The organism is Paenibacillus sp. EB106-05-06-XG162 (assembly GCF_058791655.1).
Window position 1 is genome coordinate 1 of the sequence record NZ_JBYTDT010000026.1, and the last position, 55541, is coordinate 55541.

71 protein-coding genes and 2 other annotated features (1 of these 73 running past the window's edge) are annotated in these 55541 nt (G+C 44.7%); of the genes, 3 read left to right on the forward strand and 68 right to left on the reverse strand.

The features are described 5' to 3' along the window. Positions 1–344: 344 nt before the first annotated feature. Positions 345–578 carry a hypothetical protein gene (locus AC3WU2_RS29145; RefSeq protein ID WP_018759677.1) on the reverse strand — a complete coding sequence of 78 codons (234 nt, stop codon included), beginning with the start codon at positions 576–578 and terminating at the stop codon, positions 345–347. Positions 579–810: 232 nt separating this feature from the next. Between AC3WU2_RS29145 and pdaB the strand changes: the two genes are divergently transcribed. After that, positions 811–1614 carry a polysaccharide deacetylase family sporulation protein PdaB gene (gene pdaB, locus AC3WU2_RS29150; RefSeq protein ID WP_492458387.1) on the forward strand — a complete coding sequence of 268 codons (804 nt, stop codon included), beginning with the start codon at positions 811–813 and terminating at the stop codon, positions 1612–1614. Between the two features lie 145 nt (positions 1615–1759). Next, the gene (gene gerD, locus AC3WU2_RS29155) at positions 1760–2443 is read left to right on the forward strand and encodes a spore germination lipoprotein GerD (protein ID WP_492458388.1); all 684 of its coding nucleotides are present in this window, start codon (positions 1760–1762) and stop codon (positions 2441–2443) included. Positions 2444–2482: 39 nt separating this feature from the next. Here the strand turns inward: gerD and AC3WU2_RS29160 are convergent, their stop codons facing one another. The 63 genes from AC3WU2_RS29160 to AC3WU2_RS29470 all read right to left on the reverse strand — a co-directional run bounded on the left by AC3WU2_RS29160 (position 2483) and on the right by AC3WU2_RS29470 (position 50997). Then, complete coding sequence (locus tag AC3WU2_RS29160; protein ID WP_492458389.1) at positions 2483–3583, reverse strand: Mrp/NBP35 family ATP-binding protein; 1101 nt, start codon at positions 3581–3583, stop codon at positions 2483–2485. Positions 3584–3646: 63 nt separating this feature from the next. Next, on the reverse strand, positions 3647–4414 hold the full coding sequence (gene cwlD, locus AC3WU2_RS29165) for an N-acetylmuramoyl-L-alanine amidase CwlD (RefSeq protein WP_018759681.1): 768 nt from the start codon (positions 4412–4414) through the stop codon (positions 3647–3649). A gap of 255 nt (positions 4415–4669) precedes the next feature. After that, positions 4670–5839, reverse strand: coding sequence for a sulfate adenylyltransferase (gene sat, locus AC3WU2_RS29170; RefSeq protein WP_492458390.1), 1170 nt, complete (start codon positions 5837–5839; stop codon positions 4670–4672). 28 nt (positions 5840–5867) lie between these two features. Further along, positions 5868–6560 (reverse strand): phosphoadenylyl-sulfate reductase, encoded by a 693-nt coding sequence (locus tag AC3WU2_RS29175; RefSeq protein ID WP_492458391.1) that lies wholly within the window; start codon positions 6558–6560, stop codon positions 5868–5870. Between the two features lie 286 nt (positions 6561–6846). Continuing rightward, positions 6847–7239, reverse strand: coding sequence for a 30S ribosomal protein S9 (gene rpsI, locus AC3WU2_RS29180; protein WP_018759684.1), 393 nt, complete (start codon positions 7237–7239; stop codon positions 6847–6849). 20 nt (positions 7240–7259) lie between these two features. Continuing rightward, positions 7260–7697, reverse strand: a complete 438-nt coding sequence (gene rplM, locus AC3WU2_RS29185) for a 50S ribosomal protein L13 (RefSeq protein WP_018759685.1) — start codon at positions 7695–7697, stop codon at positions 7260–7262. A 166-nt stretch (positions 7698–7863) separates the two neighbouring features. Further along, positions 7864–8655, reverse strand: coding sequence for a tRNA pseudouridine(38-40) synthase TruA (truA, locus tag AC3WU2_RS29190; protein WP_492458392.1), 792 nt, complete (start codon positions 8653–8655; stop codon positions 7864–7866). A 438-nt stretch (positions 8656–9093) separates the two neighbouring features. Continuing rightward, complete coding sequence (gene rplQ, locus AC3WU2_RS29195; protein WP_018759687.1) at positions 9094–9459, reverse strand: 50S ribosomal protein L17; 366 nt, start codon at positions 9457–9459, stop codon at positions 9094–9096. Positions 9460–9487: 28 nt separating this feature from the next. Continuing rightward, positions 9488–10432 (reverse strand): DNA-directed RNA polymerase subunit alpha, encoded by a 945-nt coding sequence (locus tag AC3WU2_RS29200; protein ID WP_379341750.1) that lies wholly within the window; start codon positions 10430–10432, stop codon positions 9488–9490. Between the two features lie 123 nt (positions 10433–10555). Continuing rightward, a complete protein-coding gene (gene rpsK / locus AC3WU2_RS29205) occupies positions 10556–10951 on the reverse strand; it encodes a 30S ribosomal protein S11 (RefSeq protein WP_018753969.1) in 396 nt (131 codons plus the stop codon). 18 nt (positions 10952–10969) lie between these two features. Further along, positions 10970–11338, reverse strand: a complete 369-nt coding sequence (rpsM, locus tag AC3WU2_RS29210; protein WP_018759689.1) for a 30S ribosomal protein S13 — start codon at positions 11336–11338, stop codon at positions 10970–10972. A 19-nt stretch (positions 11339–11357) separates the two neighbouring features. Beyond that, positions 11358–11471 (reverse strand): 50S ribosomal protein L36, encoded by a 114-nt coding sequence (gene rpmJ, locus AC3WU2_RS29215; protein ID WP_003333770.1) that lies wholly within the window; start codon positions 11469–11471, stop codon positions 11358–11360. Between the two features lie 61 nt (positions 11472–11532). Continuing rightward, positions 11533–11748, reverse strand: coding sequence for a translation initiation factor IF-1 (gene infA, locus AC3WU2_RS29220; protein WP_015847200.1), 216 nt, complete (start codon positions 11746–11748; stop codon positions 11533–11535). 2 nt (positions 11749–11750) lie between these two features. Continuing rightward, the gene (locus AC3WU2_RS29225; protein ID WP_040676098.1) at positions 11751–12062 is read right to left on the reverse strand and encodes a KOW domain-containing RNA-binding protein; all 312 of its coding nucleotides are present in this window, start codon (positions 12060–12062) and stop codon (positions 11751–11753) included. Positions 12063–12065: 3 nt separating this feature from the next. After that, positions 12066–12818 carry a type I methionyl aminopeptidase gene (map, locus tag AC3WU2_RS29230; protein ID WP_492458393.1) on the reverse strand — a complete coding sequence of 251 codons (753 nt, stop codon included), beginning with the start codon at positions 12816–12818 and terminating at the stop codon, positions 12066–12068. A gap of 5 nt (positions 12819–12823) precedes the next feature. Further along, on the reverse strand, positions 12824–13468 hold the full coding sequence (locus AC3WU2_RS29235) for an adenylate kinase (protein WP_018759692.1): 645 nt from the start codon (positions 13466–13468) through the stop codon (positions 12824–12826). A gap of 86 nt (positions 13469–13554) precedes the next feature. Beyond that, on the reverse strand, positions 13555–14856 hold the full coding sequence (gene secY, locus AC3WU2_RS29240) for a preprotein translocase subunit SecY (RefSeq protein ID WP_492458394.1): 1302 nt from the start codon (positions 14854–14856) through the stop codon (positions 13555–13557). Then, complete coding sequence (gene rplO, locus AC3WU2_RS29245) at positions 14856–15296, reverse strand: 50S ribosomal protein L15 (protein ID WP_018759694.1); 441 nt, start codon at positions 15294–15296, stop codon at positions 14856–14858. The genes secY and rplO overlap by 1 nt, the downstream gene beginning before the upstream one ends. 47 nt (positions 15297–15343) lie before the next feature. Next, complete coding sequence (gene rpmD, locus AC3WU2_RS29250) at positions 15344–15529, reverse strand: 50S ribosomal protein L30 (protein ID WP_018759695.1); 186 nt, start codon at positions 15527–15529, stop codon at positions 15344–15346. 13 nt (positions 15530–15542) lie between these two features. Then, positions 15543–16040 carry a 30S ribosomal protein S5 gene (gene rpsE, locus AC3WU2_RS29255; protein ID WP_018759696.1) on the reverse strand — a complete coding sequence of 166 codons (498 nt, stop codon included), beginning with the start codon at positions 16038–16040 and terminating at the stop codon, positions 15543–15545. A gap of 24 nt (positions 16041–16064) precedes the next feature. Beyond that, entirely contained in the window at positions 16065–16433 is a 369-nt protein-coding gene (rplR, locus tag AC3WU2_RS29260) for a 50S ribosomal protein L18 (protein ID WP_018759697.1), read from the reverse strand. 75 nt (positions 16434–16508) lie between these two features. Continuing rightward, positions 16509–17051 (reverse strand): 50S ribosomal protein L6, encoded by a 543-nt coding sequence (rplF, locus tag AC3WU2_RS29265; RefSeq protein ID WP_492458395.1) that lies wholly within the window; start codon positions 17049–17051, stop codon positions 16509–16511. Positions 17052–17080: 29 nt separating this feature from the next. Continuing rightward, positions 17081–17479, reverse strand: a complete 399-nt coding sequence (rpsH, locus tag AC3WU2_RS29270) for a 30S ribosomal protein S8 (RefSeq protein ID WP_018759699.1) — start codon at positions 17477–17479, stop codon at positions 17081–17083. A 31-nt stretch (positions 17480–17510) separates the two neighbouring features. After that, positions 17511–17696, reverse strand: a complete 186-nt coding sequence (locus AC3WU2_RS29275; protein WP_074961883.1) for a type Z 30S ribosomal protein S14 — start codon at positions 17694–17696, stop codon at positions 17511–17513. A gap of 50 nt (positions 17697–17746) precedes the next feature. Beyond that, entirely contained in the window at positions 17747–18289 is a 543-nt protein-coding gene (gene rplE / locus AC3WU2_RS29280; protein ID WP_018759700.1) for a 50S ribosomal protein L5, read from the reverse strand. Positions 18290–18321: 32 nt separating this feature from the next. Then, a complete protein-coding gene (gene rplX / locus AC3WU2_RS29285) occupies positions 18322–18675 on the reverse strand; it encodes a 50S ribosomal protein L24 (protein ID WP_018759701.1) in 354 nt (117 codons plus the stop codon). 65 nt (positions 18676–18740) lie between these two features. After that, positions 18741–19109, reverse strand: coding sequence for a 50S ribosomal protein L14 (gene rplN, locus AC3WU2_RS29290; RefSeq protein ID WP_018759702.1), 369 nt, complete (start codon positions 19107–19109; stop codon positions 18741–18743). 34 nt (positions 19110–19143) lie between these two features. Beyond that, on the reverse strand, positions 19144–19410 hold the full coding sequence (gene rpsQ / locus AC3WU2_RS29295) for a 30S ribosomal protein S17 (RefSeq protein ID WP_018759703.1): 267 nt from the start codon (positions 19408–19410) through the stop codon (positions 19144–19146). Between the two features lie 57 nt (positions 19411–19467). Beyond that, entirely contained in the window at positions 19468–19668 is a 201-nt protein-coding gene (gene rpmC / locus AC3WU2_RS29300) for a 50S ribosomal protein L29 (protein WP_018759704.1), read from the reverse strand. After that, positions 19658–20092 carry a 50S ribosomal protein L16 gene (gene rplP / locus AC3WU2_RS29305; protein WP_018759705.1) on the reverse strand — a complete coding sequence of 145 codons (435 nt, stop codon included), beginning with the start codon at positions 20090–20092 and terminating at the stop codon, positions 19658–19660. Before rplP ends, rpmC begins: the two co-directional genes overlap by 11 nt. Positions 20093–20094: 2 nt before the next feature. Further along, the gene (gene rpsC, locus AC3WU2_RS29310) at positions 20095–20760 is read right to left on the reverse strand and encodes a 30S ribosomal protein S3 (RefSeq protein WP_492458396.1); all 666 of its coding nucleotides are present in this window, start codon (positions 20758–20760) and stop codon (positions 20095–20097) included. 13 nt (positions 20761–20773) lie between these two features. Beyond that, positions 20774–21106 (reverse strand): 50S ribosomal protein L22, encoded by a 333-nt coding sequence (gene rplV, locus AC3WU2_RS29315; protein WP_314590964.1) that lies wholly within the window; start codon positions 21104–21106, stop codon positions 20774–20776. Positions 21107–21141: 35 nt separating this feature from the next. Further along, positions 21142–21420: a 30S ribosomal protein S19 gene (gene rpsS / locus AC3WU2_RS29320; RefSeq protein ID WP_018759708.1), complete on the reverse strand. Its 279-nt coding sequence runs from the start codon at positions 21418–21420 to the stop codon at positions 21142–21144. A 112-nt stretch (positions 21421–21532) separates the two neighbouring features. After that, on the reverse strand, positions 21533–22363 hold the full coding sequence (gene rplB, locus AC3WU2_RS29325; RefSeq protein WP_492458397.1) for a 50S ribosomal protein L2: 831 nt from the start codon (positions 22361–22363) through the stop codon (positions 21533–21535). 31 nt (positions 22364–22394) lie between these two features. Further along, complete coding sequence (gene rplW / locus AC3WU2_RS29330) at positions 22395–22685, reverse strand: 50S ribosomal protein L23 (protein WP_078502949.1); 291 nt, start codon at positions 22683–22685, stop codon at positions 22395–22397. Beyond that, entirely contained in the window at positions 22685–23308 is a 624-nt protein-coding gene (gene rplD, locus AC3WU2_RS29335; protein WP_379341732.1) for a 50S ribosomal protein L4, read from the reverse strand. Before rplD ends, rplW begins: the two co-directional genes overlap by 1 nt. 25 nt (positions 23309–23333) lie before the next feature. Beyond that, positions 23334–23954 carry a 50S ribosomal protein L3 gene (rplC, locus tag AC3WU2_RS29340; RefSeq protein ID WP_018759712.1) on the reverse strand — a complete coding sequence of 207 codons (621 nt, stop codon included), beginning with the start codon at positions 23952–23954 and terminating at the stop codon, positions 23334–23336. Positions 23955–23992: 38 nt separating this feature from the next. After that, a complete protein-coding gene (rpsJ, locus tag AC3WU2_RS29345; protein WP_017692074.1) occupies positions 23993–24301 on the reverse strand; it encodes a 30S ribosomal protein S10 in 309 nt (102 codons plus the stop codon). Between the two features lie 280 nt (positions 24302–24581). Next, a complete protein-coding gene (tuf, locus tag AC3WU2_RS29350; RefSeq protein WP_379341730.1) occupies positions 24582–25772 on the reverse strand; it encodes an elongation factor Tu in 1191 nt (396 codons plus the stop codon). Positions 25773–25864: 92 nt separating this feature from the next. Beyond that, complete coding sequence (gene fusA, locus AC3WU2_RS29355; protein WP_492458398.1) at positions 25865–27934, reverse strand: elongation factor G; 2070 nt, start codon at positions 27932–27934, stop codon at positions 25865–25867. 69 nt (positions 27935–28003) lie between these two features. Then, positions 28004–28474 (reverse strand): 30S ribosomal protein S7, encoded by a 471-nt coding sequence (gene rpsG, locus AC3WU2_RS29360; protein ID WP_018759715.1) that lies wholly within the window; start codon positions 28472–28474, stop codon positions 28004–28006. Positions 28475–28524: 50 nt separating this feature from the next. Beyond that, entirely contained in the window at positions 28525–28944 is a 420-nt protein-coding gene (gene rpsL, locus AC3WU2_RS29365) for a 30S ribosomal protein S12 (RefSeq protein WP_018759716.1), read from the reverse strand. A 129-nt stretch (positions 28945–29073) separates the two neighbouring features. Continuing rightward, positions 29074–29325: a ribosomal L7Ae/L30e/S12e/Gadd45 family protein gene (locus AC3WU2_RS29370; RefSeq protein WP_492458399.1), complete on the reverse strand. Its 252-nt coding sequence runs from the start codon at positions 29323–29325 to the stop codon at positions 29074–29076. 147 nt (positions 29326–29472) lie between these two features. After that, complete coding sequence (rpoC, locus tag AC3WU2_RS29375) at positions 29473–33108, reverse strand: DNA-directed RNA polymerase subunit beta' (RefSeq protein ID WP_492458400.1); 3636 nt, start codon at positions 33106–33108, stop codon at positions 29473–29475. Positions 33109–33159: 51 nt separating this feature from the next. Further along, entirely contained in the window at positions 33160–36705 is a 3546-nt protein-coding gene (gene rpoB, locus AC3WU2_RS29380; RefSeq protein WP_379341770.1) for a DNA-directed RNA polymerase subunit beta, read from the reverse strand. Positions 36706–37113: 408 nt separating this feature from the next. Further along, entirely contained in the window at positions 37114–37722 is a 609-nt protein-coding gene (locus AC3WU2_RS29385) for a class I SAM-dependent methyltransferase (RefSeq protein WP_492458401.1), read from the reverse strand. Between the two features lie 380 nt (positions 37723–38102). Beyond that, on the reverse strand, positions 38103–38465 hold the full coding sequence (gene rplL / locus AC3WU2_RS29390; RefSeq protein ID WP_492458402.1) for a 50S ribosomal protein L7/L12: 363 nt from the start codon (positions 38463–38465) through the stop codon (positions 38103–38105). 53 nt (positions 38466–38518) lie between these two features. Beyond that, on the reverse strand, positions 38519–39022 hold the full coding sequence (rplJ, locus tag AC3WU2_RS29395) for a 50S ribosomal protein L10 (RefSeq protein WP_379341719.1): 504 nt from the start codon (positions 39020–39022) through the stop codon (positions 38519–38521). Between the two features lie 28 nt (positions 39023–39050). Next, positions 39051–39204 (reverse strand) — a sequence feature (ribosomal protein L10 leader region). An 85-nt stretch (positions 39205–39289) separates the two neighbouring features. Next, entirely contained in the window at positions 39290–39982 is a 693-nt protein-coding gene (rplA, locus tag AC3WU2_RS29400; RefSeq protein WP_314590972.1) for a 50S ribosomal protein L1, read from the reverse strand. A 159-nt stretch (positions 39983–40141) separates the two neighbouring features. Continuing rightward, positions 40142–40567 carry a 50S ribosomal protein L11 gene (rplK, locus tag AC3WU2_RS29405; RefSeq protein WP_018759725.1) on the reverse strand — a complete coding sequence of 142 codons (426 nt, stop codon included), beginning with the start codon at positions 40565–40567 and terminating at the stop codon, positions 40142–40144. Between the two features lie 66 nt (positions 40568–40633). Beyond that, complete coding sequence (gene nusG, locus AC3WU2_RS29410; protein ID WP_379341715.1) at positions 40634–41167, reverse strand: transcription termination/antitermination protein NusG; 534 nt, start codon at positions 41165–41167, stop codon at positions 40634–40636. A 22-nt stretch (positions 41168–41189) separates the two neighbouring features. Next, positions 41190–41360, reverse strand: a complete 171-nt coding sequence (secE, locus tag AC3WU2_RS29415) for a preprotein translocase subunit SecE (protein ID WP_379341768.1) — start codon at positions 41358–41360, stop codon at positions 41190–41192. Between the two features lie 57 nt (positions 41361–41417). Next, the gene (gene rpmG / locus AC3WU2_RS29420; protein WP_078502963.1) at positions 41418–41567 is read right to left on the reverse strand and encodes a 50S ribosomal protein L33; all 150 of its coding nucleotides are present in this window, start codon (positions 41565–41567) and stop codon (positions 41418–41420) included. Between the two features lie 317 nt (positions 41568–41884). Next, the gene (gene sigH, locus AC3WU2_RS29425) at positions 41885–42535 is read right to left on the reverse strand and encodes an RNA polymerase sporulation sigma factor SigH (RefSeq protein WP_018759728.1); all 651 of its coding nucleotides are present in this window, start codon (positions 42533–42535) and stop codon (positions 41885–41887) included. 169 nt (positions 42536–42704) lie between these two features. Next, positions 42705–43244, reverse strand: a complete 540-nt coding sequence (locus tag AC3WU2_RS29430) for an NYN domain-containing protein (protein WP_018759729.1) — start codon at positions 43242–43244, stop codon at positions 42705–42707. A 3-nt stretch (positions 43245–43247) separates the two neighbouring features. Then, positions 43248–43991 (reverse strand): 23S rRNA (guanosine(2251)-2'-O)-methyltransferase RlmB, encoded by a 744-nt coding sequence (rlmB, locus tag AC3WU2_RS29435; protein ID WP_379341711.1) that lies wholly within the window; start codon positions 43989–43991, stop codon positions 43248–43250. Between the two features lie 20 nt (positions 43992–44011). Beyond that, positions 44012–44458, reverse strand: coding sequence for a Mini-ribonuclease 3 (locus tag AC3WU2_RS29440; RefSeq protein WP_492458403.1), 447 nt, complete (start codon positions 44456–44458; stop codon positions 44012–44014). 13 nt (positions 44459–44471) lie between these two features. After that, positions 44472–45872: a cysteine--tRNA ligase gene (gene cysS, locus AC3WU2_RS29445; protein ID WP_492458404.1), complete on the reverse strand. Its 1401-nt coding sequence runs from the start codon at positions 45870–45872 to the stop codon at positions 44472–44474. 3 nt (positions 45873–45875) lie between these two features. Then, complete coding sequence (gene cysE, locus AC3WU2_RS29450; RefSeq protein ID WP_492458405.1) at positions 45876–46532, reverse strand: serine O-acetyltransferase; 657 nt, start codon at positions 46530–46532, stop codon at positions 45876–45878. A 57-nt stretch (positions 46533–46589) separates the two neighbouring features. After that, positions 46590–46834 (reverse strand) — a binding site (T-box leader). Between the two features lie 266 nt (positions 46835–47100). Next, positions 47101–48558, reverse strand: a complete 1458-nt coding sequence (gltX, locus tag AC3WU2_RS29455; RefSeq protein WP_492458406.1) for a glutamate--tRNA ligase — start codon at positions 48556–48558, stop codon at positions 47101–47103. 61 nt (positions 48559–48619) lie between these two features. Beyond that, complete coding sequence (gene ispF, locus AC3WU2_RS29460; protein ID WP_379341701.1) at positions 48620–49102, reverse strand: 2-C-methyl-D-erythritol 2,4-cyclodiphosphate synthase; 483 nt, start codon at positions 49100–49102, stop codon at positions 48620–48622. Beyond that, entirely contained in the window at positions 49099–49797 is a 699-nt protein-coding gene (gene ispD, locus AC3WU2_RS29465; protein WP_492458407.1) for a 2-C-methyl-D-erythritol 4-phosphate cytidylyltransferase, read from the reverse strand. Before ispD ends, ispF begins: the two co-directional genes overlap by 4 nt. A 117-nt stretch (positions 49798–49914) precedes the next feature. Beyond that, a complete protein-coding gene (locus AC3WU2_RS29470) occupies positions 49915–50997 on the reverse strand; it encodes a PIN/TRAM domain-containing protein (RefSeq protein ID WP_492458408.1) in 1083 nt (360 codons plus the stop codon). Positions 50998–51164: 167 nt separating this feature from the next. On the opposite strand from AC3WU2_RS29470, the gene AC3WU2_RS29475 reads away from it, so the two are divergent. Beyond that, positions 51165–51554 carry a nucleoside triphosphate pyrophosphohydrolase family protein gene (locus tag AC3WU2_RS29475; protein WP_018759738.1) on the forward strand — a complete coding sequence of 130 codons (390 nt, stop codon included), beginning with the start codon at positions 51165–51167 and terminating at the stop codon, positions 51552–51554. Between the two features lie 81 nt (positions 51555–51635). Here AC3WU2_RS29475 and pssA read toward each other — a convergent pair whose 3' ends face one another. The 4 genes from pssA to clpC all read right to left on the reverse strand — a co-directional run. Continuing rightward, positions 51636–52382 carry a CDP-diacylglycerol--serine O-phosphatidyltransferase gene (gene pssA, locus AC3WU2_RS29480; RefSeq protein WP_018759739.1) on the reverse strand — a complete coding sequence of 249 codons (747 nt, stop codon included), beginning with the start codon at positions 52380–52382 and terminating at the stop codon, positions 51636–51638. Positions 52383–52436: 54 nt separating this feature from the next. Continuing rightward, positions 52437–53513 carry a DNA integrity scanning diadenylate cyclase DisA gene (disA, locus tag AC3WU2_RS29485; protein WP_018759740.1) on the reverse strand — a complete coding sequence of 359 codons (1077 nt, stop codon included), beginning with the start codon at positions 53511–53513 and terminating at the stop codon, positions 52437–52439. A 15-nt stretch (positions 53514–53528) separates the two neighbouring features. Then, a complete protein-coding gene (radA, locus tag AC3WU2_RS29490) occupies positions 53529–54896 on the reverse strand; it encodes a DNA repair protein RadA (protein WP_492458410.1) in 1368 nt (455 codons plus the stop codon). 163 nt (positions 54897–55059) lie between these two features. Then, positions 55060–55541 carry the end of an ATP-dependent protease ATP-binding subunit ClpC gene (gene clpC / locus AC3WU2_RS29495; protein ID WP_379341690.1) on the reverse strand. It continues 1942 nt past the right edge of the window, so only the last 482 of its 2424 coding nucleotides appear in the window; its start codon lies beyond the right edge, outside the window — the gene reads right to left on this strand; it ends in the stop codon at positions 55060–55062.

The window sequence follows — 55541 nt, forward strand, 5'->3', positions numbered from 1 at the left end:
GCCAGGATCAAACTCTCCAATAAAGTGTTTGACTTGCTCATAAACTTGCTAGCGAGATCATTACTGATCTCATTTATTACTTTAATTCACTCGTTGTTCAGTTTTCAAAGATCAATCATTTCATGAAAGTATTCTATCGAAAACTCTCATTTTTTGTCGCCCGTTGTTTCAGCGGCGACTTTTATAATATATCACATTCAGCTATCGTTTGGCAAGCTTTTTTTTGAAGTTTTTTTCGAACTTTCATTTTTTCGCTTGCCCCGACTGACTTACGTCAAAAGCGGAACGAGAAATAATATATCACGAATTACAACTAGGCGTCAACACTTTTTTGCATTTATTTTTTATTGTTTTTTAGGGACAGGAAATTGTCGATTGCGCACGTATCTAGATAGTTCTTTTGGTGAAGCAAAGCGTGCATACATGCGGAAGACTGTCTTGTATCGATTCGCTATTGCATGACGGATTTCATATTCCAATCTGGAATCACTCAGATCAAGAAGCATTTCATCTAATTCTTTTCGTAGCACATAGTCCAGCTCTTTGCATTCCTTATCGTTGAACAACAAACCTAACATAATCTGTAGTGCCTCCTTCAAATATGCCTCGATCTTTAGCGCGTATGGTTTTTATCATTCCTCTATTCGGAATTTAACTCCGCTTTAATGTTATGCTCATAATTTGGAAATTTTATGATCATTTCCCAAAAAGGAATTTCTGCAGCGGTAGGTCATAACTTCCATGTACGAGCATACATTTTAGTAAACAAGCAAGGACACGTCCTATATGAGGAAAGGAGACTGCCAAACGATGAATTTCTATGTGTTTAATGGCAAAAAGATTAAAAGGTATTTCTTTTTATTCGTCGCTTTAGTATTTGCAGTTGGGGTAGTATATGTAGAGAGTGATAATATTACGGTGTTCTCTGAGGGTGCCCCTTCAGCAGTCTACAATGTTCCTACAGAGAAAAAACTTATTGCCCTCACCTTCGATATCAGCTGGGGAGATAAGCGTACTGCGCCAATCCTAGATATTTTGCAGCAAAAAGGATTGCAAAAAGCAACCTTCTTCCTCTCCTCCCCTTGGAGCAAAACACATACGGATCTTGTAAAGAAAATTGCGGACTCCGGCTATGAGATCGGCAGCCATGGTCATAAGCACGTGAACTACAGCTCCTTGAGTGATGAGGATATTTCAAAACAAATTAAAACAGCACACAGCATTCTCTCCGATTTAACCGGAAAATCACCAACGCTAATCCGTATGCCCAACGGTGATTTTGACAAAAGAGTGCTTCGCATTGCGGATAGCCTTAACTACAAAGTCATTCAATGGGATACGGACTCCTTGGATTGGAAGAACCCTGGCGTTGATGAAATTGTTAATCGTGTCGTAACGAAAGCTCATCCTGGAGACATCGTTCTAATGCACGCAAGTGACTCCTGTAAAGAAACGCATTTAGCTCTCCCGATCATCATCGACCAGCTACGTGCGAAAGGTTATGAGTTTGTCACTGTATCAGAGCTGCTAAATCAAACGGAAATTAAAAGCAACCCTGTACGAGATCAGAATACGGTCAACAATACAAATCTCGATCCAGCCGCTAATATGTAATTAAGTCTAAGCGCCTTCTCCCTATGTATGGGACGAGGGCGTTTTTTCTGTGTACTTCGGCGCGATTTATCCAAATACATACATAATAAATCCCTCCTATTCAGGCATACTACAATTGTAAAGTCTACGGAAGGAGAAATTCCGAATGCAAAAATTCAAACAAATACGCGGGTTAGCCATCGTCCTTATTCTCACCCTAACACTAACCGCCTGTATGTCCGAACAGCAGACATCTTCTGCACAACCTGATTATAAAGAAATGAAAGCCATGGTCGTCGATATTCTAAAGACGGAAGAAGCCCAAAAAGCGATTCAACAATCCAGCGGATCCAGCGGCAGCACGCAAATGCAAATGTTAAGCAGCCCCGTAGGCAAAGAACAGATTCGAACAGCAGTAAAAGATACATTAACTTCCCCAGAATATAATAAGGAACTAGAGAAGATAATGAAGGATCCTAAATTTGCAGGAGAATTCGCGAGCGCGATTAACAAGGACAATAAAAAAATACACAAAGAGCTCATCAAAGATCCCGTATACCAGCAATCAGTCGCAGATATACTCAAGTCTCCTGATCTATCCAAAATGTATCTTGATCTCACGAAAACACCAGAATTTCGGAAGCAAGTCATGACCATCGTCAAAGATTCTATGTCAAGTCCACTGTTCAAAATGCAAATCATGGAGCTCCTTACCAAAGTTGTTCAAGAAGAGCTACAGCCGAAGCAGCAAGAACAAGGGAAGAAGAAAGGCGGCGGTGGTGGCGGTGGTCAAGGCGGCGGCGAAGGTGGTGGAGGCGAAGGAGGCGGTGGTGGAGGCGGTGGGCAGTAAGCTTTTGCCTACATATAACTCAAAAGGTTGAGCATCAGCTCAACCTTTTTCATTTTTCTGTATAATTTGCTTCGCAATATCATCGTAGATCCGGCCCGTCTCTGTATTGGCACGATAAACTGAAGGCGAGAAGTCTGGCTCTGATGGATGATTATCCGGCGCTCCCAGCGGAATCTGTGCGAGCAAGTCACAATTCAAGGATTCTGCAAGGCGCGCACCGCCTCCACGCCCAAATATGTAATCCTTATGTCCGCAATCTCCACATGCATAGTAGGACATATTCTCAACTACACCTATAATCTCATGCTTCGTATGGATAGCCATTGTACCAGCTCTAGCCGCAACAAATGCCGCTGTCGCATGTGGTGTCGTTACAATAATTTCTTGGCTCTGCGGTAACATTTGGTGGACATCCAGCGCAATATCTCCGGTCCCTGGTGGCAAATCTAAGAGCATATAATCAAGTTCGCCCCAGTTCACTTCTTGGAAAAAGTTGCGCAGCATTTTGCCGAGCATCGGACCGCGCCATACAATCGGACTGTTATCTTCTACGAAGAACCCCATGGAAATAACTTTAACGCCAAATCGTTCAATTGGAATGATACGTTCATTCACAATCTCAGGTCGTTCTTCAATGCCCATCATATCGGGTACACTGAATCCATAGATATCCGCATCGATAATGCCTACTCTACGTCCTTGCCGTGCAAGTGCTGCCGCGATATTCACTGTGACTGTTGATTTACCTACGCCGCCCTTGCCGCTCGCGATCGCAATAAACTTGGTACTGGATTCTGGGTGCAGAAGTGGATGGCTCTCCATACCGGCTCCATGACCTTTTGGCGGCTCCTGTTGCCCTGATTGGCTTCTACTCCCTGCTGCCTCAGCTTTTTCATGCTCAGACATCATTCTAAACCGTACGTGGATATCATGTATTCCTGCTTCGGTTAATTTCTCACGAATCTGACGTTCTAATTGAAATCGATGCTGCTCCTGCTCCGACGAAGTGACGACCGTTAATGATACTTTGTTTTCTTTCGCCATAATATCCCGGACATATTGATGTTCGACGATATTCTGTCCTGTTATAGGGTCAACGATATCTCGTAATGCTTCAAGCACTTGTTCTTTAGCCCCCATGATGCCAGCACCTCTACTTTATGGAATGGTTAACTACTCAGCTTGATTATAGCATAAATCTTCCTAAGGTTTGCCAATCTGTTCACCTGAGATATACCGAAGTATCCCTGTGTAGATGGAAGCAGATACTCTGCGTTGATACTTCTCGTCTGCGAGCAATTGCGACTCTTGCGGATGCGATAGAAATCCCACTTCTACGAGGGCTGTTGGAATCTGCAGCGCCTTCAATAAATATACATTCGTCGTGACAATCTTAGCGACACGATCTGTATTCTCCAGATTTCGCTTCATCTCCGTCTGAATAAATTTGGCAAGCCGCTCGTTCTCCGGATTATTGGAGGTAAAGAAGGTTTGCGCTCCACTCCATCGATTCGACGGGAAGCTATTCATATGAATACTAATGAGAAGATCTACCTTTTGCTTCTCAATAATCTCCACACGACGATGTAAATCCTCCGTTTTTCGTTTACGAAGCTTGGTTGTCCCTTCTTGTGCCAGATCGTAATCACCTTCACGCGTCAATACAACAACCGCACCGGCCTGCTGCAGGAAGTCTCTTAAATAGAGAGCGATCGTTAAATTTATATCTTTCTCGATGACACCTTGCTTGCTTACAGCTCCCCCATCAGGGCCTCCATGTCCTGCATCAATCGCAATCACTTTACCGGATAAAGGTAGTGTCCAGTAAGTCCATGTTTTCGTTGAAGGCACTTCATATGTAAAAATAACGGTTAACAGGACGAGCAAGCACGCCGCGATAATCCATTTTTTGAAATCGCGAAGTTGAATCAGGATCACAGTCTTCTTACGATGCCCACTTCTTTTCCCCATAAAAAAACCACCTCCGTTCCCATACAGACTCCTAATCATCTATATGGGACGAGGTGGACAAATATACCTTTTACATACGTGTTCAAAAAGTCGGCTTTTCAGCATCGAGAAGGTTGCGTGAACCCGAAGAAGGAGGAACGGAATTTAGGCAAAACCTAAATGAGTACAGAACTTCGAGGGTGAGCGCAAGATGCGATGTCGAATCCACCACTTGAAATACTTCGTGATCAAAAGTTGACTTTTTGAACAACTTATTTAAGTTGTGACTTGCTCGGCCATGCCTTCAATTAAAATTTTGGCGACAACCGGTCTCGAGAATTCAGGTGGAGGACAAATGCCGTCACGCAGCAAAGCGCGTACCTTCGTCCCTGATAACGTTAAGTGATCTTCTTTGGGATGTGGACAAGTTTTGCTGGAAGCCATATTGCCACATGTCGTGCAGAAGAAACTATGCTCGAAGAACAATAAAGTTATCCCCAGCTCTTCTGAAGTGAAATTGCTGAATATCTCTTGCGCTTCATACGTACCATAGTAGTCCCCAACGCCCGCATGATCGCGGCCGACGATAAAATGTGTACAACCGAAGTTCTTGCGTACCATCGCATGGAAAATTGCTTCTCTCGGTCCTGCATAGCGCATCGCAGCTGGGAATACACCGAGGAAAGTTCGTTCCTGTGGATAATAATTCTCGAGAAGAGCTACATAGCTCTTCATCCGTACATTTGCCGGAACATCATCGGACTTCGTCTCACCTACAAGTGGGTTCAAGAATAAAGCATCTACAATTTCCATTGCACTCTTCTGGATATATTCATGTGCACGATGTACAGGATTACGAGTCTGGAAGCCTACAACGGTTCTCCAATTCTTCTCAGCGAAGATTTGACGCGTCTCAGCCGGATCGTAATAGAATTCTCGAAACTTCTCAGGTTGTGGTCGGTTGAGTACTGTGATATCCCCGCCTACATAGATATTCGAACGCTCAAGCAGCTTCTGCACACCAGGATGCGCCGTGTCATCTGTCTTGAATACTTGCTTCGCTTCATAAGCGTGATCCACAGGATAAACACTATCAATGTGGATAATCCCATAAATCACATCATCCAGCTCACCTACGAGCGCAACTTGTTCACCTGTGGATAATAATTCAGCTTGTACGGGATCCACAGATAGCGTAATCGGGATACTCCACACCGTTCCATCTGCGAGACGCATCCGGTCTACGACAGAGCGATAATTCTCTTCGTTCATAAACCCTGACAATGGTGAAAAAGCACCTACACCGATTAGATCTAAATCCGAAATGGTCCACGTATTGATTCGAATGGATTGCAAGGATGCTGCTTGAGATAGCAAACGTTCCCGTTCTTCACCATTTACGACACGGTTGATCAAATTGCCGCCATGCGGTTGAATAGTAGTCATTAACGCTGTCCCCCTCGATTCTTAGCCCTTATTTATGCAAACCGCATTCGGTCTTCTCATGCCCTGACCAACGTCCTGCACGTGGATCTTCACCTGGCATGACTTGGCGCGTACAGTAGGAGCAACCAATGCTCGGATAATGTTGATCATGCAAAGGATTGTAGATCACATCGTTCGCACGAATGTAATTCCATACGTCTTCGGAAGTCCAATGCGCTATCGGGTTAAATTTAATAAGTCCAAATTTATAATCATATTCGATTTTCTTCGCGTTAGCCCGCGTCGGTGCCTGATCACGCCGGATACCTGTAATCCAAGCGTCATACTTGCCCAAAATCTCCGTTAACGGCTCCACTTTACGGATGTTACAGCATTCATTCGGAGCAGATTTCCACAATTCTTCGCCATACTTCTCAGCTTGCTCTTCAGGTGTCAATTTCGGGAATGCACGAACAAATTCGAGGTTATAACGTTCTGCTAATCGATCTCTTGTTGCATAGGTCTCAGGGAAATGAAAATCGGTATCCAGATAAAAAATGTCCGTCTTCGGACTGATCCGCTGCAGCATATCAACAAGTACGACATCTTCCGCACCAAAGCTGCAAGCAAACGTCATGTTAGGGAATGTCGTAACAGCCCATTCTAAAATAGCTTCAGGACTTGCACTTTCAAGTTCCACTGCTTTCTGCTCAACCAATGCTTCTTTCTCAAATAAGTTCATACGTATACTCCCTCTTCACACTTAATTTCAATTCCGAGTAAACATCTATGAATATAATAATTATATTATAAATCTTGCCAGTTAAATGTCAATCCTTTTCCTTTGAAATTACTGGGCTATTTAGCATATCTATTCGATTGTGAATAAAGTGTGCATAGACGGAATAGGAGTCTTTTTCAGGATGTGGATAAAAGTCGACGAGGTGAACGGAAGATGACTGATTGTGGATAAATGCAAAAAACACCTTTCCTGCCGAAGCAAGAAAGGTGTTCGATGAATAATAATATTAACGTTTGGAGAATTGTGGCGCGCGACGAGCTGCTTTAAGACCGTATTTTTTACGCTCTTTCATACGAGGGTCACGAGTCAAGAATCCTGCTTTTTTAAGCGATGGACGGAACTCAGGGTCTGCTTTAAGCAATGCACGGGAGATACCGTGACGAATTGCTCCTGCTTGACCAGACATACCGCCACCATGAGCGATAACAAGAACATCGTACTTTGACAATGTTTCTGTTAGGTTCAAAGGTTGTTTTACGATCAATTTCAATGTTTCCAAACCGAAATATTCGTTGATATCACGTTTATTGATTAGGATACGTCCTTCACCCGGTACAAGGCGAACACGAGCTACCGAATGTTTACGACGACCTGTACCATAGTATTGTACTTGTGCCATGAAACTGTCCTCCTTTTTTATTAACCGCGAAGTTCGTAAACTTCTGGTTTTTGTGCTGCGTGTGGATGTTCGGAACCTGCATATACTTTCAATTTAAGCTTCATTGCGTTACCAAGACGGTTCTTAGGAAGCATGCCGTGAATAGCTTGTTCCAAAACGCGCTCTGGGAACTTTTTGATCATATCTTGAGCAGGAGTTACTTTCAAACCGCCGGAGTAAAGGGAGTGACTGTAGTAGTTCTTGTCCGTCATTTTTTTACCCGTTAGAACGATTTTCTCTGCATTGATGATAACTACAAAATCTCCTGTATCTACATGTGGAGTAAATTGTGGTTTGTGTTTACCGCGAATCAGGCTAGCAGCTTCAGTCGCAAGACGACCAAGTGTTTTACCTTCAGCGTCAATGATGTACCATTTACGCTCAACTTCATTTGGCTTCGCCATATATGTGCTACGCATTGAATAGATCCTCCTTATATTGTGGAAAAGCAAATTTCCGATTTATATTCGTTCATTATTATCGTTGTTATATCTGTTTTTTCAAAAGTAATCTTAAATGGGGCTGTGGGAAAGCCATTAAGAAAACACAAGCTTTATCTTACAATATTCAGGCCTAAAAAGCAAGCTATTTTTCCAGGTTTATGTCACTCAATTCATAACCGACTTCCCAGAGCGTCAAGCCGTGTGAAACAGCCGTAGGCCCCGCAGCTGCGCGGTCCATCTGAGCGATGATTCCGGGTATATCCTCACTCTTAAATTTGCCTTGTCCAACTCGGAGCAAGGTTCCCATCATGATCCGAACCATGTGCTGAAGAAACCCATTCCCCGTCACATACGTATGGATGATACCTTGATCTCTTGTACCTGGAATCGCTGAACTAACATCGTGTTCCATCCACGCTTTATAAATCGTGCGAACATGACTGTCCTTCGTCGATTTACGGGAGGCAAACGAAGTGTAGTCAAACGTTCCTACCATATGCGTTAACGCTTTACGCATTTCTTCGATATCTAGTTTCGTAGGATGATGAAATTCATAAGATCGGTTGAAGACATCAGGAAAAGCATTTGCGTTAATCGTATAGCGGTACGTCTTCCAATGCGCGCTGTAGCGCGAATGGAACGACAAAGGTACATCCTGAGCGGACCGAATAACGATATCGTTCGGGAGCCGTGTATTGAGGGCAAGACACCATCGTTCAATGGGGATCGCCGATTGCGTCTCGAAATTAAAGACCTGCGCCCGTGCATGCACACCCGCGTCTGTACGGCCTGAAGAGATGATCTTCACCGTCTCGCCGGTCAGCGCACGGATCGAGGCTTCAATATAATCTTGTATGGTATTCTCGCCAGGCTGCGTCTGGAAGCCGTGGTAGTGTGTCCCGTCATAGCTGACGACCATAAAAAGATTGCGCATATGGATCCCCTCCCGATGATGTATTACAAACTTCGAAGCGTTGATGTTTATCTATGGTGTGCTCTTCGAAGCACAGGAACGCTGCCAAAGGCAGTCGTTCCCCCTCAAAGATCTTAAGCATTCCCGCACGACTTCAAGCGTGTTCTGTAAACCTAAGCCGGTGCCGTGAGGCATTCGGTTTAGGTTTGCAGGACAGACGCGGTCCCCCACCCCATGCCGCCATCGAAGCACCAAACAGCACTCCTATGAGCGATAGTTAGACGGGTGTCCAGAGGGCAGAGCCCTTTGGGGTCCCCCTTCCTGAGGAGGAAGGGGGATTTAGGGGGATGGTCGAAAAAGACCTTTATGCACATCGAGGACAGGAGTCCCCAATGTGCAAAAGAAAAAAGGGCTTGTTCAGAATCCGAGGATTCTGTCCACCCTTTCTCATAAGGTCAATTAAGCACGATCCACTAATTCTAAGTAAACCATAGGAGCTGAGTCTCCACGACGAGGCCCCAGTTTTAGAATACGCGTGTATCCACCTGGACGCTCCGAGTAACGAGTGGCTAATTCCGAGAACAATTTTTGAATTGCATCTTGCTCACCGTTAATCGTTTCGCGACGAACATAAGCTGCTACTTGACGACGCGCGTGAAGATCACCTTGCTTCGCTTTCGTAATCAGCTTTTCAGCGATCGAACGAACCTCTTTCGCTTTTGCTTCAGTCGTTTGAATGCGCTCATATAAGAACAAGTCAGTAACCAAGTCACGGAACAATGCCTTACGTGCGCTAGAGTTACGACCTAACTTTTGGTATGCCATATTTTTCCCCTCCTTGCTGCAGTTAAGATTAGTCTTCCATCCGTAAACCCAAACCTAGCTCTTCGAGTTTCTCTTGAACTTCTTCCAAAGATTTGCGTCCGAGGTTACGGACTTTCATCATATCTTCTTCCGTTTTCGTGATCAACTCTTGAACGGTATTGATACCAGCGCGTTTCAAGCAGTTATAAGAACGAACGGAAAGATCGAGTTCCTCGATAGTCATCTCTAGAACTTTCTCTTTCTTATCTTCTTCTTTTTCAACCATGATTTCCGCATCTTTCGCTTCGTCCGTCAATCCTACAAAGAGCATCAAATGCTCTGTTAAGATTTTCGCACCAAGGCTCACTGCTTCTTCAGGTCGAATACTACCGTCAGTCCACACTTCGAGGGTCAGTTTGTCATAATTCGTTACTTGCCCGACACGAGTGTTCTCAATCGTGTAGTTTACACGTGAAATTGGCGTGTAGATCGAATCCACTGGAATCACACCAATTGGTTGATCCTCAGATTTATTCTTATCTGCTTGCACATAACCGCGTCCACGATTTGCAAAGATACGCATATGCAAACGTGAACCAGGCGATAGTGTTGCAATGTGAAGATCTGGATTCAAGATTTCAACATCGCTATCAGCGCGAATGTCTCCAGCTGTAACCGGACCTTCACCTTCCGCATCAATCTCCAACACTTTTTCTTCGTCGGAATGAATTTTAAGCGATAGGCCTTTTAAGTTTAGAATGATTTCCGTTACGTCTTCAATGACGCCCGGAATCGTCGAGAACTCATGAAGCACACCATCGATTTGCACCGATGTTACTGCCGCACCTGGAAGCGATGATAGTAGAATACGACGCAAAGAGTTACCAAGCGTTGTACCATAACCACGTTCAAGCGGTTCTACAACGAATTTCCCGTAAGTCCCCTCATCATTGAGATCAACGGTTTCTATTTTCGGCTTTTCGATTTCAATCACTGAATTACCCTCCTTCAAAACGTCGTTCCGTTTGAAACCTTCTTTTCAGTCGAGTCATGTAGTATGTCTAAACAACCATTATTAGCAAGTTGTTAGTAATTTATACCACACTAAGGTCTGCCATTAGACACGACGACGTTTTGGCGGGCGGCATCCATTATGCGGGATAGGAGTAACGTCTTTGATCATGTTAACTTCAAGACCTGCTGCTTGCAAAGAGCGGATTGCCGCTTCGCGACCAGCACCTGGACCTTTAACCATAACCTCAACAGATTTCATCCCGTGTTCCATTGCTGCTTTCGCTGCAGATTCTGCTGCCATTTGCGCTGCGAATGGAGTACTTTTACGCGATCCTTTGAATCCAAGACCGCCTGAGCTCGCCCAAGAAATTGCATTTCCGTGCGGGTCAGTAATCGTTACGATCGTGTTGTTGAACGTAGAACGAATATGAGCAACGCCGGATTCAATATTTTTGCGATCACGACGTTTCGTACGTACGACTTTTTTCGGTTTAGCCATGTCTGTTATCCTCCCTTCTTATTTCTTTTTATTCGCTACAGTACGACGAGGACCTTTACGCGTACGAGCGTTAGTTTTTGTACGTTGTCCACGAACCGGAAGACCACGACGGTGACGAACACCACGGTAGCAACCGATCTCGATTAAACGTTTAATATTCAAACTGATTTCACGACGAAGGTCACCTTCAACCTTGATCGTTTTGTCGATAACCTCACGAAGTTTACTAACTTCGTCCTCTGTTAAGTCGCGAACACGAGTGTTCACATCAATGCCTGTTGTGCTTAGGATTTTCTGGGAAGTTGTTCTTCCAATACCGAAAATGTAAGTTAAGGCGATCTCAACGCGCTTATCACGTGGCAAATCCACACCAGCTATACGTGCCATTTTACGCTACACCCCCTTCTTAACCTTGTTTTTGTTTGTGCTTAGGATTTTCGCAAATTACCATTACGTTCCCTTTGCGGCGAATGACTTTGCATTTTTCGCAAATTGGTTTTACAGAAGGTCTCACCTTCATGTTAATTACCTCCTAAAAGTTTCTGCAATAGAAACTGGATTACACGATATAGATCCGGGACCTATTTGCGGTACGTTATACGACCTCTGGATAAATCATAAGGTGATAACTGTATGACCACTTTGTCTCCTGTTAGGATACGAATGAAGTGCATCCGCAACTTACCAGAAACGTGGGCAAGAATTTGATGGCCATTCTCCAGCTCAACTTTAAACATTGCATTCGGCAACGGTTCAATAACCGTTCCTTCTACTTCAATGACATCTTCTTTAGCCACAGTTATTCTCCTTTCTGTGCATGATTTGCGGTGGTTGCAATAAACTTGGAAATCGCAAAACGAAGTTTCCCGTTCGTTACCCGACCGCTCTCGTCTAAACTGTTAACAACTTCAGCACTTATTTCACTCAACAATTGCAAATGTATGAGGTTCTTCTTCTTAGGCTGGTCAAACTTTCGTTTGTCCCCATCAGCTAGGAGTATGAACTTGGAATCAACGATTCCGACGATAACCGCATATTGTCCAGCATCACGACCTCGTAAGATTTGAACGATCTGACCGATTTGGGGCATTTGATTGTTATTCACATTCATCACCTAGCTATCTAGTCTCGTCAAAATTTCTAAGCCATCCTCTGTAACAGCAACGGTGTGTTCAAAGTGAGCACAGATATCGCCGTTCAACGTTACAACCGTCCAATTATCTTGTAACGTCTTCACATACCGTTCGCCCGCAATGACCATCGGCTCAATAGCCAAGACCATGCCAGGCTTCAACCTCGGACCGCGATCGGGAGTACCATAGTTCGGAATCTGAGGTTCTTCATGGAGGTTCTCTCCAATGCCGTGCCCTACATATTCACGAACAACTGAAAAACCGGCATCTTCAATGCAGCGTTGAATCGCGTAAGAAATTGTATATAAACGAACATCCGGTTTGACAAGCGCGAGTCCAGCATACAAGGATTTTTCTGTTACCTCTAAGAGTTTCTTAGCTGTGTCAGAAATTTCACCAACCGGATAGGTCCATGCCGAATCGCCATGGTAACCACGATACTGAGCCCCGATGTCAATACTTATGATGTCGCCCTCGTTTAATTTCCGATCGCCGGGTATGCCATGAACCAACTCTTCATTGACTGAAGCGCAAATGCTTCCAGGAAAACCATTGTAGCCTTTGAAAGAAGGTGTAGCATTCTGACTGCGAATATAGTTCTCCGCGATTGCGCCTAACTCTCGAGTCGTAATGCCTGGTTGAACGGATTTTGACATCAAACGATGCGTTTCCGCAACAATCCTACCTGCTTCCTTCATGAAGCCTAACTCCACTTCAGACTTACAAATGATCATTACGTCTAACCTCTCAGTAAAGATACAATCTCCGAAGTAACTGTATCGATTTCTTTCTCCCCGTCCACTTGGCGAAGCAGCCCCTTAGCGTCATAGTAAGCTAATAATGGCGCCGTTTTGTTGATATACTCATCAAGACGCGTACCCACTTTTTCTTCCGAGTCGTCCGAACGTTGGTACAATTCGCCGGAGCATTTATCACACACGCCGGATTGTTGTGGTGGATTGAAAATGACATGGTAGGTAGCGCCGCATGATTTACAAATCCGACGGCCTGTTAAGCGCGCAAGTAGTAAATCGCGATCCACCTTTAGGTCAATGACATGATCGAGTTTACGACTCATCGACGTAAGGATATCATCCAAAGCTTCGGCTTGAGATAGTGTTCTAGGGAATCCATCAAGTAGGAATCCTTTCTCACAATCTGGCTGCGCGAGTCTTTCACGAACGATCCCAATCGTCACATCATCGGGTACAAGCAAACCTTGATCAATATATTCTTTGGCTTTAATACCAATAGGAGTACCTTGCTTCATCGCTAGACGAAATGCATCGCCCGTCGAAATGTGGGGAACACCGAATTCATTGACAACACGTTCTGCCTGCGTTCCTTTTCCTGCCCCAGGAGGCCCCATGAAAAGAATGTTCATTGAACTTCATCCTCCTCTTAACGAAGAAACAGCACAATAGGTGCCAGAGCGAATGCCGCGAACGGTCTCGCACAGGAACCTATTGACTATTTGTTAATGAAACCTTTGTAGTGGCGTTTCATTAATTGGCTTTCGATTTGCTTCATCGTATCCAAAGCAACCCCAATAACGATCAGTAGGGATGTTCCCCCGATTTGCACGGATTTAGGCAATCCGGCAAGTGCACCGAAAAATACAGGGAGAATCGAAACTGCCGCTAAGAAGATCGCACCAGATAACGTAATTCTCGACATGACTTTCGTCAAGTACGAAGAAGTTGGTTTACCTGGACGGATACCAGGAATGTATCCACCGTTCTTTTTCATCTGGTCTGCCATCTGAACGGGATTGATCTGCACGAATGTGTAGAAGAATGTAAATCCAACGATCATCAGGACATAAAGAACCATACCGAGCGGTTTGTCATGCGAGAAGTTCTGGATAACCCAAGTTGCCCAAGGCTTATCAGCCCAGAACTGTGCAATTGTAATCGGGAACATCAAGAGTGAGGATGCGAAGATTACCGGAATAACCCCTGCGCCGTTCACTTTGAGTGGAATGTGTGTATTTTGTCCACCGTACATTTTGTTCCCTACAACACGCTTCGCATATTGTACTGGAATTTTACGTACACCCTGCTGGATAAAGATTACACCCACGATTACCGCGAGGACCACAAGCAAAATAAGAATCACTTTCGCAACACTAAAGAACGTATTTGCTGTAGCATCCGCAAATTCTGCTGTGTAGATCTCACGCATCATTTCTGGGAATCTGGATACGATACCCGCGAAAATCAGAATTGAAATCCCGTTGCCAATGCCCTTCTCTGTAATTTGCTCACCGAGCCACATGAGGAAGGATACACCTGCTGTTAATACAATTGCAATAACGAGATACGTCGTTATACTTGCATTTGGAACCATTGTGAAGTTATACAATCGGTTAAACCCGATTGCTGTACCGTATGCTTGGATAAGACCAAGTATTACGGTACCATAACGAGTAATTTGGGCGAGTTTACGTTTACCGAGCTCGCCTTCTTTAGCCCATTCTGCGAACTTCGGAATGACATCCATCGACAGAAGCTGTACGATGATGGATGCTGTGATATATGGCATAATCCCGAGAGCAAAGATAGAAAAATGGAACAATGCACCACCAGAGAATGTGTTCAGCAAGCCGAACAAGTCACTGCCCTGTTGGCCAGCCAATGTGAAAACCGATTTGTCGACACCCGGTACTGGAATAAAAGCACCGATACGGTAAACGATCAAAATCATTAGTGTAAACAAGATTCTTTTTCTAAGGTCTTCAACTCGCCATATATTGGACAGCGTTTTAAACATTAGATCACCTCGGTTTTACCGCCGGCAGCCTCGATTTTCTCTACCGCAGATTGAGAGAACTTATTTGCTTTAACAGTAAGTTTTACAGTAACCTCACCGTTTCCTAGAACCTTGATTCCAGCTTTAGGATTGTTTACAATACCGCGCTCCATAAGTACCTCTGGAGTCACTTCAGTACCTTCTGCAAAGTTGTTAAGTTCCTCGATGTTTACAATAGCAAACTCTTTACGAGTAGGGTTATTGAAACCGCGTTTCGGCAAGCGACGATATAGTGGATTTTGTCCACCTTCGAAACCTGGGCGCACGCCACCGCCAGAACGAGCGTTTTGACCTTTGTGACCGCGACCCGATGTTTTACCCGTGCCGCTCGAAGTACCGCGACCTACGCGCTTGCGTTCTTTGCGGGCACCTGGAGAAGAAACAAGTTCATGTAACTTCATCGTTCGTTGCACCTCCTTTATAGTTCTAAACATTCATGTATTTAAGCTTAAGCTTCAACTTCTTGAACAGAAACCAAGTGGTTAACTTGGTTAACCATTCCACGAATCGCCGGGCTATCGTTATGAACAACAGTTTGGTTGATTTTACGCAATCCAAGGCTGTTGACCGTTTTACGTTGTGTTTCCGGACGACCAATCAAACTGCGAACGAGGGTAACTTGTAATTTAGCCAACGTGAATCCCTCCTTAACCTAACAGTTCTTCTACGGTTTTACCGCGCAATTTAGCAACATCTTCGGCACGTTTCAAGCGAGACAAGCCTTCAAGTGTTGCATTCACCATATTCATGGAGTTCGAAGAACCTAAAGATTTTGTTAAAATATCGCCTACACCAGCAAGCTCAAGAACCGCACGAACCGGTCCGCCTGCGATAACTCCAGTACCTTCAGAAGCTGGCTTCAAAAGAACATGGCCTGCTCCGAATTTGCCGTTAACAAGGTGAGGAATTGTTGTTCCTACGAATGGTACGTGGATCAGGTTTTTCTTAGCATCTTCGATACCTTTGCGGATCGCATCAGGTACTTCAGAAGCTTTACCGATACCAGCGCCAACCCAACCTTTGCCGTCGCCGACAACTACTAGCGCACTAAAGCTGAAACGGCGTCCGCCTTTTACAACTTTCGCTACGCGATTAATATTTACAACTTTTTCAGTTAGTTCTAAAGTGTTCGGATCTACACGCAAGTCGTTTACCTCCTTATAAATTGATTAGAATTCAAGACCTGCTTCGCGAGCTGCGTCAGCCAATGCTTGAACCCGTCCATGATACAAATACCCGCCACGATCGAAAACAACTTGTACGTAGCCAGCTTCTTTCGCACGTTTAGCGACTAATTCGCCAACTTTACGAGCAGCTTCAACGTTACCACCGTTTCCAATTTGACCTTGTAATTCTTTATCCATTGTGGAAGCAGCAGCTACAGTTTTTCCAGTTACATCATCGATCAATTGTGCGTACACATGTTTCGATGAACGGAAAACGCTCAAACGCGGGCGAGTTGTTGTTCCTTCAATTTTCTTACGAACACGAAGGTGTCTTTTCAAACGAGCTTTGTTTTTATCTCCTTTGGTAATCATGCCTTGTTCACTCCCTTCTGTCTGCCATATGGCCCCAAGGGCCTTTAAGCTACAAGCAAAAGATCAACAATGATCTTATTTTTTCTTACCAGCTTTACCTTCTTTACGGATAATACGTTCGCCTTCGTACTTAATACCTTTACCTTTATACGGCTCAGGTTCACGAACGGAACGGATTTTCGCAGCATAAGCACCTACGCGCTCTTTGTCGATTCCTTTAACGATAATTTTCGTGTTGGAAGGAACTTCGAACTCGATGCCTACTTCTGGTGTAATCTCAACTGGGTGAGAGTAACCAACGTTAAGAACGACTTTATCACCGGATTTATTCGCACGGTAACCTACGCCGACAAGCTCAAGGTTTTTAGAGAAACCTTCAGTTACACCACTAACCATGTTAGAAATGACCGAACGAGTTGTACCGTGTAATGAACGATGAAGTTTATTATCAGAAGGACGAACAATCGTGATCACGTTCTCCTCAACAGATACTGTCATATCTTTGTGGACTTCACGAGTTAATGTTCCTTTAGGTCCTTTAACTGTAATGTTGCTGTTATCTAAAGTGACTGTTACGCCACTTGGTACTGTAATTGGTTTGCGACCAATACGAGACATATGTTGCACCTCCTATCTTTACGGTTGTATTACCAAACGTAGCAGACTACTTCTCCGCCGGATTTCGTTTGACGAGCTTCTTTATCTGTCATAACTCCTTTGGATGTGGAGATAATCGCAATACCTAGTCCGCCTAATACGCGAGGAACTTCATTGCTCTTCGTGTATACGCGTAGACCTGGCTTACTGATTCTCTTCAAACCGGAGATGACACGTTCATTGTTAGAGCCGTATTTCAAGAAAATACGGATAATCCCTTGTTTGTTATCTTCGATATATTCTGCGTCGCGGATGAAACCTTCACGCTTAAGGATTTCTGCGATTTGCTTCTTAATAGTCGAAGCAGGCATTTCAACCGTCTCATGACGCACTACGTTCGCGTTGCGAATGCGTGTTAGCATATCTGCAATCGGATCTGACATAACCATAAGTGTAAACCTCCTTCCCGTTGTAGGGTGATTACCAACTTGCTTTTTTAACGCCAGGGATCTGGCCTTTATACGCTAATTCGCGGAAACAAATCCGGCAAATTTTAAATTTCTGTAATACGGAATGTGGGCGACCACAACGCTCGCAACGTGTGTAAGCACGTACTTTATATTTCGGTGTGCGTTGTTGTTTAACTTTCATCGAAGTTTTTGCCACTTATTTTTGCACCTCCTGCAAACTTGTGTACCAAGTTATCCTCGTAAGGATTATTTTACGAAAGGCATGCCAAGTTGAGTTAACAACTCGCGGGACTCTTCGTCAGTTTTAGCTGTTGTTACGATAACGATATCCATACCGCGTACTTTATCAACTTTATCGTATTCAACCTCTGGGAAAATTAATTGCTCTTTCAAACCAAGTGTGTAGTTACCGCGACCATCAAATGCTTTGTTCGATACACCGCGGAAGTCACGTACACGAGGAAGCGTAATGTTGAACAATTTGTCTAAGAAGTAGTACATACGCTCGCCACGAAGTGTTACTTTAACACCGATTGGCATATTCTCACGAAGTTTGAATCCAGCGATGGATTTCTTCGCACGAGTAATAACCGGTTTTTGACCTGCGATTAACTGCATGTCCGCTACTGCTGCATCAAGCACTTTGGAGTTAGCAACTGCGTCGCCCACACCCATGTTGATTACAACTTTCTCGATTTTCGGCACTTGCATTACCGTCGAGTAGTTAAACTTCTGCATTAACGCTGGCGTAATTTCATTTAAGAAACGCTCTTTCATTCTTGCTGCCATGTTACATGGACCTCCTTTCTTTCAAAAGTGGATTAGTCGATAACTTCTCCGGATTTTTTCGCTACGCGAACTTTTTTACCGTTATCCAATACTTTGTATCCGATACGTGTTACGCCGCCGCTCTTAGGATCCACGTGCATGACGTTCGATACGTGAACTGGAGCTTCTTGCTCGATAATTCCGCCTTGTGGATTCGCTTGAGATGGCTTCGCATGCTTCTTGATCATGTTTACACCTTCCACAAGAACGCGGTTTTCGCGAGGATATGCTGCGATAACGCGACCTTTTTTGCCTTTATCTTTACCCGAAATAACAATAACCGTATCGTCTTTTTTCACGTGCAATTTATTGTTATGAGATTCGAGAACCTTCTTCAATCTCGGCATTTCGTTACACCTCCTGTTTCTTGCAACAAGCAAGTCGATCTGTTCATGTCCCTAATCATAGGGAATTAGATTACTTCAGGAGCCAAGGAAACGATTTTCATGAAGTCTTTGTCGCGAAGTTCGCGAGCAACAGGTCCGAAAATACGAGTTCCGCGTGGTCCTTTATCGTCCTTAACAACAACCGCTGCATTCTCGTCAAATGCGATGTAAGATCCGTCTTTACGACGTACAGAACGCTTCGTACGTACGATAACAGCTTTTACAACATCACCCTTTTTGACAACGCCGCCTGGTGTTGCTTGTTTGACAGAACATACAATTACGTCACCAATGTGGCCAACACGACGTCCTGTGCCACCTAATACACGGATACACATTAATTCTTTTGCACCAGAGTTATCAGCGACAGCTAAACGTGTAAATGGTTGAATCATTCAAATTTCCTCCTTTCGGGAAAATGAGCCGTCCTTAGATGATTACTGCTTTCTCGATAATTTCAACGAGTCTCCAGCGTTTATCTTTGGAGATTGGACGAGTTTCCATGATTTTAACGGAATCGCCAATTTTTGCTTCATTATTCTCATCATGCGCTTTAAATTTCTTCGTATATTTAATACGCTTGTGATACAAATCATGCATTTTGTATGTTTCAACAGCAACAACGATTGATTTATCCATCTTGTCACTTACCACTTTACCGATTTGCACTTTACGAGCATTACGTTCTTCGCTCATATTCTGCCTCCTTCCTGAATCCAATATGTCTGATGTTACCTATGACATATGTTTCAATTAACTGATGATCCCAAGTTCTCTTTCACGTAATACGGTTTTAGCACGAGCTATTTCTTTACGCACATCACGGATCCGAGTCGGGTTATCAAGCTGACCAGTCGCTAATTGAAAACGGAGATTAAAGAGTTCTTCTTTAAATCCGGCAATTTTTTGTTCGATCTCAGCAGTGGTTAAGTTGCGAAGTTCATTAGCTTTCATTTGCTTCACCACCCAATTCTTCTCGTTTCACAAACTTAGTTTTGCATGGCAGTTTGTGAGCCGCAAGACGCATTGCTTCACGAGCAATCTCTTCGGAAACACCAGCAAGTTCAAACATGATCTTACCAGGTTTAACTACTGCCACCCATTTTTCTACGTTACCTTTACCGGAACCCATCCGCACCTCTAGAGGCTTTTGAGTAATCGGTTTATCTGGGAAAATTTTGATCCAAACTTGACCGCCACGTTTAATGTAACGAGTCATCGCGATACGAGCTGCTTCGATTTGGCGGTTAGTAATCCATGTAGGTTCCATAGCTACCAAACCGTATTGTCCGAAGTTAAGCTCAGTGCCGCCTTTAGCGCGACCTCTCATGTTACCGCGTTGTTGCTTACGATGCTTGACACGTTTAGGTACCAACATGATTAGTTTCCTCCTTCCTCAACAGCCTTTTTCTTAGCTGCAGGAAGAACTTCACCACGATAGATCCATACTTTTACGCCGATACGGCCGTAGGTTGTATGTGCTTCAGCTGTACCATAGTCGATATCTGCACGAAGCGTATGAAGTGGAACAGTTCCTTCACTGTAGCCTTCTGAACGAGCAATCTCAGCGCCGCCAAGACGACCGCTAACTGCTGTTTTGATTCCTTTTGCGCCGGAACGCATAGTTCTTTGGATCGCTTGTTTCAATGCACGACGGAAAGAAACGCGACGCTCCAATTGTTGTGCAATACTCTCAGCAACCAAGATTGCATCAAGATCTGCATGTTTGATTTCGTTGATGTTGATGTGTACTTTTTTACCTTTAGAGATTTTAGCAATCTCAGTGCGAAGTACTTCAACTTCAGAGCCACCTTTACCGATAACCATACCTGGTTTCGCTGTGTGGATTGTTACATTCACACGGTTAGCTGCTCTCTCGATCTCGATACGAGAAACAGAAGAGTCTTTCAATTTATTCTTGAGGTATTCGCGGATTTTTACATCCTCGAGCAGAAGATCTCCGAAATCTTTATCTGCATACCATTTGGATTCCCAATCACGAATAATACCTACACGTAATCCGACTGGATTTACTTTTTGACCCACACCTTATCCCTCCTTATTTCTCAGATACCACCAAAGTAATGTGGCTTGTTCTCTTGTTGATCCGGCTTGCACGTCCCATTGCACGAGGGCGGAAACGTTTCATTGTCGGACCTTGGTTAGCGAACACTTCAGTAACAACTAATTTATTAACGTCCATTGAATAGTTGTGTTCTGCGTTAGCAATTGCCGAGTTAAGCAACTTCTCAACTACTGGAGAAGCAGCCTTAGGCGTGTGACGAAGGATTGCGATCGCTTCGCCTGCTTGTTTGCCGCGGATCAAATCGATTACGAGTTGAACTTTACGGGCAGAAATACGGATATTTCTTGCATGTGCTTTCGCTTGCATTGAGTAACCTCCTCTCAAACATTTAAAGGCTTATATTAGCGTTTGCCTGTTTTCTTATCATCATCGTGACCTTTGTACGTACGAGTTGGAGCAAATTCGCCGAGCTTGTGTCCAACCATATCTTCCGTTACGTACACTGGTACATGTTTACGACCATCGTAAACTCCGAATGTGTGTCCGATGAATTGTGGAAAAATTGTAGAACGACGGGACCAAGTTTTGATCACGGTTTTCTTACCAGACGCATCCACTTCTTCAACCTTTTTCAACATATAACCATCGATAAATGGTCCTTTTTTAAGACTGCGACCCATGTGTAAATCCTCCCTTCACCAATCCATTCGTTCCGCTATTCAAGCGGAACGTGATGAATATAAGAATTTATCGTCATAAACATAAACTCTTATATTGTTAGGCAACCATATATTATTTCGTGCGACGACGAATGATATATTTATCAGAAGCTTTGTTCTTCTTACGTGTTTTGTAACCAAGAGTCGGTTTACCCCATGGAGACATCGGGGATTTACGTCCGATTGGAGCGCGACCTTCACCACCACCGTGTGGGTGATCGTTCGGGTTCATTACTACCCCACGAACTTCAGGACGTTTACCTAACCAACGATTACGACCAGCTTTACCGATTTTCACGAGCTCGTGATCTCCGTTACCTACAGATCCGATAGTCGCACGGCAAACTTTAAGCAATTTACGAACTTCGCCAGAAGACAAGCGAACGGAAACATAACGCTCTTCTTTACCAAGTAGTTGTGCTTCTGTACCAGCTGCACGCACTAATTGTCCACCTTTACCAGGTTGAAGCTCGATGTTGTGGATAACTGTACCTACTGGAATGTTCTCAAGTGGAAGTGCATTACCGATTTTGATGTCAGCTGTTGGGCCAGACATAACTTCGTCTCCAACTTTCAAACCTTTAGGAGCGATGATGTAACGCTTTTCACCATCTGCATAGTTGATCAACGCAATGTTGGAAGTACGGTTCGGGTCATACTCGATTGTAGCAACGCGACCTGGTATTCCATCTTTAGTACGTTTGAAGTCAATGATACGGTATTTACGTTTGTGTCCACCACCATGGTGACGAATCGTAATTTTACCTTGGTTGTTACGACCGGCAGTCTTGCTAAGTGGCGCTAACAACGATTTCTCCGGTACATTCGTTGTGATTTCTTCGAATGTCGATACGGACATTGCACGGCGAGCCGGGGATGTCGGTTTATACTTTTTAATTGGCACGTAGTTTCCCTCCTTACTTTAGGAATGTAATTTATGCTTGTTCAAAAATTTCAATCGCTTTGCTGTCCGCGCTTAACGATACGATGGCTTTTTTCCACTCGGAAGTGTATCCGGAGTGACGTCCATAACGTTTCGGTTTCGCAGGAACACGCATTACGTTGACTTTTTTAACTTTTACGCCAAAAATAGCTTCAATCGCTTGCTTAACCTCGGTTTTGTTCGAACGCATATCAACTTCAAATGCATATTTCATTTCAGCCATATAGTCGCTCGTACGTTCCGTGATTACGGGGCGCTTGATAATATCGCGAGGATCCTTCATTACGCGAACACCTCCTCTACTTTCTGAACTGCTTCTTTCGTAATGATCAATTGATCATAAACCATTACGTCCAAAACGTTAATGCCGTCAGCTGCTACGAATTTAACACCAGGGATGTTACGAGCAGATAGAGCAACATTGTCATCATAGCTAGGTGTAACAACTAAAGCTTTGCGTTCTACTTTCAAGTTGTTCAAAATCGCTACGATATCTTTTGTTTTCGGTGCGTTCAATGCTAGTTGATCCAATACGATGATTTGATTTTCCAATACTTTGGAAGACAAAGCCGATTTGATCGCTAGACGACGAACCTTTTTAGGCAATTTAAAGGAGTAGCTGCGTGGTGTTGGTCCAAATACGATACCGCCGCCTTTCCATTGTGGCGCACGAATCGAACCTTGACGAGCACGTCCAGTTCCTTTTTGTTTCCATGGTTTACGACCACCGCCGCGAACCTCAGAACGTCCTTTAACTTTGTGAGTCCCTTGACGAACTGCAGCTTGTTGAAGCAATACTGCTTCATGCAACGCATGTACGTGTGGTTGAATACCGAACACTGTGTCCGCTAATTCAATTTCTCCAACCTGAGCTCCGCTCACGTTATACAAAGATACTTTTGGCATTTCTAGTTCCTCCTTCCTTTAGCGATTACTTCTTCACCGTGGATTTTATTTTCACGAAGCTGTTTTTCGCACCTGGAATGGAACCTTTAACGAGAATTACGTTACGTTCTGCATCCACACGAACAACTTCTAATTTTTGAATTGTAACAGTCTCAGCACCCATGTGACCTGGAAGGTGTTTACCTTTTGGTACGCGGTTCGCTTGAATCGAACCCATGGAACCTGGGCCGCGGTGGTAACGAGAACCGTGAGTCATAGGACCACGACTTTGTCCCCAACGTTTGATCGTACCCGTGAAACCTTTACCTTTGGAAATACCAGTTACGTCAACAAACTCGCCTGCTGCAAACAGATCAGCTTTCAATTCCTGGCCAACTTCATAAGCTGCGAAATCAACACCGCGGAATTCACGAACGTAGCGCTTAGGAGCCGTATTGGCTTTTTTAGCGTGTGCAGTTTCCGGTTTGTTAGCATTCTTCTTCTTGTCGACGAAACCAAGCTGAATAGCTTCGTATCCATCGTTCTCAAGATCTTTCTTCTGAAGAACCACACAAGGACCTACTTCGATTACAGTAACAGGCAATACGTTACCTTCAGGAGTAAATACTTGAGTCATTCCTAATTTTTTACCTAAGATACCTTTCATGTTGACACCTCATTCCCTTTCTTAATTACAACCTTGAATTACAATTTGATTTCGATATCTACACCGGACGGTAAATCCAAGCGCATAAGAGCATCCACAGTTTGTGGAGTTGGGTTAACAATGTCGATCAAACGCTTGTGTGTGCGTTGCTCGAATTGCTCCCGAGAATCCTTATACTTGTGTACCGCACGGAGAATAGTAATGATTTGTTTCTCAGTCGGAAGCGGAATCGGTCCGGATACACCTGCACCAGAACGTTTTGCCGTTTCAACGATTTTCTCTGCGGATTGATCAAGAATTCTGTGATCATAAGCTTTCAAACGAATACGAATTTTTTGCTTTGCCATTTTAGTCCCTCCTTCTATCGCCCAATTTGGTATCGGACATACTCCGTGAAAATTCTCCAACACACTCCCCATGGCAAAGGGGCCGGGTGTGTCAGCAACCTCTCACATCATCGCAACGTCTCAGAACAACATTAGTAATTATACATAAAATCATAGGCGATTGCAAGTAAAAATATCGAATGAAAATTTACATTCGACTTTCTTCTATATATATGGTTTATTCGAAGAAAAACAAAAGCCCACATCCGAAGACGTGGGCTTCTCAAATTCGTTAGACGAATTATTTGTTGATTGTAGCAACCGCACCTGCACCAACTGTACGTCCGCCTTCACGGATCGCAAAGCGAGTACCTTCTTCAATCGCGATTGGAGCGATCAAATCAACAGTTACAGTGATGTTATCACCAGGCATAACCATTTCAGTACCTTCTGGCAAGTTGATGATACCTGTTACGTCAGTTGTACGGAAGTAGAACTGTGGACGGTATCCAGTGAAGAATGGCTTATGACGGCCACCCTCTTCTTTAGTCAAAACGTAGATTTGAGCGGAAAAGTTAGTATGTGGTTTAACAGAACCTGTTTTAGCCAATACTTGACCACGCTCGATATCTTTACGGTCTACACCACGAAGAAGGGCACCGATGTTGTCACCCGCTTGAGCGGAATCGAGCAACTTACGGAACATTTCTACGCCTGTAACTACGCATTTGCGAGTTTCTTCAGCGATACCAACGATTTCAACTTCGTCTTGTACTTTAACAGTACCACGCTCTACACGACCTGTAGCAACTGTACCACGGCCAGTGATGGAGAATACGTCCTCGACAGGCATCAAGAAAGGCTTGTCAGTGTCGCGCTCTGGTTGTGGGATGTAAGTGTCGACTTGTTCGAACAACTCAACAATTTTGTCAGCCCATTCGCCATCAGGGTTTTGCAACGCTTCACGAGCAGAACCACGGATGATTGGAGTGTCGTCACCTGGGAATTCGTATTCGCTAAGAAGGTCACGAATTTCCATTTCAACTAGCTCTAGCAACTCTTCGTCTTCAACCATGTCACATTTGTTCATGAACACAACGATGTATGGAACGCCTACTTGGCGGGACAACAAGATGTGCTCACGAGTTTGTGGCATAGGACCGTCGGAAGCGGATACTACTAGGATCGCTCCGTCCATTTGTGCTGCACCAGTGATCATGTTTTTAACATAGTCGGCGTGACCTGGGCAGTCAACGTGTGCATAGTGACGGTTAGGTGTTTCATACTCAACGTGTGCTGTCGAGATTGTGATACCGCGCTCGCGCTCTTCTGGAGCTTTGTCGATTTGGTCGAATGCTACTGCAGCACCGCCATATCTTTTGGACAATACAGTTGTGATTGCAGCTGTAAGAGTTGTTTTACCATGGTCAACGTGACCGATTGTACCGATGTTAACATGCGGTTTATTACGTTCAAACTTAGCCTTTGCCATTTGAAACGATGCCTCCTTAATATATAGGAAATTATATTTTTACCTCATAGGGTTCAGACGTATCCTCCACCTATGCGGTTAGTAAACAAACATTAGCCTTTTTTCGATACGATCTCTTCAGCGATGCTGCGTGGTACTTCTTCATAATGAGAAAGTTCCATTGCGAACACGCCGCGTCCTTGTGTACCGGAACGAAGAGTTGTGGAGTAACCGAACATCTCAGCAAGAGGTACCTTAGCACGGATAATTTGAGCTCCACCACGGGAATCCATACCTTCGATACGACCACGACGGGAGTTCAACATACCCATAACGTCGCCCATGTACTCTTCAGGAACTGTAACTTCAACTTTCATGATTGGCTCAAGAAGTACAGGGTTACATTTTTCTTTCGCCGCTTTAAGCGCCATGGAACCTGCAATCTTAAACGCCATCTCATTGGAGTCAACGTCATGATAAGATCCGTCAAAGACAGTAGCTTTAACATCAACAAGCGGGAATCCAGCGAGTACGCCGTTTTTCATCGCTTCTTCGATACCTGCAAGTGCTGGTGCAATGTATTCACGAGGAACCGATCCACCAACAACTTTACTTTCGAACTTGGAGCCTGCACCAGCTTCTTGTGGTTCGAACTCGACCCATACGTGACCGTATTGACCGCGACCACCAGACTGACGTACAAACTTACCTTCAACCTTAGCTGCAGTTTTGAATGTTTCACGGTAAGCAACCTGAGGTTTACCTACGTTTGTCTCCACTTTGAACTCGCGACGCATACGGTCAACGATGATATCAAGGTGAAGCTCACCCATACCTGCTAAGATTGTCTGACCAGTTTCTTCATCTGTGTGTGCGCGTAATGTCGGATCTTCCTCCGTCAATTTACCAAGTGCAACACCCATTTTGTCTTGGTCAGCTTTTGTTTTAGGTTCTACTGCGATTTGAATTACCGGATCAGGGAAGTTCATGGACTCCAAGATAATCGGTGCTTTCTCATCACAAAGTGTATCACCTGTACCTGTATCTTTCAAACCTACCGCAGCTGCGATATCACCCGAATATACAACATCAATTTCTTGACGGCTATTCGCATGCATTTGAAGGATACGGCCGATACGCTCACGTTTGCCTTTTGTTGCATTCAATACGTAAGATCCGGAGTTAAGAACACCAGAGTATACGCGGAAGAAAGTCAACTTACCAACGTAAGGATCTGTCATGATTTTGAATGCAAGAGCTGAGAACGGCTCTTCATCCGAAGAATGACGAACTTCTTCAGTTCCATCTTCTAGGTGACCATTGATCGCAGGAACGTCGATCGGAGCTGGCAAGTAATCAATAACAGCATCCAACATTAATTGAACACCTTTATTTTTGTACGAAGAACCAGCGATTACCGGGAAGATTTTAACATCACATACACCTTTGCGAAGCGCTGCTTTTAGCTCAGGAACTGTGATTTCTTCACCTTCAAGGTATTTCATTGTTAATTCTTCGTCAAGCTCAGCAACTTTCTCGATCAATTCATTGCGTAGTTCTTCTACTTTGTCTTTGAACTCAGCAGGAACTTCAACGATATCGATATCTTTACCAAGATCGTCTTTGAACATATGAGCTACGTTCTCAACGATATCGATAATACCAATGAAGTCATTTTCTGCGCCAATTGGAAGCTGGATAGCAACCGCATTCGCTTGAAGACGATCTTTCATTGTTTGGATAACATTTAAGTAGTCCGCACCGATGATGTCCATTTTATTGACATAAGCAATACGCGGAACACCATAACGGTCAGCTTGTCTCCAAACTGTCTCGGACTGAGGCTCAACGCCTTCTTTAGCACTGAAAACACCAACTGCCCCATCTAATACGCGAAGGGAACGTTCTACTTCAACAGTGAAGTCAACGTGACCCGGAGTATCAATGATATTAACGCGGTTACCCTTCCAAGCAGCAGTAGTAGCAGCGGAAGTAATCGTAATTCCGCGCTCTTGCTCTTGCTCCATCCAGTCCATTGTCGCAGCACCTTCGTGAACTTCACCGATTTTGTGCGTACGGCCTGTATAGAACAAAATGCGCTCAGTCGTAGTAGTCTTACCAGCATCAATATGCGCCATGATCCCGATATTGCGGGTATTAGCTAAGGAGAACTCTCTTGCCATTGAACGGTCTCCCTTCAAAATCTCAATTTATAGTGGCGCGGGCACGAAAGTACCCACGCTATTTTGATTCTACCAACGGTAGTGAGCGAATGCTTTGTTAGCTTCCGCCATTTTGTGAGTGTCTTCACGTTTCTTAACGGAAGCACCTGTGTTGTTGGATGCATCTAGAATTTCAGCTGCTAGACGCTCTTCCATTGTTTTCTCACCGCGATTGCGGGAGTAGTTCACGAGCCAACGTAAGCCTAAAGCTGTACGTCTCTCAGGTTTAACTTCGATCGGCACTTGATAGTTCGCACCACCAACACGACGAGCTTTAACCTCAAGAACTGGCATAATATTTTTGATCGCTGCTTCAAACACTTCCATAGGATCTTTACCGGAACGTTCTTGGATCAACTTGAACGCATCGTAAAGAATTGTTTGGGCAACGCCTCTTTTACCATCAAGCATGATGCGGTTGATCAAGCGAGTAACCAATTTGCTGTTATACACCGGATCTGGCAACACGTCTCTTTTTGTAACTGGACCTTTGCGTGGCATTGTAATCCCCCTTTCCCAAATAATCAATTTAGCAATTTACGTAATGTAAATTATTTTTTAGCTTTTGGACGTTTTGTACCGTATTTCGAACGAGCTTGCATACGGTTATTCACACCTGCAGTATCCAATGCACCGCGAACGATATGGTAACGTACCCCTGGAAGGTCTTTTACCCGTCCACCACGTACTAATACGACACTGTGCTCTTGCAAGTTGTGTCCGATACCTCCGATATAAGCTGTAACTTCTACACGGTTCGTCAAACGAACACGGGCATATTTACGAAGCGCGGAGTTCGGTTTTTTCGGAGTCATTGTACCTACACGAGTACAAACACCACGTTTTTGTGGAGCGCTCAAATCAGTCTCTTCACGCTTAAGTGCGTTAAATCCTTTTTGAAGTGCTGGGGATTTCGACTTAGTGATTTTCGCTTGACGTCCTTTACGAACTAGCTGGTTAATTGTTGGCATGTTGCCACCCCCTTCCCATATTTTTAACCTTCATAAACCTTCAACATAAGTCCACAGACCCAGGTGGTTCATTAAAAGACAAATGAAAAGTCTTTGCAATACTTTCGCATCACAAAAACATCGGTTTAACTAATCATTTACAATGGCAACCATCGCTGCACCAACATCAATCCCGCAAGCCTTGCCGAGATTCTTCATCGTGTCCACGTAGGTAATCTTCACACCCTTGTCCTCACATAACGTAATAACCTTGGATGTAATTCTCGAATCGGCATCTTGCGCTATATATACTTCTACCGCTTGACCCAATTCTACCATTCGAATTGTTTGTTTCGTGCCAACACGGATATTCTCTTCCTGTAGTCCTTTTTCATTAGACATAAACTCATCCTCCAAAAGAACAGGTGACAATCTCTCAGGCACACTACGATATATTATCACCTAGAAATACTATTGTCAAGAAAAAAGATGCAAGAAATGCGATGTTCGCAGATTTCCAAACCATTGCATTCCTTGCATCCTGTTTAATTATTCAACAGTTACGGTTTCTAACGCTGCTTCTGTTGTCTCTTCTGCTTCCGGCTCAACAAACTTCACGCTGCGGTAACGGTTCATACCTGTACCTGCAGGGATCAGTTTACCGATGATTACATTCTCTTTCAAGCCAAGCAACTTATCGACTTTACCTTTGATCGCTGCATCCGTAAGAACACGTGTTGTTTCTTGGAAGGATGCTGCGGACAAGAAGGAATCTGTCTCAAGCGATGCTTTGGTAATACCTAGCAATACCGGTTTCGCTACTGCAGGCTCTTTATCCGAAAGGATTGCTTCCTTATTCGCAGCTTCATATTCATGAATATCTACGAAGGAACCTGGCAAGAGCGTCGTCTCACCCGCATCAATAATACGGATTTTACGAAGCATTTGCTTGATCATAACCTCAACGTGCTTATCGTTAATTTCTACCCCTTGGTTACGATATACGCGTTGTACTTCTTGGAGAATATAGTTCTGAACCCCACGGATACCTTTGATACGAAGCATTTCCTTCGGATCGATGGAACCGTCTGTAAGTTCATCCCCAGCTTCAATTGCTTTACCTTCATAGACGCGAATACGTGATCCATAAGTGACAGAGTAGACTTTCGTCTCTGCTTCACCTTGAACTTCGATTTCACGACGATCTTTGGTCTCGCGAATTTCTTTAACGACACCATCGATTTCGGTAATAATGGCTTGCCCTTTCGGATTCCGTGCTTCAAAAAGCTCTTGAATACGCGGCAAACCTTGTGTAATATCGTCTCCGGCAACGCCCCCGGTATGGAACGTACGCATCGTAAGTTGCGTTCCTGGCTCCCCGATGGATTGAGCTGCGATAATACCAACCGCTTCCCCAATCTCAACGTGTTTACCTGTCGCAAGGTTACGTCCGTAACATTTCTTACAAATGCCGTGACGTGCACGGCAGCTAAGAACGGAACGAATTTGAAGTCTTTCCATGCCATCCGATTTCATCAATGCACCCGAACTGAGCAATAATTCGGCTTTATCCGAATCGATTAGATCATTACGGTATACAATGACTTCACCTGTCTCTGGATGCTTAACTGTCTCGAAAGAGTAACGTCCTTCAATACGGTCGTAAAGATCCTCAATAACTTCCTTACCGTCTTGAATACGGCTAACCGTAAAGCCTTTATCCGTTCCACAATCTTCCTCGCGGATGATTACATCTTGGGCTACGTCAACGAGACGACGAGTCAAGTAACCGGAATCGGCAGTACGAAGTGCTGTATCGGCCAAACCTTTACGCGCACCATGCGTTGAAATAAAGTATTCCAAAACCGTAAGACCTTCACGGAAGTTCGATTTGATCGGCAACTCGATGATTCGACCGGATGGATTGGCCATGAGACCGCGCATTCCGCCGAGCTGCGTAATCTGGGATTTGTTACCCCGTGCTTTGGAATCAACCATGAGCATGATGGAGTTGTAACGATCCATCGATTTCATGAGGATATCTGTCAGCTGATCTTTCGTTTTACTCCAGATCTCGATAACACGGTCATAGCGCTCTTCTGTTGTGATCAGACCACGACGATACTGGTTCGTAACAACACGTACTTTCTCGTCAGATTCTTTCAGTAATTCTACTTTTTCTGGCGGTACGATAACGTCGGAAACGGCGATACTGATACCAGCCTTCGTGGAGTACGTAAAGCCAAGTTGCTTGATCGCATCCAGAATAACGGATGTCTTCGTTGTATGGTAAGTCTCAAAGCATCTTGCGATGATTTGACCCAAGTAATCTTTACCAACGGCGCCCGTCTGCGGAACTTCATTAATGATATCAAGTACATTTGCACCTTTTTCATAAATGAAATAGTGATCAGGAGTGCCGTAGAACAGATTCGTCTTCGTAGGTTCATTGATATAAGGGAAGTCAGCTGGGAAGATCTCGTTAAAGATAATCCGTCCGACAGTCGTTACGATCAACGCCTCTTGTTGCTTATCTGTAAAGGATGTTTTACTCAAAGCTTTAACCGGGATCGCTACACGTGCATGAAGTGAAGCTGTTCCACGTTGATATGCGGATACTGCTTCGTTCACATTCGCAAAGATCAGACCTGATCCCTTCGCTTCTTTATTATCCATCGTCAAGTAGAAACTACCGAGAACCATATCCTGAGACGGCGTAACAACTGGCTTACCATCTTTCGGGTTCAAGATATTTCCGGATGCCAGCATCAAGATGCGTGCTTCCGCTTGCGCTTCTGCAGACAATGGAACGTGAACCGCCATTTGGTCACCGTCGAAGTCAGCGTTGTAAGCCGTACATACGAGCGGATGAAGTTTAATTGCACGGCCTTCTACGAGCGTTGGCTCGAACGCCTGAATACCTAGTCTGTGAAGCGTCGGGGCACGGTTCAGAAGAACTGGATGCTCTTTGATTACCTCTTCGAGGACATCCCATACTTCCGCACTTACGCGTTCCACTTTGCGCTTCGCACTCTTGATATTATGCGCAAGACCTTTATTCACGAGCTCTTTCATCACAAATGGCTTGAACAATTCAAGCGCCATTTCTTTTGGAAGACCACATTGATACATTTTCAAGCTAGGACCTACGACGATAACGGAACGACCGGAATAGTCAACCCGTTTACCGAGCAAGTTCTGACGGAAACGTCCTTGTTTACCTTTTAGCATATGGCTAAGGGATTTTAATGGACGGTTACCAGGACCTGTTACTGGACGACCACGACGACCGTTATCGATCAAGGCGTCAACGGCTTCTTGCAGCATCCGCTTCTCGTTCTGAACGATAATGTCAGGTGCTCCAAGGTCCAGAAGGCGTTTCAAACGATTATTCCGGTTAATTACGCGGCGATACAAATCATTCAAGTCGGATGTCGCAAAACGTCCGCCATCAAGCTGTACCATTGGGCGAAGTTCCGGTGGAATAACCGGTAATACATCAAGAATCATCCAATCTGGGAAGTTCCCAGAGTTACGGAATGCTTCGATAACTTCAAGACGTTTGATCGCACGATTACGACGTTGGCCTTGTGCTGTACGAAGCTCTTCCTTCAGGAATTCTAATTCTTTGTTCACATCGATGTCTTGAAGCAATTTTTTAACAGCTTCAGCACCCATGCCCGCTTGGAATCCGTAGCCGTATTTCTCACGATAGCTGCGGTACTCTTTCTCGGAGAGAAGTTGTTTCTTCTCAAGCGGTGTATCTCCTGGATCCGTTACAACATAAGATGCGAAATAGATAATTTCCTCAAGCGAACGAGGGGACATATCTAACGCTAAGCCCATGCGGCTAGGAATCCCTTTGAAATACCAGATGTGGGAGACAGGGGCAGCAAGCTCAATATGCCCCATACGCTCACGACGCACTTTCGCGCGTGTTACTTCAACACCACAACGGTCACAAACGACGCCTTTATAGCGAACCCGTTTATATTTACCGCAATGACACTCCCAGTCTTTCGTCGGGCCGAAAATTTTCTCACAAAACAGCCCTTCTTTTTCCGGCTTCAAGGTACGATAGTTAATCGTTTCCGGCTTTTTTACTTCTCCGCGGGACCAGGACCGAATTTTATCTGGCGATGCTAATCCAATCTTCATAAACTCAAAATTGTTTACGTCCAACAAGGAGCAACCCTCCTTAACCCTGTACTATTTGGCCTAGCTGTATACCATGAATTACTCAACGCCAGCCTCCGAACCTTCAAGGTTCAAATTTAGCTTATCGCTCGTCACGTCGTCTTCATCATCGATTTCTTTCATTTCGATCTCTTCTTCATTCTCAGTTAGGATCTTCACATCCATACCTAAGCTTTGAAGTTCTTTGATCAATACTTTGAACGATTCAGGAACACCTGGTTCTGGAACATTCTCACCTTTAACAATGGATTCGTACGTCTTCACGCGGCCGACGATATCGTCAGACTTAACGGTAAGAATCTCTTGCAACGTGTAAGCTGCGCCATAAGCCTCAAGCGCCCAAACCTCCATCTCCCCGAAACGTTGTCCACCGAACTGTGCTTTACCACCCAGCGGCTGCTGTGTAACAAGCGAGTATGGACCCGTTGAGCGGGCATGGATTTTATCGTCAACCATGTGCGCCAGTTTGATCATATACATGACACCGACCGTAACTTCACGTTCGAAGCAATCCCCTGTACGACCGTCGTACAAGATCGTCTTACCGTTACGTTGCATACCGGCTTCTTCCATGGAATCAAATACGTCATTCTCATTCGCGCCATCAAATACTGGCGTTGCACAGTGGATACCAAGCGCTTTCGCTGCCATACCCAAGTGAACCTCAAGCACCTGACCGATATTCATACGCGATGGAACCCCTAGTGGGTTAAGTACAACCTCAACCGGTGTACCATCTGGCAAGAACGGCATATCCTCTTCTGGAAGGATACGCGCGATAACCCCTTTGTTACCGTGACGTCCGGCCATTTTATCTCCCTCAGAGATCTTACGTTTCTGAGCGATGTATGCACGTACGAGTTGATTCACGCCTGGTGGCAATTCATCGCCATTCTCACGCGTAAATACTTTAACGTCAACAACGATACCATCGGTACCATGCGGTACGCGAAGGGATGTATCACGAACCTCACGAGCTTTCTCACCAAAGATGGCATGTAACAAACGTTCTTCTGCTGTAAGCTCCGTAACCCCTTTAGGTGTTACTTTACCGACAAGAATATCGCCTGCGCCAATCTCAGCACCGACACGGATAATACCACGCTCATCCAAGTTCTTAAGCGCTTCTTCCCCAACGTTCGGGATATCACGTGTGATTTCTTCTGGTCCAAGCTTCGTATCACGAGCTTCGGATTCGTATTCCTCGATATGGATCGATGTGTACACATCTTCCTTAACGAGTTTCTCATTCAAGAGGATCGCATCCTCGTAGTTGTAACCTTCCCAAGTCATGAAGGCAACGACTACGTTACGTCCAAGTGCCAATTCACCTTGCTCTGTCGAAGGACCATCTGCAAGGATATCGCCTTTCTTGACGACATCGCCTTTGCGAGCCAATGGACGTTGGTTAATGCAAGTCCCTTGGTTCGAACGCATGAATTTGTGCAATTTATGCTTAATCAAGTCACCTTTAACTTCTTTGCCATCGATCACTTCAACACGTCGTACTTGAATCTCGTTCGCAGATACACGTTCTACGATTCCATCGTGTTTGGATACGATACATACCCCGGAATCTTTCGCAGACTTATGCTCCATGCCTGTACCAATAAGCGGGGCTTTTGGAATAAGCAATGGAACAGCCTGCCGCTGCATGTTCGATCCCATGAGCGCACGGTTGGAGTCATCGTTCTCAAGGAACGGGATGAGCGCAGTCGCTACGGACACAACCTGTTTAGGCGATACGTCCATATAGTCAACGCGATCAATCGGCATCGTCAAGATGTTATCAGACTGTTTGTTATAACGAACGATTACACTCTCTTCAGCAAATGTATTATCTTCGTTCAACTTCGCATTCGCTTGCGCAACAACGTAGTTGTACTCTTCATCTGCTGTTAAGTAAGAGATCTGTTCTGTTACTTTACCCGTCTTCGGATCTACCCAACGATATGGCGCTTCAATGAAGCCATATTCGTTAATACGGGCAAATGTCGACAAGGAGTTGATCAAACCGATGTTCGGTCCCTCTGGCGTCTCGATCGGACACATACGACCATAATGCGATGGATGTACGTCACGAACTTCGAAACCAGCGCGTTCCCGTGTCAAACCACCTGGTCCGAGTGCAGATAGACGACGTTTGTGCGTCAATTCCGCAAGTGGATTCGTTTGGTCCATGAACTGGGACAACTGGGAGCTACCGAAGAACTCTTTAATCGATGCAATAACAGGTCGAATGTTGATAAGCGCCTGCGGCGTGATCACATTGGCATCCTGGATGGACATTCTCTCACGAACAACACGCTCCATACGGGAAAGACCAATACGGAACTGGTTCTGTAGCAATTCACCCACAGAACGCAGACGACGGTTACCCAAATGGTCGATATCATCCGTGTCGCCAATACCATGCAACAAGTTAATGAAGTAGTTGATGGAAGCAACGATATCCGCAGGCGTAATGTTCTTCACCGATTTGTCGATGATCGCGTTCGAGATGACCTTAATCACTCGGGACTCATCATCTGGCGAGAATACATTCACGCTTTGCAGAGGAATACTATCTGCATCAAGCACACCATTCGCAACATGGTATGTCTTGTAATTCACGTTCTCCTCCAAGTGAGGAATCAGTTCATCTAGCAAACGACGGTCAATCATTTGACCTGCTTCTGCAAGAATCTCACCCGTTGTCGGACTAATTAATGTCTCCGCCAAACGTTGGTTGAATAGACGATTCTTAATATGAAGCTTCTTATTAATTTTGTAACGACCAACATTCGCAAGATCATAGCGCTTCGGATCGAAGAAACGCGCAACCAGCAAGCTCTTCGCATTATCAAGCGTAGGCGGCTCACCTGGACGCAATCTTTCGTAGATCTCAATTAACGCCTTCTCTGTGGAGTCGGTGTTATCTTTGTCGAGTGTGTTACGAATATATTCATCATTACCGAGCAAATCCAGAATCTCAGCATCTGTACCAAAGCCTAAAGCTCTGAGTAAAACAGTTACCGGAATCTTCCGCGTGCGGTCAATACGAACATAGATGATGTCTTTCGCATCCGTCTCAAGTTCGAGCCAAGCACCACGGTTAGGAATCACTGTCGCCGTATATGTTTTCTTCGCGTTCTTATCCACTTTAGTGCTAAAATAGACGCTAGGAGAGCGAACCAACTGGCTGACAATTACCCGTTCTGCACCGTTAATAATAAACGTACCGGTCTCCGTCATTAGCGGAAAATCGCCCATGAAAACTTCTTGTTCCTTCACTTCACCGGTTTCTTTGTTAATCAGCCGTACTTTGACACGTAATGGAGCTGCATAAGTTACATCGCGCTCCTTCGAATCGTCTACGGAATATTTCGGTTCACCCAGATTGTAATCGATAAATTCCAAAACCAAGTTACCTGTAAAATCCTGAATTGGCGAAATATCTTGGAACATTTCACGCAATCCTTCATCCAAAAACCATTGGTATGATTTTTGTTGGATTTCAATCAGGTTCGGAATCTCGAGCACCTCGTTAATGCGTGCATAACTCCTCCGAGTGCGTCGACCATACTGAACAAGTTGTCCTGCCAACTTTAACTCACCCCTCATGTCTACTCACTAAAAATTTCATTGCGAATCCATCCCATTATCCTTTATAATCCTGCCATACAGCATTTTCATGCTAGCAGTTACAAAAGCCCATGAAAAAGATTCAAAAGGACAAATAAAGAAAAGCCCTTATCGAATGTACTTTTCGAAAAAAGAGCGTATTTCGCATTGTTCCTTTCGTCTCTGATGCATTTCCTTCATATCCAGTAGATTTACCCAAAATGTAAACATTATACGTCAAATCCCAAATTTCTATGCATTTAGCACCGAAAAATTTTGCTTGACATTTTAACGCAGTAAAGACATTTAGGTCATCCTAATACTGACATTTTATAATAATAACATACCTGAAAAGTCAAGTCAAGATTTCTATCCTCTCTTATACCAGAGTTAAACTCTCTTTGTAGACTTAAAAATACGATAACCCTTATCCTTGCCTACCTCTTCAACCTCATCCTCACCGAAGAGCTCTTCCAGCTTCGCTCTCGCCGATGGTGCACCTTGTTTCTTCTGAATCACAATCCATAGTTGACCATCTGCATTCAAATGATCATAAGCTTCCGTAAAAATACGGTGAACCGTCTCTTTTCCTGCACGTATCGGCGGATTCGTAAGAACCACATCGAATGTCTTACCTACTACCTTCTCAAACAGATCACTCTGCTCAATCGTCACGTTATGTATCCCATTCGCTCTGGCATTCTCTTTCGCGAGCTCAACCGCTCTCTCATTCACATCAAGCATAGTTACATGCCCTTGCGGCGCCATAAGTGCAGCAGAGAACCCGATCGGTCCGTATCCACATCCTACATCAAGAACCTTCGCTTGTTCGGGGATCTCCATCATATCAATTAGAACCTTACTTCCGTAATCCACCCCGCCCTTTGAAAATACACCTGCATCCGTCACAAAACGAAGCTTCTTACCGCGTAAAGTTTCTTCAATCGTATTGCGTTGGTGAGCCACAGAGGGCTTGTTCGAGTAATAATGCTCTGACATTATCCGTCCTCCTGTTCTTTTCCTGTTTTGTATTATACAATAAACGCCCCCTAACTCAAATGTTCTATGGTCAGGCTATTTCTTTTGTCTTTTTATTAGTCCAATAAACGTCGTATAACACAAGTTTATTGCCCCTTTTTCCTGCGCCAAAAGTCGAAGCGTGCCCGTAGGGCGAAAGCGCTCAATAGCACATCAGTAACTTCTCCCCACATCTCTAGCTCATTCGACAAACTTTCGGGTGTCCAGAGGGCGAGCCCTCGGAATCCCCCTTACAAAGGGGGACTTAGGGGGATGACACCAAAGAGGTACAAAGATCCTTCCTATCTACGCAAAAGAAGCCTCCCTGTTGCCAGGAAGGCTTCTTCTTATCTAAACCGAAATTACTTAACTTCGATTGCTGCGCCAGCTTCTTCAAGCTTAGCTTTAACTGCTTCTGCTTCTTCTTTGCCAACTTTTTCTTTAAGTGGTTTTGGTGCGTTGTCAACAAGATCTTTAGCTTCTTTCAAGCCAAGGCCTGTAACTTCACGAACTACTTTGATTACGTTGATTTTGGAAGCACCAGCGCTTGTCAAAATTACGTCAAACTCAGTTTGTTCAGCAGCTTCAGCAGCACCGCCGCCAGCCATAACTGCTACAGGAGCAGCAGCTGTTACGCCGAATTCTTCTTCGATTGCTTTAACAAGATCGTTCAATTCCAAAACATTCATACCTTTAATTGCTTCTAAGATTTGTTCTTTACTCATGGTAGAACCTCCAATTAATATTATAGTTTTAGGATGCAATCTGCATCGTTTGATTAAGCAGTTTCTTCTTGTTTCTCAGCAACAGCTTTAACTGCAAGTGCGAAGTTACGCACAGGAGCTTGAAGGACGCTAAGCAACATGGAGAGCAAGCCTTCGCGTGAAGGAAGTTCAGCAAGAGCTTTGATCGCTTCTACGCCAACCACTTGACCTTCAACTACGCCACCCTTAATTTTAAGAGCATCGTTTTTCTTAGCGAAATTATTAAGAATTTTCGCAGGAGCAACAGCATCTTCTGTACTGAAAGCGATCGCTGTAGGGCCTGTTAATACTTCATTCAATTCCGACAAATTAGCTTCAGCCGTCGCACGACGTACCAAAGAGTTCTTCAAAACTTGGAATTCAATACCAGCTTCACGAAGTTGTTTACGAAGCTCAGTTACTTGAGCAACGTTCAATCCGCGGTAATCTGCAACAACCGTACTCGCACTCTCGCGAAGTTTCGCAGTTACAACTTCAACAGCTTCTTGTTTAGCTTGGATAACTTTTGCGTTTGCCAATCTGTACACCTCCTATATTAAATCTACACGAAGCATTAAAAAAGCCTCCGTAGAAACTACGAAGGCATGATGACTGTAACTGAATTTGCATAGCAATTTCACTACAAGACTTTATCATAACACCTCGGTAGGAAATTAAGCTTAGTAGCACCTACTGTCTACGGTCAACATATTCAACTTCAAACAACTTTTACAGATTATCATGGCATATCCCAAAAGTCAATGCCACTTCATCATTTCCCATCACTTACCATGACTGGAAAGATCTTATCTGTAAGAAGCTGTGTTTACGCGAGCACCAGGACCCATAGTCGAAGATACAGAGATGTTCTTCAAGTATACGCCTTTTGCTGCAGCCGGTTTCGCACGATTCAATGCATCGATCAACGATTTCAAGTTCTCGTTTAATTTCTCAGCATCGAAAGATACTTTACCGATTGGAGCGTGAATTTGACCCGCTTTATCAAGACGGTACTCAATTTTACCCGCTTTGATCTCTTGGACCGCTTGGGCAACGTTGAAAGTAACAGTTCCTGCTTTCGGGTTTGGCATTAGGCCTTTACCACCAAGTAGACGACCCAATTTACCAACTTCACTCATCATATCAGGTGTAGCTACGCAGACATCAAAGTCGAACCAGCCTTGTTGAATTTTGTTGATCATGTCAGCATCACCAACGAAATCCGCGCCAGCAGCTTCTGCCTCTTTCGCTTTGTCACCTTTTGCAAATACAAGAACGCGTTTTGTTTTACCTGTTCCGTGAGGAAGGACAACAACACCGCGAACTGCTTGGTCTTGTTTACGTGGGTCTACACCCAAACGAACAGCAACTTCAACAGACTCGTCGAATTTTGCAGTCGCAGTCTTTTTAACAAGCTCGATCGCTTCAAAAGACTCGTAAGTTGCTTCGCTATCAATAAGCTTAGCAGCTTCTAGGTATTTTTTACCGTGTTTAGCCATTTGTTTCTCCTCCTTTGTGGTTTTAGCGGAAAATCCTCCCACTTACGTGTCAACGAAGTTGATCACGAACTCGCCAACGAAGTTGGTCGAGATACACGCTTGCGAAGCAAGTCGTGAAATGCCTACGATGTAGGACTTATGCTTACAGATCCCTCAGGATTAGTCAGCGATTGTGATTCCCATACTGCGAGCAGTACCTTCAACCATACGCATTGCAGCTTCAACAGATGCAGCGTTCAAGTCAGGCATTTTTTGCTCTGCAATTTCACGAACAGTCGCACGTTTAACTGTAGCAACTTTCTTCTTGTTCGGTTCGCCAGATCCTTTTTCGATCTTAGCAGCAACGCGAAGCAATACTGCAGCTGGTGGAGTTTTAGTGATAAATGTAAAGGAACGATCCTCAAACACAGTGATCTCAACAGGAATAATTAGACCTGCTTGATCTGCTGTACGAGCATTGAACTCTTTACAGAAAGCCATAATATTAACACCCGCTTGACCCAAAGCTGGACCGATCGGTGGTGCTGGATTCGCTTTCCCTGCAGGAACTTGCAGTTTCACCATTTTAATTACCTTTTTAGCCATGTGAAAAACCTCCTTGCTCTAAAATGTGGTAGACGGGATGATTCCCTCCCACAAGAAACCGGATCATTAAATCTTCTCCACTTGAGTGTAATCCAGCTCCAATGGGGTTTCTCGCCCAAACATGTTGACGTGAACTTTCAACTTACTTTTCTCGGTAATAATTTCTTCTACCGATCCAACAAAATTCGCAAAAGGACCTACTTTGATACGCACGGATTCCTTCAAATCGAATTCGATTTTCGGTTTTGGCTCTTCCATACCCATGTGCTTCAGAATTTGTTCCACTTCTTCAGGCAACAAAGCTGTTGGTTTGGAACCAGATCCGGTAGAACCTACGAATCCAGTAACACCTGGCGTATTGCGAACAACATACCAAGAATCATCTGTTTGGATCATTTCAACCAAGACATAACCGGGGTAAACTTTACGCATGACAGTCTTTTTCTTACCGTCTTTGTTCACCACTTCTTCTTCCATAGGAACAAGAACACGGAAAATCTTGTCCTTCATGTCCATCGATTCGACGCGCTTCTCTAAATTGGCTTTCACCTTGTTTTCATACCCAGAGTAGGTATGAACGACGTACCATCTTTTCTCCATATCTAGCCACCTGGGACCCTTCTTAAATTATCGCTTCGACCAACGAAGAAATTCCGATGTCCAGAACCCAGAAGTAAACAGTGACAACAACGATTGTGAATAGTACAACAATCGTATAGCTCGTCAACTCTTTACGACTAGGCCAGCGAACCTTTTTAAGCTCAGCCCAACTTTCTGAGATGTAGGAAAACATAGAACCAAAGCTGCGTTTTACACTACCTACGAAAGACACGACGACACCTCCAAAAAACTATCTTGTTTCGCGATGAGAAGTCTGCTCGTTGCAATACTTGCAAAATTTCTTCATCTCCATGCGGTCGGGGTGATTTCGCTTGTTTTTGCTGGTCGTGTAGTTTCTTTGCTTACAATTCGTACAAGCCAACGTTATAATTACCCGCATGATGTGCACCTCCCGAAGACATTCTATGAGTAGATATGTCTATATTCATCCTAAAAAAACGTACGCATATTTAGGGCTACCTAAAACACTTTATCATACAGGGGAACCCATGTCAACGAAGGGCAGAGCTTCTCTCGATTAATTATAGTATCGGTCAGCCCTAGGAAAGATAAACCTCTATGTCGATTTTATTGATATATCAACGAGTATGTATCTTTTGTATATAGATTATCGCACTCTATTTACCAATAAATACATCGTGTCCATTCTCTCTTGCCCCACAAAATAAAAAAAGACTCTCCCGAGTCTCCTTCCGTCTACAATCCCAAGTCACGATCTTCTAAATAACGTTCCAACTTGCGCTTCACACGCTGAAGTGCATTATCGATCGACTTCACATGCCGCTTGAGATCCACTGCTATCTCTTGATAAGAACGGCCATCCAAATACAGCATTAATACTTTACGCTCCAGATCACTCAAGATCTCAGACATCTTGTCCTCAAGACCAACGAATTCCTCTTGATTAATAATCAATTCTTCCGGATCCGATACTCTCGAGCCACAAATGACATCCATCAACGTGCGATCCGAATCTTCATCATAAATAGGCTTATCGAGTGAAACATATGAATTAAGTGGAATATGCTTCTGCCGCGTCGCCGTCTTGATTGCCGTGATAATCTGCCTCGTGATGCAGAGCTCAGCAAACGCTTTGAATGAGGAGAACTTGTCCCCTTTAAAATCACGAATCGATTTATATAAACCTATCATACCTTCTTGGATAATATCTTCTCTATCAGCACCAATTAGAAAATAAGAGCGGGCTTTGGCGCGCACAAAATTACGGTACTTGTTAATCAAGTACTCCAGTGCATCACTGTCGCCTTCGCGGACGGCATCAACGATATCTTCGTCTGCTCTGATGTCATAATCGAACATTTTTAAATCTTTGAGGTCGACACTCACCAACTATCCCTCCGCCCAGCAACGTCAGCACGAAACTCTCATTAAAGTATAGACTCCAGTATATATTATGTAACCTACACCGTCAACCAAGGTCATCCAAATTCTATTACACTTAGTAAAATATCACTTTTATACCCAATTATTTCATTATTTTACTAATTAAAGAATGTCATTTCCCTCGCCGCATTTGTTCCAACTTCGATAGGATATCTGCACTCATCTTGCTCTCTAATGGATTTCTCTTGTTACTTGGTTGGTCTCGTTCAATAAACGTCTTAACTTCGCGTTTGCTATGCTCAATTTCGATCAATAGCTCTCTTGCAGACACTCTTAAGGCACCCTGGCCAAAAGCGACATGCTGCTCCACAGAATCCGAAGTGGCAACATAAATCTGTCTCCGTCGATGTGTCAGTTCATGCACGAAGCGTTCTATACATTCATCGGCTGTTTCTTTCTCTTTTGTGAAATGAACGGAAATTTGATTCTGAGCGAATACTCCGCCAAGTCCAGGAACGCGGTAAGCATCAAAGACAACGATCACACGTCTTCCAGAAAAAGCTTGATAGTCTGCCAATCGATTCAACAGATGATCCCTTGCTTCTTGCAAACTGATACGCGACAAAGTGACCAGCTCCGGCCAGGAGCCGATCATATTGTAACCGTCGACGAGCATCACATCCCGCAAGTCCGGTGTTCGCTTCTTCCCCATGGTCTAGCCTTGCTGCTTGCGCTGTCTCACAACCTCGTACATAAACACACCTGCAGCAACAGAAGCATTCAAGGAATTAATCTGTCCAGCCATAGGCAATTTGATGAGAAAATCGCATTTATCCTTTAACAGACGCCCCATACCTTTGCTTTCATTCCCAATGATGACCGCAATCGGCATATTGAAATGATTCGCGTCGAACAGCTCTTGCTGTGCTTCGACATCCGTTCCAATAACCCAGACGCCATCCTTCTTCAACTGATCAATGGTCTGTGCAAGATTCGTCACCCGCGCAACAGGTACGTACTCCACTGCACCTGCAGATGTCTTGGATACTGTTGCAGTTAGTCCGACAGAGCGGCGTTTCGGAATGATAACACCGTGTACTCCCGTGCAATCGGCCGTACGCAAGATAGACCCGAGGTTATGCGGATCTTCGATCTCATCCAAGATGAGAATAAAAGGCATTTCTCCCCGCTCCTGCGCAGCTGCTAGAATATCCTCAACCTCTACATATTCATAAGCTGCCACTTGTGCAACAACACCTTGATGCTGCACGTCCGGTACCATTTGATCCAATTTACGTTTGTCCGCATTTTGGACGACAACTTTTGCATTTTTCGCTTCAGCTAGGATCGGCAGCGTAAGATGCTTCTGAGCGTTATCTGCGATCCATATTTTATTGATTGTGCGACCGGAGCGAAGCGCCTCCATAACTGAATGCTTCCCGGCAATAAACTCTTCCATTGTGATAGCCTCCCGAGCTTTTATGTCTTTGGATTCTCTTGCTGTGACTGTTCAATCGCGAGTCCAATTAAATATTGCAGCCGATCCATTTGTTTGTTGTAATACAAAAATCCAACGAGACATTCAAACGCCGTCGCATGCCTATACTCCAGAACATCCGCATTCTTCGGAACACTTCCTGACTTTGCATTACGTCCCTGACGCACAACATCTTGTTCTTCTTCCGTTAACAGCGGCATCCATACCCCAAGAAATTTGCACTGTGCTTTTGCAGATACAAACTGCGTTGCCTGCCGGTGCAAATGATGCGGCCGCTGATTCGGCTGTGAAATTAAATATTGCCGAATCGCGACCTCATAGATCGCATCGCCGATGTAAGCGAGTACGATTGGATTCATCAACTGCGGTTTCTTCGCTGGCGGATAACTGAACCAATAGTCCGCTTCTTTCTCTTCATTCGAATTCATGCTTCACCTGCTCTCATTTACGGCGCCAACGCATCCCTTGCGGGGTATCTTCCAGCACGATGTTCTGCTCGGCTAGGAGGTCACGAATTTCATCCGCACGCGCCCAATTTTTTGATTTACGCGCGTCAACCCGCTCCGCAATCAGATTCTCGATCTCTTCATCCAGTAGTTCTTCCGACTTGTTCTCAACAAGGCCCAATACGTCATTGAAATGATCGAACAGCGCCGCAATCGCTTGTAATTCGCCGGCTTTCACGATAGCCCGCTGTAAAACCAGATTCGTCTCGCTCACAAGGTCAAACCACGCTGTAATCGCATCCGCTGTATTAAAGTCGTCATCCATTTTGGCATGGAATTGCTCACGGATGTGGCTAAGCCGCTCGGTAAGCTCCTCGCTTGCCTCCCCCGGATCAACAGCGGACCGTAGGCGGTGCTGTAAATTCGCATATGCATTCTCAATACGCGATACACTGTTCTCTGCTTGTGCCATCACTTCTTCCGTGAAATTAAGCGGATTCCGATAGTGGCCTGAGAGCATGAAGTACCGCAGTACAGACGCTTTATATTTTTTACGAAGCTCGACGACCGAAATGCCGTTACCGAGTGATTTGGACATTTTTTCATTATCGATATTGATATAGCCGTTATGCATCCAATAGTTCGCGAGTGATTTGCCGGTTACGGATTCCGACTGTGCAATCTCACACTCATGATGCGGGAACTGCAAATCTTGACCGCCACCATGGATATCCAGAGTATCCCCCAAATAGCGTTTTACCATTGCTGAACACTCGATATGCCAGCCTGGACGTCCGTTGCCCCATGGGCTGTTCCAATAGATCTCGCCTGGTTTGGCGCCTTTCCAAAGGACGAAGTCCTCAGCATTCTCTTTACGCTCATCAACCTCAATCCGGATCCCGAACTGCAGCTCTTCAATATTCTGGTGAGACAGCTTGCCATAGTCCTTGAACTTCTGCGTACGGAAATAGACATCGCCTTGGCTTGCATAAGCAAAATCCTGATCGACGAGCTTTTGGATGAACTCCACAATCTCTGCAATATTCTCCGTTACGCGCGGGTTCATCGTTGCCGGGCGCACACCAAGGCCTTCAATATCTTCATTGAATGCTTGGATATAACGCTCTGCCACTTCTGGCACAGTCGTTCCCAACTGTTCTGCTTTACGAATTAATTTATCATCCACATCCGTAAAATTCGTTACATAATTCACTTCATAGCCAATCGTTTCTAAATAACGGCGAACAACATCGAAGAAAATAACCGGACGCGCATTCCCGACATGAATGTAATCATATACCGTAGGACCGCATGTGTACATACGGACCTTCCCCGCTTCAAGCGGTTCAAAAAGCTCCTTCGTTCGATTCATCGTGTTGTAGATGTGCAACGCCATGTTTTACACGCCCTCTTTCGTTTGTTGTTGTTCCTGTACGATGCTGAGTTCCTTCTTCAGTCGATCGACTTGTTCTTGCATCTGTCTGAATTGATCAATAATCGGGTCCGATACTTGATTATGGCTTAAGCGATCGAGCCGCTTCCCATCCTGTTTCACGATACGTCCAGGAATCCCGACAACCGTGCTGTTTGGCGGTACTTCATTAAGCACGACCGAATTGGCGCCGATCATCGCATTGTCTCCTACACGAAAAGATCCGAGGACTTTCGCTCCTGACGCAATAACCACATTATTGCCGATCGTTGGATGACGTTTGCCTTTTTCTTTCCCGGTTCCCCCAAGTGTAACGCCTTGATAGATCACCACATTGTTGCCAATCTCACATGTCTCTCCAATGACGACCCCCATACCATGGTCAATAAACAGCCGATCTCCGAGTGTAGCACCGGGATGAATCTCGATCCCTGTAAAAAATCGACTCGTCTGCGAAATGACGCGCGCAACACTATACCACCGGTGTCTAAATAACCAATTCGCCAATCGATGCGCCCAAATGGCATGCAACCCTGAGTAAGTAAAGACCACTTCAAACTTGCTTCTTGCCGCCGGGTCGTTCTCAAACACCGTCTGAATATCCGACCTCATTCTCTGAAACATGCTGATCCCCTTCTATCCCCTCAAAATAGAAAACGCCCCTACAGCAAGGTATCTTGCTGCAGAGACGTACAAACGCGGTCCCACTCTGCTTAAGCACTAAGATGATGCTACATGATCATCTTAAGTGCTTCACTTTAGCGTCCTTAACGCGGACGACACGATACCCCCTACCCTGCACAGCAGATCGGGAATACAGCTCCCAGGTGCATCTTCAGCTTCATAGGATTAGGCAACTCACAGCCTTGATTGCCCTCTCTGAAATCCTACAATATAAGCTTACTTTTCCTGCTCATAGCTTTTAGAGGTTATTCAAAAAGTCTTCTTTTGATCACGATGTATTTCATAAAGCGAATCCGACATCGAATCTTGCGTTCACCCTCGAAGTCCAGTACTCATTTAGGTTTTGCCTAAACTCCGTTCTTCCTTCTTCAGGTTCACACAACCTTCTCGGTGCTGAAAAGCAAACTTTTTGAATTCACATAATTATTGGATTGATGTTGATTGTAATTATATCCAACACATGCCACTCTGACAAGAGACGAAAATCTGTTAATTGAGGGATCTCGTCTTATACCAAAAATGCACGAAGTCTTGCAACGACTTTATTTTGTCCGAGAAGTGCAATCGTCTCGTTGAGATCGCGGCCATGCGTCTGTCCCGTTAACGCCACACGAATCGGCATGAACAATTGTTTGCCTTTCGTGCCCGTTTCTTTCTGCACTTCCTTGATCGCAGTCTTAAGCGAATCTGCCGTGAACTCCGTTAAAGCTTCCGCTTTGCCAAGGAATGCCGTAAGTACAGCTGGCACTTGCTCTTCCGCAAGAACTGCTGCTCCTTCTTCATCCATTTGAATCTCATCTTGGAAGAATAACGCAGACAGATCAACGATATCGGAAGCAGCGCGCATTTGCTCTTGGTATAACGCAACGAGCGAATTCGCCCAAGCTTGTTCTGCCTCGGACAACGTCGCCGGCAACAATCCTGCTTTTTGTAGATGAGGAATTGCTATCGCAGCGATGCGCGCTGGCTCTGCATTCTTAATATAGTGATTATTTAACCAGCTTAATTTGTTCGTATCGAACACCGCTGGACTCTTCGACAAGCGACCTGCATCAAAGATTTCAATAAATTGCTCACGTGAGAAGATCTCATCTTCGCCTTTAGGTGACCAGCCGAGTAGTGCGATGAAGTTAAATAACGCTTCCGGCAAGTAACCCAATTGATCATATTGTTCGATAAATTGAATGATCGATTCATCACGCTTGCTTAATTTCTTATGATGCTCATTCACAATTAATGTCATATGACCAAATATCGGCGGTTCCCAGCCAAGTGCATCATAGATCATCAACTGGCGAGGCGTATTGGAGACATGATCCTCTCCGCGCAATACATGTGAAATTTTCATCAGATAATCATCGATAACAACAGCGAAATTGTATGTTGCAATTCCATCTTTCTTCACAATTACGAAATCACCGGACACATCGGATTCGAATGAAATCGAACCTTTGACCATATCATCGAAGCTAAAGGTTCTACCTTCAGGTACACGGAAGCGGATGCTCGGTACACGGCCCTCTGCTTCGAACGCAGCGCGTTGTTCATCCGTTAAATCCCGATGACGACCTGAGTAACGCGGCATTTCTCCGCGAGCTGTCTGCTCTTCACGCTCTTGCTCCAGCTCTTCTTCCGTACAATAACATTTATATGCAAATCCACCATCGATCAGCTGCTGGGCATATTGATTATAAATATCAAGACGTTCCGTCTGACGGTATGGACCGTACTCTCCGCCAACATCAATACTCTCATCCCAAGTGATTCCAAGCCATTTTAGGTAGGTTAACTGGCTTTCTTCCCCACCCTCAATATTCCGTTTGAGATCCGTGTCTTCAATACGAATAATGAATTTTCCATTATGATGACGTGCGAACAAATAGTTGAATAGCGCCGTTCTTGCATTACCGATATGTAAATGTCCCGTCGGGCTTGGCGCATAACGTACACGAACTTCTTGTGTCATAGGACTCTAGCTCCTTTTCCATGCGGAGAATTGCGACTGCATCGCCTTTAAATACCCTTAATCATAGCACATTCTGAATGAGGCAGACAACCGACTGGGCTGCAATTCCTTCGCCGCGCCCCGTAAAGCCAAGCTGTTCTGTCGTCGTTGCCTTCACATTGATTTTCGTTACATCCGCTTCCAGCACCTGAGCAATCCGTTCCTGCATTTGCGGGATATAAGGAAGCATCTTCGGCTTCTGCGCAATAATCGTGCAGTCTAGATTACCCAGTCCATACCCAGCATCTTTGGCCATCACCCAGATTTCCTCCAGCAGCTTCACGCTATCGGCATCCTTGAACCGTTCATCTGTATCCGGAAAATGCTTGCCAATATCCCCAAGACCGAGTGCGCCAAGAATGGCATCACTAATGGCATGAAGCAGCACATCCGCATCTGAATGCCCTAGAAGCCCTTTCTCATATGGAATCGTAATCCCCCCGATAATGCACGGTCTTCCCTCTACCAGTTGATGTACATCAAAGCCTTGTCCAACTCGAATCATTGCTGTTCCTCCCTCATTTGCTGTAACCAGAACTCTGCCGATACCAGGTCGTCTGGCGTCGTAATTTTGATATTCGTATAATCCCCTTCAACGACATACACGGGCAATCCTAGTCGCTCGACCAACATAGAATCATCGGTCCCGACGAACTGCTCCCGCTGCGCCTCTTCATGCGCTCTAACCACAACCGCATAGCGAAAAGCCTGTGGGGTCTGGATAGCCCACAAGCTGCGGCGGTCTGGCGTATGTTCGATTCGACCTGCTTCATTCACCTGTTTGATCGTATCCTTCACCTGTACAGCAAGGACGGCTGCCCCATGACGCACCGCTGCCTCATAACAAGCGCGAACCCGCTCCTCCGTCACAAAAGGACGAACCCCATCATGGATAAAGACCCAATCGGCATTCAGAGCGAGCAGCCCTTGATAGACCGAAAATTGACGCTCCGCTCCACCTGCGACGATTTTTGTTATTTTCTGAAGACCATAGGTCTTAATCCACTCTGTACAACGTTCAACATCCTGCGCGCCGACGACGAGTACAATCTCATCGATCAGTGTCATCTGTTCGAATTGCAGCAGCGTATGGACAAGAATCGGTTTCCCTTCCAGCAGCAAATATTGCTTGCTCTCCGGTGTCCCCATCCTTGAACCTTTCCCCGCAGCGACGATGACTGCGCCAACTCGATTGTTCATGTATATCCCTGCCTTGCTATCTCGCATAGTTTGATCTACCTTATAGATTCGACACATGCGATCAACAACCCTTTTTTTAACCAGGTTCGAAGCCAAATCCTAACTTTGTGAGGTATATTATTGGGCTTTTTCCAACAATTTCGGCTTTGCGAAGATCATCCGGCCTGCAGAAGTCTGCAGCACACTTGTCACGAGCACTTCCATCGTCGTCCCTATATACTCTCGTCCACCCTCGACAACGATCATCGTGCCATCATCTAAGTAAGCTACGCCTTGACCGTGCTCCTTACCATCTTTGATCACTTGAACGATAATTTCTTCACCAGGCAATACAACCGGCTTCACAGCGTTAGCCAAATCATTAATATTAAGTACGGATACCCCTTGCAGTTCACACACTTTGTTCAAATTGAAATCATTCGTAACCACTTTACCCTGGAGAACTTTGGCCAGCTTCACAAGCTTGCTATCCACCTCGGAGATTTCATCAAAATCGCCTTCGTAGATCAGCACTTTTACTTCAAGCTCTTTCTGAATTTTGTTCAGAATATCCAGCCCTCTACGCCCCCGATTCCGCTTCAACAGGTCCGACGAATCGGCGATATGCTGAAGTTCCTCGAGTACGAATTCTGGGATAACAATGGTGCCCTCAATAAAGCCTGTCTTGCAAATGTCTGCAATCCGTCCGTCAATAATGACGCTGGTATCCAGAATCTTATGTTCCTCATTCCCACGATCAGGCCGACTTTCTCCACTGCCGCCTCTTCCTCGGGTGATAATTGCTACAAGCTCTTCTCTCCGTTGCAGTCCTAGCCATAACCCTGCAGCACCACAGGCCAATGTCAGAACAATGCTCATTACATTACCAAGCGATTCTACGATCGGCTCTAACAGGTAAGCCACACCTAATCCACCAACAAGTCCAAGAAATGCAGCAAATACGTGTTCAAAAGGAAGGCTTGTTACCTTATCAAGTCCAGTCCGAACCCGGCTCAAGACCGAATCCCCACCTAGTGAAAATAAGACCAAAAATACCGTCATACTGATACCCATAAATAACACAGTTCCAACCAGTGCACTTGCATCACCGAACAACGATTGCAGCCAATCTGTCGTCTGGATTCCTGCGAGTGAGTACACCACAAATCCAACCCAAGCCCCTAACAACAACCATAGGGTTTGTATTCCTTTTTTTAACATAAGATTCACCTCCTTTACAATTATGGTCCAAATTCATCCAAGCTAATCTTTACAGATAGAACTTTTTTCATTGATAACTGGTAATTCATTCACTTATAATTGAGTTAAATTCGGATTCGACATTTAAGATTGTAATCAAGAATACTAATAAATCGAGGTGTATACACATGAGTGAGTCGACTTTACAAGCGTTTCAGGAGCAGGTCTCCGAATTGTTACTACGTCACCGCAGTCTCTTGGATGTTCTCTCGAAATATGGCCAGTCCAACGCATCGGTTAATCGTTCTGTCGTGAAAGCGGTTACGGAATGCGGATGTATCGAACTGAATGCAAGCAAGCAATCTTATCCGGAGGAAATAACGCAGACCAATCATCAGCTTTCAAGCCATTTGAACGGCCAACTCTGCGAGAATTGCAGAGAAGTGGTTACCGCCGAACTCGGTAGGAACTTATTCTACATGTCGGCATTATGTAACTTACTTGATGTGAAAATGAATGATGTCGTACAGAGTGAGTCCAAGAAATGCTCCACGCTCGGATTTTTCAATTTATCGTAGTCCCATCAGACTGATATAAAAAAAAAGCATTTATTTCAGATCTCCTTGGAGAACGAAATAAATGCTTTTTATTTGAGTAAATCAGCTATTTAGTTGATCAGAACGCGAAGCCTCTTCTGCCTTGGAGGCTGCACGCTTGTTTTTACGTCGCTTGGTGAATACCAACTCAACGTTTTTTTTTAAGCCATACAACGCATAGAATGCGAGCGGGATAAGAATCAATTTCGGCGTCTGTGCCGGGAACCTAAGGGCAAGAAATAAAGCTATAATAATAACGATCGGAGCGATCCAGAGTGCCTTCTTAGGGATTCCAACCTTCTTGAAGTTCGGATATTTCACACGGCTAACCATCAGATACGACAGCAATAACGAACTAATCACAAGATAAGGTGTAGCAAGATCTGCATGGAACAACGCTAATGTACATAGAACGCCACCCGCTGCCGGAATCGGAAGCCCGATGAAATAGCCTGGCGTACCCGATATAACGTTAAACCTTGCAAGACGTAGTGCACCACAAATCGGAAATATTGCCGTTACCGACCATGCGAGCAACGGGTTCAAATGCGTAAACGCAGTCACATACATAATAAAAGCTGGAGCTACACCAAAAGATATTACATCAGACAGGGAATCAAGCTCTTTCCCGAAATCACTCTGCACATTGAGTGCACGAGCGAAATGGCCGTCAAGCCCATCCATTAGCATAGCAATAATCACCATAATAGCGGCATAATCATTCTCACCGTTAAAGACTAATATGATGGAAATAATTCCGAGAACCAAGTTACTAATCGTAAACAAGTTCGGAATCGATTTTGTTATCATAGACTCACCTCATATTTACTATGCCCCAGTGTCATTCATTGATTGTATGACAATTTATATTTGTCTGTCAATAAACACCTGTTCTTGGATACGCTTAAGACCTTCCTTAATCGTACGGGCACGCACTTCACCAATTCCATCCACTTCATCCAATTCTTCGATCGTCGCCATGGTTACATGCGGCAGCTGGTAGAACCGCTGAACCAAGTTGTTTATGATGACATTCGGCAAGCGCGGAATTTTACTCAGGACGCGATAACCGCGTGGCGCAACCGATTCTTCCGTCATCAAGTTCGAAGATTGGTACCCTAATAATCGAATAATAAAATGTGCATCAAGCAGTTCATCTGAGCTGCACTTCTTAAGACATACGAAGATTTCCTTCAGCTTCTCCTCGGATATATCCTTCGCATAGTCTTTGATCAACAGCCTTGCATCTTCCTCGGTATTACCCACCAATTCTTCCATCTGCATACTAATCAAACGGCCCTCATTGCCTAACTCGTGAATGTATCGTTTAATCTCCTGCTTGATTCGAAGCGCCATTTCGAACCGCTGTACGACATGCACAACTTCCTGCAATGTAACCAGCTCTTCAAATTCAGAGGCTGTCAGGTTCGTCAGCGCTTGATTCAGCACTACTTTGTACCGCTCCAACGTCTGGATCGCTTGATTCGCTTTCGTTAAGATGACGCCAATTTCTTTGAGGGAATAACGTAAGTTCCCTTGATATAGGGTAATCACATTACGCCGTTGGGATATGGACACGACGAGCTTTCCCGTCTGCTTAGCCACCCGCTCCGCTGTACGATGTCTAATCCCTGTCTCAATGGAGGATATCGATGAATCCGGGATAAGCTGCGTATTGGCATAGAGGATTCTTTTTAAGTCTTCACTTAAAATGATCGCACCATCCATCTTCGCAAGCTCGTACAGATAGTTCGGCGAGAAATCACAGTTAATGGAGAATCCTCCATCTACGACTTCCATCACTTCCGGACTGTATCCAACAACGATTAATCCCCCGGTTTTCGCGCGAAGGACATTCTCCAGCCCATCCCGAAACGGTGTCCCTGGCGCTACCAATCGAAGAAGATCATTTACATTATCTTGTTGAACCGTTTCTTTCATTCTCTATTATGCCCCCTAACCTAATGCAGCTCTTAGCGCTTCCGCTACGGTGTTAACACCGATAATTTCGATCCCCTTGGGCGCTTTCCACCCCTTTATACTTTTCTCAGGCATAATCACACGCTTGAAGCCAAGCTTGTGTGCCTCTTTGACCCGTTGTTCCACACGTGATACGGCTCGCACTTCCCCTGTTAGTCCAATTTCACCGAAAAATACATCGTACGGCTGTGTTGGTGCATCCTTGAAACTTGACGCAATACTCACGGCAATCGCAAGGTCAACTGCAGGCTCATCGAGCTTAACGCCACCCGCAACATTCAAATAAGCATCCTGATTCTGCAAGAACATGCCCATTCGTTTCTCCAGCACCGCAATAATAAGCGACATTCGCTGGTGATCGACACCTGTCGACATTCGCCGTGGCGACGGGAAATTCGTCGAAGCTACCAAAGCTTGGAGTTCAACAAGAACTGGACGAGTTCCTTCCACACTAGCTACAACAGTCGATCCCGCGACCCCGAGAGGCCGTTCTGATAAGAACAACTCCGATGGGTTAGATACTTCCTCAAGCCCTGTTTCTTGCATCTCGAAAATGCCAATTTCATTGGTCGAACCGAATCGGTTCTTCACCGCACGCAGCAATCGGTATGTATGATGCCGCTCCCCTTCGAAATACAATACACAATCCACCATATGTTCCAATAAACGTGGCCCTGCGATCGCTCCTTCCTTGGTGACATGCCCCACGAGCACGGTCGCAATTCCCTTGACCTTAGCAATACGCATAAAATGCGCTGTACATTCACGAACTTGCGAGACACTACCAGGTGCCGAAGCTACAGAGGGTTGGTATACTGTCTGAATCGAGTCTATGACGAGGAAATCAGGCTGGATCTCATCGATAGCTTCCTCTATCTGCTCGAGATTCGTCTCACATAACACGAATAGTGACTCAGACAATGCATTTAATCGATCGGCACGCAGTCTTGTCTGGCGAACCGATTCCTCGCCCGATACATAGAGCACCTTGAGCCCCGCTATTGTAAGCGCATGTGACGTCTGCAGCAGCAGCGTGGATTTCCCAATGCCGGGATCACCGCCTACTAGGATTAATGATCCAGGAACAAATCCGCCGCCCAGAACACGATTAAGCTCAGTGATGTGTGTCTGAATGCGAGGTTCTTTACCACTCTCTATATGTATGATGGATTGGGCTTTTTCTTTCGTATGAAAAATGGGCGATTGCATCCCTTGCGTCTTGACTACTGTCTGGGTCTCTTCGACCATCGTATTCCAGCTCATGCAACCAGGACATTTGCCGAACCATTTCGCTGTCTCGTGACCGCATTCGGTACAATAAAATTTTGTTTTGACTTTCGCCATTTCGCTCTCCTAACTAACATTCATCTTTGGCGAAAAATGACTGTTTTCGCAAATTTCGTACTTCTTTCAATTTTACCATTTTTAATCATGGGAGAAAAGGAAAACCCGAAACCTTATAGGTTCCGGGTTCAATATTCGTAGAATACGTACGAAAAAGGTTATTTTAGTGATGCAGAACGACCAAATTGCCTTCCTGCTCATCAATAGTTAAGCTGTCACCCTTCGAAATTTTACCCATTAAGAGCTCTTCCGAGAGACGATCTTCAATATGTTTCTGAATCGCACGACGCAACGGACGTGCACCGTAAGCGGGATCAAACCCTTCCTTCGCGAGGAAAGCTTTCGCTTTGTCCGTCAACGTGAAGTCGACTTCTTGTTCCTTCAGTCGATGACGAAGATCTTCCGCCATGAGAGACACGATCTGTGCAATATTCTCTTCACTGAGCGAATGGAAAACAATGATCTCATCAATCCGGTTCAAGAACTCTGGACGGAAGCTCTTCTTCAGCTCGCCCATCACTTTATCCTTCATGTTGTTATAATCTTTGCCGGAGTCATTCGATGCGGTGAAGCCAAGGGTAGAATTACGCTTGATTGCCTCTGCACCGACGTTCGAAGTCAGAATGATCAACGTATTACGGAAAT

What these genes read in the sequence shown, in the direction of transcription:
- AC3WU2_RS29160 (WP_492458389.1), bottom strand. Translation starts at nt 3,583, where the DNA reads ATGGGGGCTAAAGAACAAGTGCTTGAAGCATTACGAGATATCGTTGAC.
- AC3WU2_RS29475 (WP_018759738.1), top strand. Translation starts at nt 51,165, where the DNA reads ATGAGTGAGTCGACTTTACAAGCGTTTCAGGAGCAGGTCTCCGAATTG.
- rpsL (WP_018759716.1), bottom strand. Translation starts at nt 28,944, where the DNA reads ATGCCAACAATTAACCAGCTAGTTCGTAAAGGACGTCAAGCGAAAATC.
- AC3WU2_RS29225 (WP_040676098.1), bottom strand. Translation starts at nt 12,062, where the DNA reads ATGAATGTGAATAACAATCAAATGCCCCAAATCGGTCAGATCGTTCAA.
- rpmC (WP_018759704.1), bottom strand. Translation starts at nt 19,668, where the DNA reads ATGAAAGCTAATGAACTTCGCAACTTAACCACTGCTGAGATCGAACAA.
- rplE (WP_018759700.1), bottom strand. Translation starts at nt 18,289, where the DNA reads ATGGCAGCAAGAATGAAAGAGCGTTTCTTAAATGAAATTACGCCAGCG.
- rpsH (WP_018759699.1), bottom strand. Translation starts at nt 17,479, where the DNA reads ATGGTTATGTCAGATCCGATTGCAGATATGCTAACACGCATTCGCAAC.
- ispF (WP_379341701.1), bottom strand. Translation starts at nt 49,102, where the DNA reads ATGATTCGAGTTGGACAAGGCTTTGATGTACATCAACTGGTAGAGGGA.
- AC3WU2_RS29175 (WP_492458391.1), bottom strand. Translation starts at nt 6,560, where the DNA reads ATGAACTTATTTGAGAAAGAAGCATTGGTTGAGCAGAAAGCAGTGGAA.
- disA (WP_018759740.1), bottom strand. Translation starts at nt 53,513, where the DNA reads ATGAAAGAAACGGTTCAACAAGATAATGTAAATGATCTTCTTCGATTG.
- AC3WU2_RS29430 (WP_018759729.1), bottom strand. Translation starts at nt 43,244, where the DNA reads ATGGGGAAGAAGCGAACACCGGACTTGCGGGATGTGATGCTCGTCGAC.
- gerD (WP_492458388.1), top strand. Translation starts at nt 1,760, where the DNA reads ATGCAAAAATTCAAACAAATACGCGGGTTAGCCATCGTCCTTATTCTC.
- rplP (WP_018759705.1), bottom strand. Translation starts at nt 20,092, where the DNA reads ATGTTGGTACCTAAACGTGTCAAGCATCGTAAGCAACAACGCGGTAAC.
- rplW (WP_078502949.1), bottom strand. Translation starts at nt 22,685, where the DNA reads ATGAAGGATCCTCGCGATATTATCAAGCGCCCCGTAATCACGGAACGT.
- rplK (WP_018759725.1), bottom strand. Translation starts at nt 40,567, where the DNA reads ATGGCTAAAAAGGTAATTAAAATGGTGAAACTGCAAGTTCCTGCAGGG.
- rplQ (WP_018759687.1), bottom strand. Translation starts at nt 9,459, where the DNA reads ATGGCATACCAAAAGTTAGGTCGTAACTCTAGCGCACGTAAGGCATTG.
- rplD (WP_379341732.1), bottom strand. Translation starts at nt 23,308, where the DNA reads ATGCCAAAAGTATCTTTGTATAACGTGAGCGGAGCTCAGGTTGGAGAA.
- AC3WU2_RS29440 (WP_492458403.1), bottom strand. Translation starts at nt 44,458, where the DNA reads ATGAATTCGAATGAAGAGAAAGAAGCGGACTATTGGTTCAGTTATCCG.
- AC3WU2_RS29370 (WP_492458399.1), bottom strand. Translation starts at nt 29,325, where the DNA reads ATGTCTAATGAAAAAGGACTACAGGAAGAGAATATCCGTGTTGGCACG.
- rpsJ (WP_017692074.1), bottom strand. Translation starts at nt 24,301, where the DNA reads ATGGCAAAGCAAAAAATTCGTATTCGTTTGAAAGCTTATGATCACAGA.
- radA (WP_492458410.1), bottom strand. Translation starts at nt 54,896, where the DNA reads ATGGCGAAAGTCAAAACAAAATTTTATTGTACCGAATGCGGTCACGAG.
- cysS (WP_492458404.1), bottom strand. Translation starts at nt 45,872, where the DNA reads ATGGCGTTGCACATCTACAACACGATGAATCGAACGAAGGAGCTTTTT.
- rplX (WP_018759701.1), bottom strand. Translation starts at nt 18,675, where the DNA reads ATGCCGAGATTGAAGAAGGTTCTCGAATCTCATAACAATAAATTGCAC.
- rplV (WP_314590964.1), bottom strand. Translation starts at nt 21,106, where the DNA reads ATGCAAGCGAAAGCACATGCAAGAAATATCCGTATTTCTGCCCGTAAA.
- nusG (WP_379341715.1), bottom strand. Translation starts at nt 41,167, where the DNA reads ATGGAGAAAAGATGGTACGTCGTTCATACCTACTCTGGGTATGAAAAC.
- gltX (WP_492458406.1), bottom strand. Translation starts at nt 48,558, where the DNA reads ATGACACAAGAAGTTCGTGTACGTTATGCGCCAAGCCCGACGGGACAT.
- rpsG (WP_018759715.1), bottom strand. Translation starts at nt 28,474, where the DNA reads ATGCCACGCAAAGGTCCAGTTACAAAAAGAGACGTGTTGCCAGATCCG.
- rplF (WP_492458395.1), bottom strand. Translation starts at nt 17,051, where the DNA reads ATGTCTCGTATTGGTCGCAAACCAATTACAGTACCAAGTGGCGTAACA.
- rpmJ (WP_003333770.1), bottom strand. Translation starts at nt 11,471, where the DNA reads ATGAAGGTGAGACCTTCTGTAAAACCAATTTGCGAAAAATGCAAAGTC.
- rpsQ (WP_018759703.1), bottom strand. Translation starts at nt 19,410, where the DNA reads ATGAGCGAAGAACGTAATGCTCGTAAAGTGCAAATCGGTAAAGTGGTA.
- tuf (WP_379341730.1), bottom strand. Translation starts at nt 25,772, where the DNA reads ATGGCAAAGGCTAAGTTTGAACGTAATAAACCGCATGTTAACATCGGT.
- AC3WU2_RS29235 (WP_018759692.1), bottom strand. Translation starts at nt 13,468, where the DNA reads ATGAACATTCTTTTCATGGGGCCTCCTGGGGCAGGAAAAGGAACGCAG.
- AC3WU2_RS29145 (WP_018759677.1), bottom strand. Translation starts at nt 578, where the DNA reads ATGTTAGGTTTGTTGTTCAACGATAAGGAATGCAAAGAGCTGGACTAT.
- rplL (WP_492458402.1), bottom strand. Translation starts at nt 38,465, where the DNA reads ATGAGTAAAGAACAAATCTTAGAAGCAATTAAAGGTATGAATGTTTTG.
- rplN (WP_018759702.1), bottom strand. Translation starts at nt 19,109, where the DNA reads ATGATTCAACCATTTACACGTTTAGCTGTCGCTGATAACTCTGGTGCA.
- pdaB (WP_492458387.1), top strand. Translation starts at nt 811, where the DNA reads ATGAATTTCTATGTGTTTAATGGCAAAAAGATTAAAAGGTATTTCTTT.
- rplR (WP_018759697.1), bottom strand. Translation starts at nt 16,433, where the DNA reads ATGATTACCAAAGGAGATAAAAACAAAGCTCGTTTGAAAAGACACCTT.
- rlmB (WP_379341711.1), bottom strand. Translation starts at nt 43,991, where the DNA reads ATGGAAGAGTTTATTGCCGGGAAGCATTCAGTTATGGAGGCGCTTCGC.
- rpsI (WP_018759684.1), bottom strand. Translation starts at nt 7,239, where the DNA reads ATGGCACAAGTACAATACTATGGTACAGGTCGTCGTAAACATTCGGTA.
- rplO (WP_018759694.1), bottom strand. Translation starts at nt 15,296, where the DNA reads ATGAAGTTACATGAACTTGTTTCTTCTCCAGGTGCCCGCAAAGAACGC.
- rpsK (WP_018753969.1), bottom strand. Translation starts at nt 10,951, where the DNA reads ATGGCTAAACCGAAAAAAGTCGTACGTACGAAACGTCGTGATCGCAAA.
- truA (WP_492458392.1), bottom strand. Translation starts at nt 8,655, where the DNA reads ATGCGCAATCTTTTTATGGTCGTCAGCTATGACGGGACACACTACCAC.
- cysE (WP_492458405.1), bottom strand. Translation starts at nt 46,532, where the DNA reads ATGTTTCAGAGAATGAGGTCGGATATTCAGACGGTGTTTGAGAACGAC.
- sat (WP_492458390.1), bottom strand. Translation starts at nt 5,839, where the DNA reads ATGACTACTATTCAACCGCATGGCGGCAATTTGATCAACCGTGTCGTA.
- rpsS (WP_018759708.1), bottom strand. Translation starts at nt 21,420, where the DNA reads ATGGGTCGCAGTCTTAAAAAAGGACCATTTATCGATGGTTATATGTTG.
- cwlD (WP_018759681.1), bottom strand. Translation starts at nt 4,414, where the DNA reads ATGGGGAAAAGAAGTGGGCATCGTAAGAAGACTGTGATCCTGATTCAA.
- AC3WU2_RS29470 (WP_492458408.1), bottom strand. Translation starts at nt 50,997, where the DNA reads ATGTTAAAAAAAGGAATACAAACCCTATGGTTGTTGTTAGGGGCTTGG.
- map (WP_492458393.1), bottom strand. Translation starts at nt 12,818, where the DNA reads ATGATCATTTGTAAGTCTGAAGTGGAGTTAGGCTTCATGAAGGAAGCA.
- AC3WU2_RS29385 (WP_492458401.1), bottom strand. Translation starts at nt 37,722, where the DNA reads ATGTCAGAGCATTATTACTCGAACAAGCCCTCTGTGGCTCACCAACGC.
- fusA (WP_492458398.1), bottom strand. Translation starts at nt 27,934, where the DNA reads ATGGCAAGAGAGTTCTCCTTAGCTAATACCCGCAATATCGGGATCATG.
- ispD (WP_492458407.1), bottom strand. Translation starts at nt 49,797, where the DNA reads ATGAACAATCGAGTTGGCGCAGTCATCGTCGCTGCGGGGAAAGGTTCA.
- rplC (WP_018759712.1), bottom strand. Translation starts at nt 23,954, where the DNA reads ATGAAAGGTATCTTAGGTAAAAAATTAGGAATGACTCAAGTATTTACT.
- pssA (WP_018759739.1), bottom strand. Translation starts at nt 52,382, where the DNA reads ATGATAACAAAATCGATTCCGAACTTGTTTACGATTAGTAACTTGGTT.
- secY (WP_492458394.1), bottom strand. Translation starts at nt 14,856, where the DNA reads ATGTTTAAAACGCTGTCCAATATATGGCGAGTTGAAGACCTTAGAAAA.
- rplM (WP_018759685.1), bottom strand. Translation starts at nt 7,697, where the DNA reads ATGCGTAGCACATATATGGCGAAGCCAAATGAAGTTGAGCGTAAATGG.
- rpsM (WP_018759689.1), bottom strand. Translation starts at nt 11,338, where the DNA reads ATGGCACGTATAGCTGGTGTGGATTTGCCACGTGATAAGCGCGTTGAG.
- rplA (WP_314590972.1), bottom strand. Translation starts at nt 39,982, where the DNA reads ATGGCTAAACACGGTAAAAAATACCTAGAAGCTGCTAAGCTTATTGAT.
- rpmG (WP_078502963.1), bottom strand. Translation starts at nt 41,567, where the DNA reads ATGCGGGTAATTATAACGTTGGCTTGTACGAATTGTAAGCAAAGAAAC.
- secE (WP_379341768.1), bottom strand. Translation starts at nt 41,360, where the DNA reads ATGTTTTCCTACATCTCAGAAAGTTGGGCTGAGCTTAAAAAGGTTCGC.